The organism is Mesorhizobium sp. B264B1B, from assembly GCF_020165765.1.
Lineage (GTDB): Bacteria > Pseudomonadota > Alphaproteobacteria > Rhizobiales > Rhizobiaceae > Mesorhizobium.
On the sequence record NZ_JAIUIS010000001.1, the window covers coordinates 113,861 to 169,657 of the forward strand.

Genomic DNA, 55,797 nt, shown 5'->3' on the forward strand with positions numbered 1-55,797 from the left:
CCAAGCCGCTTCGGCCGCGTTTCGCAGCCGATGTCGCGGCGCGGATCGAGGCTCTCGCCTGGTGGGACTGGCCGGTCGAAAAGCTCGCCAGCGCCGTTCCCGACATGCAGGCCATGACCATCGAGACCTTCCTGGACCGCTGGGAAAATCACGCCGCGTGAGTGACGCCGGCGCGGCTGAAGAGCACGCGCATTTGCGCCAAAGGCGCGCTTCAGGGAACCACTGTGTGAGCGCTCCGGACTGAACCCCTTCCGTCATGCGGGGGTGGCGCAACGGAAGGGGCTGGAGGTAAACCGCTGTGAAGCGGAAGGAACAGGCCTGTTTTGCCTGCACCGTTACTGTGACACCAAACCGATAAATTGTGTTGTCCTTCCGATTCCCTTGATGCGCGCATTCGATTGCGGCGGTTGTATTTCTTTCCGATGGGAACCCGATATGGCCGCCGGTTGTTCTTTCCGGCGTACCGCACGGCGCGGCGCTGTTTGAGGGACCCTATGATCGAGAAGCTCTTCACCAAAATCGCCAACCGGGTAGCCCACCTTGCGGGGCTGTCGCCGACATTCGCACTCTGCTGCCTGATCGTCATCATCTGGGCAGTAAGCGGCCCACTCTTCGCCTTCTCGGACACTTGGCAACTGGTGATCAACACCGGGACGACGATCATCACCTTCCTGATGGTGTTTCTCATCCAAAACACCCAGAATCGAGACGGCGCGGCAATCCAGGCCAAACTGGACGAGTTGATCCGGGTCAGCGAAGCCAAGAACACCTTCATCGGTATCGAGCATCTGACCGAAGCCGAGGTCCAGGAGATCCGTGCCAAATGCGAGCGGGCAGCGAAGCGGCATGACGAGAAAATCGCGGCCGTAGCTGCCAAGAAAGCCGTGGCGTCAAAGAGCAAACCGAAAAAGCAGGTGGCTCGAAGCACCGGCTGAAACCGGTTAACCCCCAAGGGTTCCGTCGTTGCTCGAATGCGACCCGATCCGAACACCGGCTCTCATTTTTCGGACATGCTCATTGCTTCATGAATGCCGCGAAGGCATCCTTGTGGTCGGGGTGCCAGCGCGACAGAGCAGGGCGGTTTTCGATGATGTCGCCGATCGCCCAGGCCATGCGTTTCTCATCCAGCGGACGCGTCACCTCGTTGTCAGGGCACAGGATGTAGAAGTCGCGCTTTGTCAGGGATTCCAGCATGAAATCAATGACCTGTTCGCCGGTCCAGGCGCCGGCCGGCTTCTCGGTCGCACCCTCGGTCAGGCCGGTATAGGTGAAGCCCGGGATCAGCAGATGCGCCGACAGATGGGCACCCGGTTCGTTGCGCAGGGCATGCGCCAGTCCCTCGGTAAAGGTCTTCACGCCGGCCTTGGAGACGTTGTAGGCAAGGTTTCCAGGCGGCGTGGTGATGCCTTGCTTGGAGCCGGTGTTGACGATCAGACCCGGCTGGCGGGCTCCCAGCATGCGGGGCACGAAGGCTTCGACGCCATGCACGACACCCCAGAAATTGATGTCCAGCAGCTGCTTCCAAGCGTCGCGGTTCTCCCACGGCTTGCCCGGGTTGTTGCCGACACCAGCATTGTTCATCAGCAGCGACACATTGCCGAAGACGCCAAAGGCTCTTTCGGCGAGACGATCCACGTCTTGTGCTTTCGAAACGTCGGCGGCGACGGCCAGCACGGCATCGTCGCCGGCGATCGCGGAAACAATACGGGCCGCATCCTCAAGACGCGGGCCGGCGACATCGGCAAGCACGATCTTCATGCCCATGAGAGCCAGCCGCTTCGCGGCGGCAAGACCAATGCCGCTGGCAGCGCCGGTAATGACTGCGGCATTGCCCGAACCAAGCGCGGGCAAAGCGGTCTGGAGTTCTGCGTCGGTCAGCATGGGCGGCGGATTCCTTCTTGCGATGGCGCCGAACTTAGCGCCGGAGCGGGCTGGCGCAAGCCTCCACGCGCCTGGCTGCGCTTCAGCAGCCGGCATGGGCCGGGTTGACCGGTCCAGCCGAGACTGCGCATGGTGCCTCGCAAAAAGGAGATTTCCCGATTGACGGACTGGATCGAAATCCTGAAGCAGCAGACCACCATCGGCGATCAGATGAACCGCGAAGTGCCGCAGATGCTGGCAAACCCCGAGATCAACGAAGCACAGGTGAAGACGCTGTTTTCCGCCTTGGAAAAACAGGCGGATTTCGTCGAGAAGCTGCGCATGGCGCTGGAAAAGTTCGGCCATGACTTTGCGGTCATCAAGGCGGCGGAACGGCTGGAAGAGCGCTACGCCGATCTTGCCGCGTCGGTGGCCGAGAAGCTGAAAGCGATGCGCGAATAGATCCCTATTTTTCGATCACGCGTGCGAAACGCCGGTCCGGCACAAGCCAGACCAGGGCAACCAGTACATAGATCGCGACGCCGATCCACTGGCTGATGAAGGTCAGCGGGATGGCGCAGAGATAGGCGACAAGCGAGATCTTGCCCTTGCGGTCGTTGCCGATCGCCCTGGCAAAGGCCGTATCGTTGCCGTGCAATCGGTGAAGCGTCACGACGAGAATGAAGTAGGCGATGGCGCACAGCGCAAGATCGGCGCCGTAGACGGCGACCGGCACCGGCGCGAAATGGTTTTCGCCCATGAAGGCCGTCGTCACCGGCATCAGCGACAGCCAGAACAGGAGATTGAGGTTCGCCCACAACACGCGGCCGTCGACCCGCTGCACGGTGTGGAACATATTGTGCAAATTGTTCCAGTAAAGGCCGACGTTGATGAAGGACAGCACGTAGCTGAAGAAGATCGGCCATAGCGGCAGCAAGGCCGAGAGATCCTCGCCGTGCGGCACCTTCAGTTCAAGCACCATGATGGTGATGATGATGGCCACGACGCCGTCGGTGAATGCCTCGACCCTGCCTTTGCCCATGATTTGCGCCCTATGTCCGGTGTCGATCGTTGAAGATGCTAAATCGTTAGCTGATGTTGTCAGGCCGATAAACGCCATCCGGGGAATTTCTCAACTATATCAGGGGAAACTCTCCCGCCAGGCCGGCTCGCGGCAATGCTTTGCTGTGGCAAATTGTTGACTTTTCTTGCCACAGTCCTCCATCGAAGACAGCCTCGGCTGAATCACATAAGGCCGAGCGATCGAATGGAGTGACTGATGAGATTTCGATTTCTGCTCTGCCTCGCGACCATTCTGGCCGCCATCCTCGGCACGTCGGCCGCCGCGTTCGCCTACAGCGCCCACACCACCACCAACCTCAACGTGCGCTCCGGGCCCGGGGCGGGATATGCCAAGGTGGGGACGCTGCCAGTCGGCTACAGGGTGAACGTCACCGGCTGCCAGCCGGGTTGGTGCAGAATCCATGGCGGCGGCCTCAGCGGCTGGGCCAGTTCCGGCTATCTCTCGCGGGCCCATGTCGTTCGCCCGCCAGTGATCATCGTGCGCCCGCCGCATCGTCCGCCGCACTGGCAGCATCGGCCGCACCGTCCTCCGCACCATCGCCCGCCGCACAAACCGCGTCCCGGGAAGTGCAAGATCGCACCAGGTTTTTCCTGCAAATAACGGATTTTAGCGGGGTCACACGACAGGATGTCGTGACGGATCGGAACCATCGGCTCCGATTCGGGCCTGTTCAGGCGGCGGGTTTCGGGGCAACGTCCGTCATGCTGTCAGGAGCCCGCCGGCCGGCCGGAACGTCGGGAGTAAGGGCGCGTTAAGGTCGCGATCCCTGAACCGATGAAGAGGTTTGGCCATGGCCATTCGTGACTTGGCGCATACGCGCAACGAAGCAGGCGGCGAGGCTCTCGCAATTCCGGTGGTTGCCACAATGATCGCCGTTCTGTTTGCCGGCAGCACGGTGCTGACGCCGCTGTACATCATCTACAAGCAGCAATTCGGCTTTTCACAGATCACGCTGACGCTGGTCTACGCGGTCTATGTCGTCGGCAATCTCGGCGCCCTGCTGATGTTGGGCGGCGCGTCGGATGTCGTTGGGCGCCGGCCTGCCGCTCTCGCGGCCATGATCGTCGCCGTCGCCAGCGCGCTTGTCTTTCTGTTCGCCAACAATGTCGTTCTGCTCGATGTGGCGCGCGTCCTGAGCGGGCTTGGCATCGGTGTCGGCGCGGGGACCGGAACGGCATGGATCGCCGAGCTTCTCCCCGGCGCTGACAAGGCGCGCGCCAGCGTCATTGCCACCAGCACCAATTTCCTGGGCCTCGGTTTCGGCGCACTCGTTTCGGGACTGTTGGCGCAGTATGAACCGTGGCCCTTGCGCCTGGTCTTCATCGTTTATCTGGCGGCGCTTGTATTCGTCTTCATCCTGGTCTGGCGTACACGCGAAACGGTGGCGGAGCCTGGCGGCCTCGGGCAGATTTCCATGCGGCCGCACTTTGCCGTGCCGGATGAAATCCGCGCGCGCTTCGTCGCGCCGGCGGTGACCGGTTTCGGCGCCATGGCGCTGGTCGGCTTCTATGCCGCGGTGGCGCCAAGCATCCTGGCGCAGCAACTGCACGAGACGAACCATGCTGTCGCCGGTGCGCTGTTCTTCGAATTGGCGATCATCACCGCGCTCAGCATAGTTGCGCTGAAGCAAATGCAGAGCGGCAAGGCCATGCTGGCCGCGCTGACGTTGATGATTCCCAGCATCCTCATGGTGGTGGCGGCGCAGATGCTGGCGTCGATGGCGCTGATGATCGCCGCCACCGCCTGCTGCGGCGTGACGGCCGCACTCGGCTATCGTGGCAGCCTGCAGGTGGTGAACGAGATCGCACCGGAGGATCGCCGCGCCGAAGTGGTATCCAGCTTCTTCATCTGCTGCTTTATCGGCAATGCCTTGCCCGTCATCGGCATCGGCATCATCTCGACCTATGCCAGCCCCATCGCGGCCAGCCTGGCGTTCGCCGCGATGATCATCGTGTTTGCGCTGGTCGCGCTGGGCTTTGGGTTGAAAAACAGGCCTTGAGAGCGGCCAGCTTCAGCCGTTCGGCGTCTCTGGGGAAAAATGCGCGCGCTGGCGCGGCACGCCGAGCCCGGTGTCGGGCGGCTCGCCAGCGGCCGGCCTGTTCTCGATCATGTGCAGGGTGCGCCAGCCGCCGAGACGGTAATAGGCCGCGGCCAGCAGCAGGGAGGTGATCGAGCCGGCGGGGAAACTCCACCACAGCGCCTCCTCGCCGATCACATCGCGCATGAAATAGGCAAAGCCGGTGCGCACGACCAGCACCGAGATCACCAGGATGACCAGCGGCGGCATCACGGCGCCCGTGGCGCGCACGGTGGCGAACAGCACGATGGTGACGCCGAACAGGATGAACGACCAGGATGCGACGTTGTTGATGTGAGCGGCGATGTCTATCGCCGCGCTGTCGCGGCTCAGGAACAGGCTGAGGATCGAGCGATCGAAGACCCATAGAAGTGCCACGAGAGCACCGGTCAGCACCAGGTTGAAGCCGACGCCTGACGCTGCGATGCGGCTGATGCGGTCCCAGCGGCCGGCGCCGACGTTCTGCGCCGCCATCGAGGACACGGCCGCGCCGATGGCGAGCGCGGGCATCTGGATGTAGGTCCATAACTGCGCGGCGATGCCGTAGGCGGCGGCCACCTGCGAACCGTAGGAATTGACGATGCCCATCACCGTCAGGGCCGCGGCCGAAATCACGATCATCTGCAAACCCATCGGCACCCCCTTGAAAACGACGACGCGCAGCAAGGCGGGATCCGGCCGCAGCAGCGCCAGATTGGCGCCGGCCAGACGCAGCGGGTGCTTACGGACATAGAGCACGATCAGGATGGCAATGACGCTCACCGTCTGGCCGACAAGCGTCGAGGTTGCCGAGCCGGCGATGCCGAGCTCTGGAAACGGCCCGATGCCGCGGATGAGCAGTGGGTTCAAGATGATGTCGAGCACGACGGCGAGCGCCATGAAAAAGAACGGCGTTCGCGAATCGCCGGCGCCGCGCAGCACCGTCATCACAAAGGACAGAAGGTTCATCATCGGCACGGCCACGAAGATGATGCGCAAATAGGAGCGCGCCAGCGGCAAGGCGTCGGGCGGTGTGCCGAGCGCGCCCAGAATGGCGTCTACCCAGATCCAGCCGCAGACGGCGAACAGCACCGAGACGAAGAAGAAGAAGGTGGCGCTGGTGCCGACGATGCGGCGCGCCTCGGGTAGGTCGCGGGCGCCGACCGATTGCGCCACCAGTATGGTGGCCGCCATGCCGATGCCGAACACCGTGCCGAGGATGAGGAACAGCACCAGATTGGCATTGGAGGTGGCGGTGAGCGCGGATTCGCCGAGGAAGCGGCCGACCCAGACGGCGTTGACCGAGCCGTTGAGCGATTGCAGCACGTTGGAGCCGAGCACCGGCAGGGCGAACAGCAGGAGCGTGCGCGGAATGGGGCCGCTGGTCAGGTCACCGGTGCGCCGGCGCGCGGGCATCTTTTCATCCATGGCGGCAATCCGGCAAAGCTGGTTCTTTTGAGTCCGGCACGCAGGATACCGCAGGCCCGACCGGGATGCACCCTGGAGAAAGGAGCGATGGCGGGTAAGGCACGCCGTCGTGCATCCGATCATGCTTGTCGGGCCGGAGGCCCGCCTGGCGCCTCCGGCAAGATGCTTACTTCCTGGCGAGGCCGGGAAGCGTGACCTGAAAGACAAGGAACATGGTGTCGACATCGGCGCCGTCCTCGGCCTTGTAGGGCGCGCCGACCTGGAAACCGTCCTGGGCGAGGAAATCGTTGTCGTTGGCGACGAACAGGAAATAGTCGTCGGGCAGCTTCGGATCGAGCACGCTCGCCAGCGACATCGCTTCCCACTTTTCCGAGAGGTTGTCCTTGTCATTGGGCGCGCCATTGTGCAGGTCGAAGCGGGCAAGCTCGGCCTTGTCGTTGATGTCGATGAACGGCGTCAGCCTTGCCGGCGTCCCCGACGGATCGAGCACGCCCTTGGGCGCCACCGGCTTGTCGGCGGCATCGAAGGGACCGCCGGCGATGTCGGTCGCGCCGGAAAGGTCGACAATGTCGATCTTGCGATACAGCGACTCTTCGCCCTTCAGGCCCTGGCCATTGCCGCTGTCGCGCGCCAGCATCAGGAAAGCCGTGTCCGACAGCGCCACGATCTCGCTTTGCGCAGCCACCTTGGTCTTGCCCTTGGCGTCCTTGAACACCGGCAGCGGCACGACATATTCATGTGCCAGCTTGAGATGGGCAAGATCGGAGGCGTCATAGACCAGCGCCCTGGTGTTCTGGCGCGTCGAGGCCGAATCGCCGCCGTCCTGCCGGGTCGCCGACTGCAAAACCGCGATCACGAACTTGCCGTCCGGCGTCATTGCCATGCCTTCGAGGCCCTGATTGTTCTGGCGGCCGGTTTCGGGATCCTTTGGGTCGGGTTCGGCAGCACCTGGGCCCGGATTGTCGGAAGCAAAGTTGGCCGTGCCGTGGCGCATCGGCACGAGCGCGGCCGGAGGCTGGGTCGCCGACATCAGACGGCCGTCGGCGGAGAAGCGGTAGATGTCGGGACCGTATTCGTCGGAGACGAGCATGGTGCCGTCGGGCAGCCGCACGATCGCCTCGTTGTCGAGCGCGAGCTTGCCATTGTCGGCCTGCGGCAGGACAGGCATGTCGCCGGCGGCGGGACGCACGCCGTTCAGCGGGTCGAGACCGCTGGCGTCGGCGCCCTTGTCGTCGGTCAGGAGCATGGTGTCGGCGAGCGTCGCCTTGACGCCGGTCTGCTCCTGGCCGGCCGCGGGCGCGGCACCTGGCGCCACCGGGGCGAACTCGATGTTGATCGTGTTGAGGCGCGGCCGGTAGTCGGTGGTACCGACGACGTTATAACCGCGGTCGGGCAGCAGCCACAGCGAGCCTCTGTAGGTGCCGGCATCATGCGTCCAGCCCGCGGTGTCGATCGACATGCCGGAGCCGGAGCCGAAGGTCTCGCCGAACCTGTCGCGCTGGCCGGCCGGGATGCGGCCAACCCCCACCAGCCCCTTGTTGACGAAACTGGCGCCGCCGACGCTGGCCGAGCTGTCGGCGAAGGCGGGCAGCGAAACGGCCGAGGCCGCCAGCGCGGCGACCAGCAGCCGCAACGAGAATGAGCGTAGATGCGTCATGGATATCCCCTTGATGACAAAGCGCCGGGACGGCGGAATTCTGAGGTTGCCTGGCGGCGGCGAGGCTGCCGCCCTGGAGGGCCGCTTGTGCCCTCGGCAAGCGGTCTAAGGCGCGAACATGATGCTTGCATGACAGTTGGTGACGCATTCGCGTCGGCCCGCCGCGACGCTGCTGGGGAAGTGCGGCCGCGCCAAAAAATCGATCGTTCCGACACAGGTTCGACAGCGTCCAGGAGCTGTTCGTAGTACTAGACACTCATGTACAGTACGTATATGGTTCCGGTTTCGAACAGTCCGTGGAGGAGGGAAGCCTTGAAGTCTCACTACCGCGCAGTCGTCATCGGGGGAGGAGTGGTGGGCGCTTGGTGCTCTATCACCTGGCGCGGTTCGGCTGGTCGGATGTGGCGCTGATCGAGCGCGCCGAACTGACGGCGGGGTCGACTTGGCATGCGGCGGCGGGGTTCCACGCGCTCAATGCCGACCCCAATGTCGCCGCGCTGCAGGATTACACCATCAACCTTTACCGCGAGATCGAGGCCGAATCCGGCCAGGACGTCGGGCTGCACATGACTGGCGGCGTCAACATAGCCAGCGATCCGGCGCGCTGGGAGTGGCTGAAATCGGCCTGGGCGGTATTCCAGTCGGTCGACATCGAGACCGCCCGGCTGGTGACGCCTGACGAGATCAAGGCAATCTGCCCGATCGTCGACGTCACCGGCGTGCTTGGCGGCCTCTACGATTCCAACGAGGGCCATCTCGACCCTTACGGCACGACGCATGCATATGTTGGTGCCGCCAGGAAGCGCGGTGCCGACGTGATCCTGCGCAACCGCGTGGTCGAGCTGAAGGCGCGCGCCGACGGCCATTGGGATGTCGTCACAGAGCAACGCACCATCACCGCCGAGCATGTCGTGAATGCCGGCGGGTTGTGGGCCAAGCAACTCGGCCGCATGGCCGGGGTTGAACTGCCGGTGACGCCGATGGAGCACCATTATTTCGTCACCGAGGACATTCCGGAAGTCGCTGCCCTCGACAAGGAGATCGGCCTGGCCGTCGATCTCGACGGCTTTTCCTATCTGCGGCAGGAGCGCAAGGGCGTGCTGCTCGGCGTCTACGAGCAGAACCCGAAGCACTGGAACATGGACGGCGCGCCGTGGGATTACGGCATCGAGCTCATCCCCGAAGACACCGACCGCATCGGCCCGGAACTTGCCAAGGCGCATGAGCGCTTCCCTTGCCTGGCGACGGCAGGCATCCGCAAATGGGTCAACGGCGCCTTCACCTTCACCCCGGACGGCAATCCGATCGTCGGGCCGGTCCGCGGCCTGAAGAATTACTGGGTCGCCTGCGGCGTCATGGCCGGCTTCAGCCAGGGCGGCGGCGTCGGCAAGTCGCTGGCCGAGTGGATGATTCACGGCGAGCCGCAGGCCGACATTTTCGGCATGGACATCGCCCGCTACGGCGCCTTCGCCGCAAACCGGGAATATCTCAGGCAGACGACGCGACAGTTTTATTCTCGTCGTTTCGTCATGACCTTTCCCAACGAACGGCTGCCTGCGGGCCGGCCGCTGAAACGCCCCGGCGCCTATGACGGCATGAGTGCGGCGGGCTGCGAATGGACGGCTTCCTGGGGGCTGGAAATCCCCGCCTATTTCGCGCCGATGGGATTCCGCGAGGAGACGACGCTCAGGCGCTCCAACGCCTTCGACATCGTCGGTGACGAGGCGCTGCAAGTCCGGCGCGCCGCCGGCCTCATCGATATCTCGGCCTATGCGCGCTACGCGATCACGGGACCGGGCGCGGAGGCCTGGCTCGACAGGCTGCTGGCCTGCAGGCTGCCGAAGGCGGGACAGGCGAGGCTGGCGCCGATGCTCGGGCCGGACGGGCGGCTGAAGGGCGATCTCACCGTCTTCAACTGGGGCAATGGCGACTACTGGCTGATGGGCTCCTACTATCTGCGCGAATTCCACATGCGCTGGTTCGAAGCGCATATGGCTGAAGGCGTTTGCGTCACCGATATTTCAGATGCGATGTCGGGCTTTCTGGTCACCGGCCCCAATGCCAGAAAGATCGTCGAGCGCACGACGCACCAGGACATCTCCCCCAAAGCATTGCCATTCATGGGATGCGGCGAATTCGACATCGGCATGGTGCGGGCAAGGGTGGCTCGCCTCTCCATCGCCGGCGAACTCGGCTTCGAGATCAACTGCCCGGCCACCATGCATGCCACATTGCGCGAAACGCTGCTTGCCGCCGGCGAGGATCTCGGCCTCGCCGAGATTGGCTATTACGCACTCAACGCGCTTCGGCTGGAAAAGAGCTTCGGCATCTGGTCGCGTGAATTCACGCAAGGCTACACGCCCGGCCAGACAGGTCTCGACCGCTTCATTGCTTTCGACAAGGGCGATTTCATTGGCCGCGAGGCGGCGCTGAAGGAACGCAAGGCCGGTGTTGCACGACGGATCGTGACGCTGGAAGTCGATGCCATCGACGCGGACGCCAGCGGCTTCGAGCCGGTCTGGCACGGCGCTCGGCGCGTCGGCTTCGTCACCTCCGGCGGCTTTGGCTACACGATCGGCAAGAGCGTCGCGCTGGCGTTGGTGGATGACGATTTTGCCGAGGAAGGAACGGCGCTTTGCGTGCACATTGTCGGCACCGAGCGGCCGGCGCGTGTCATTCCGGCTTCGCCCTACGATCCCTTGGGCAAGGCGATGCGGCAATGAGGAGGTTTCCGGATGATCGATGACGCGGCACGCGAAGGCAGGCGCGAGCGCCGGCGAGGACGCATCGGCGAGGCCGGCAGCGAGAGCAGCCGCCGGCCCAATTACCGCTCTCTGAAGAACCCATTCCTGCCGCAGCCAATCTTTTCGGACGACCACGTCGCCTCGATCCACGACACGGCGCTGCGCGTGCTGGAAGAGCTGGGCATCAAGGTTCTGCTGCCGCAGGCGCGCGACCTGCTCGCTCGCGCCGGCGCCCTGATCGACCCCGAAACCGACATGGTGCGGATCGGCCGCGACATGGTGGCGGCCGCACTGGCCTCGGCGCCAAAATCGATCCAGACCCATGCCGGTGACCGCTCCCGCGATCTGACGCTGGAACTCGGGTCGATGACCTTCCTGGCAGGGTGCGGCGCGCCGAACGTCACTGACCTCGAACGCGGCCGCCGACCAGGCACACTGGCGGCCTTCGAGGAGTTCATCAAGCTGGTGCAGCATTTCGACGTGCTGCACATGCTGGGACCTTGCGTCGAGCCGCAGGACATCGACAACCGTTTTCGCCACTACGCCGTCAACCGGGCGCAACTGACCCTGTCGGACAAGCTTCCCTTCATCTTCGCGCGCGGCACCCCCCAGGTCGACGACAGTTTCGACATGATCAGGTTGGCGCGCGGGCTGTCCGAGGACGAGTTCCGCTCGGGCGCCCATTGCTACACCGTCATCAACACCAATTCGCCGCGCCAGCTCGACATCCCGATGGCGCAAGGCATCATCGACTTCGCCAGGGCGGGCCAGGTCCTGATCATCACGCCCTTCTGCCTGGCGGGTGCGATGGCCCCGATCACGGTGGCCGGCGCGCTGACGCTGCAGCATGCCGAGGCGCTGGCCGGGTTGACGCTGGCGCAGATCGTGCGGCCGGGCGCTCCTGTCGTCTACGGCTCCTTCTCCTCCAATGTCGACATGAAATCGGGCGCGCCGGCCTTCGGCACGCCGGAGCATATCAAGGCGACGCTCGGAGCCGGCCAACTGGCGCGCTTCACCGGCCTGCCGTGGCGTTCGGGCGGCGGCAGCGCGGCCAACATCTCCGATGCGCAGGCGGCGCATGAGACGCAGTTTGCGCTGTGGGGCTCGGTGCTGGCAGGCGCCACCGTGTGCATCCATGCCGCCGGCTGGCTGGAGGGGGGGCTGAGCGTTTCCTTCGAAAAGCTGGTCACCGACATCGAGGCGTTGCAGACGGTGGCTGAACTGTGCGCCGCCACGCCCGGCGACGACGATGCCATCGGCTTCGAGGCGATCGCCGAAGTGCAGCCCGGCGGCCATTTCTTCTCGGCAGGTCACACCATGGCGCGCTACCGCACCGCTTTCTACGAGCCGCTGGTGGCCGACTGGTCGAATTTCGGCAACTGGACGCAGGCCGGTTCCAAGACCGCAACCGAACGCGCCACCGGTATCTGGAAGCGCATCCTCGCCGATTTCGAGCCGCCGGCGACGGCCATTGCCACGTCGGCTGTGCTCGATGAGTTCATCGCGCGCCGCACCGAACAGGGCGGGGCGGCGCCGGTCTCGTGAGATAGCCTGTTCCTCTCATCGTCCTGAATTGTGGGTGCGATCCGGAACCTGCTGCACCTCTCATGCATTCATGGCACGGCCGGTGCCTGCTCGCATTGCGAGCCATTGAGGGAGGACGACCACATGGGTTTCGAGCAGTACCACGAACCGCCCGAAGAATTGTCGCAGGAGGTGCGAACCTTCGCCCGCATGATCACCTCGCTGATCGAGGAAGCGGAAGCGATCTCCTGGTATGAACAGCGCATGTCGGTGGAGAAGGACCCGCAGGCCCGCGCCATCATGAAGAACGCGCAAGGCGAGGAGTTCAAGCATTTCGGCATGGACCTCGAATTCCTGCTGCGTCGGAAGCAGGACTGGCGCGCGGAACTGAAGGAAATCCTGTTCATCACCGGCGATATCGTCAAGGCTGGCGAGGCGGGCGAGAAGAAGGTGGATTGAGCGGTCCGGTCCGGGTGGTTACCGAAAGTTCCTTTCACTCCGGACGTCCACGCTATTGGAATTGATTCCAATCAATTTTAGCTGTGAAATCGCAAATATAATTAGCATCAAAATCTACTTCGATTTTCACAAGAAAACCTCAGGATTTTTCGGCCAGCTCCTTACCCGAGCCAGTGTCCATTTTTCTCACACCGCCGCGACAAATCCGTCCAGCACGCGTTTCTGGCCGGCTTTGTCGAAGTCGATGGTCAGCTTGTTGCCCTCGATGGCCGCGATGTTGCCGTTGCCGAATTTCTGGTGGAAGACGCGGTCGCCGACGTTGAACGGAGACGGTGTGTCGGCGACGGATTTGGCGACCAGTTCGCCGTCGATGGTGCGGCCCTTGATCGAGGTGCGGCCGGCGCCGTAGCCGCTGTCGGTCTCGCCATAGCCGATGCGCTCGACCTGGTGGCCGGAGCGCGAGCCCCAGTTGCGATCGGTCGCCTCGGTGCGGTTCTGCTGCGCCCGCTGCCAGCCCGGCGTGGCGTAGCTGTTGGAGAAGGCGCCGGATTTTTCGGCGCCGACATTGTCGAACCGCGAGGCGCCATAGGGGTTCTGTCTTCCTGCCCCCTGGCCGCCTCGGCCGGAAGCGAACGAGCCGCCGCCATAGGAATTGCCGTAGCCGCCATAGGAGTTGCCGCTTTCGGCGACTTCGACATGGGTTTCAGGCAGTTCGTCGAGGAAGCGGGAGGGAATCGTCGATTGCCACAGGCCGTGGATGCGGCGGTTGGAGACGAACCAGATGTGCAGGTTCTTCTTGGCGCGGGTCACGCCGACATAGGCCAGCCGGCGCTCTTCCTCCAGGCCGGAACGGCCGCCTTCGTCCAGCGCGCGCTGGTGCGGGAACAGGCCTTCCTCCCAACCCGGGAGAAAAACGGTCTCGAACTCGAGGCCTTTGGCCGAATGCAGCGTCATGATGTTAACGGCGTCGAGTTCGGCGTTCTGTTCGGCATCCATGACCAAAGCGACATGTTCGAGGAAGGAGCGCAGCGATTCGTACTCCTCCATGGAGCGGATCAGCTCCTTGAGGTTTTCCAGCCGGCCAGGCGCCTCGACCGAACGGTCGTTCTTCCACATGTCGGTGTAGCCGCTCTCTTCCAGGATGGTCTCGGCGAGCTCAGTATGCGGCGTGGTTTCCAGCGCCTTCTGCCAGCGTTCGAAATTGGCGGCGACCTCGCGCAATGCGGCGCGCGGCTTGGGCTTCAATTCATCGCTCTCGGCGAGCTTGGCAGCGGCTTCCAGCATCGGTACACGCAGCGCGCGGGCCGTGTCGTGGATCTGACGGATGGTGGTTTCGCCGAGGCCGCGCTTGGGCACATTGACGATGCGCTCGAAGGCGAGATCGTCGGCGCCTTGCGCGACGACGCGGAAGAAGGCAAGCGCGTCGCGGATCTCCATGCGCTCATAGAAGCGCGGGCCGCCAATGACGCGGTAGTTGAGACCGAGCGTGACGAAGCGGTCCTCGAACTCGCGCATCTGGAAGGACGCCCGCACCAGGATCGCCATGTCGTTGAGATTGTGCTTCTGGCGCTGATAAGCCTCGATGGTCTCGCCGACAGCGCGTGCTTCCTCCTCGGAATCCCAGGCGGCGTGGACGTTGACCTTGCCGTCCTCGGGATCGTCGCGATCGGTGAACAGCGTCTTGCCGAAGCGGCCTTCATTGTGGGCGATGAGGTGCGAAGCGGCGCCGAGGATATGCGCGGTGGAACGATAATTGCGCTCCAGCCGGATGATGGTGGCGCCGGGAAAATCCTTGTCGAAGCGCAGGATGTTGTCGACCTCCGCGCCGCGCCAGCCATAGATCGACTGGTCGTCGTCGCCGACGCAGCAGATGTTTACTTTGTTTTCGCTCACGGGCTGTTCCGCGCCTGCCGGCGCGGGCCCGACCCCTCTTTTCTGCGCGCCTTCGGCGTCGCGGGAGGGGCCTCGCGAAGGCTCGGACGCCCGGTCGGGCTTGCGGCCTTCGGCCGAATGCAAATCCGTAGACGTCGCGCTACGCCCGCTATTTGGCCGCTGTGCCAGGAGCCGCAGCCACATGTATTGCGCGGTGTTGGTGTCCTGGTACTCGTCGACCAGGATGTATCTGAACCGCTTGTGATACTCCTTCAGCACGTCCGGATTGGCGCGGAAGATGCGGATAGGGTGGCAGAGCAGATCGCCGAAATCGCAGGCGTTCAGCGTCTGCAGGCGCTCCTGATAGGCCTTGTAGAGCTCGCGGCCCTTGCCGTTGGCGAAACTGCGCGCATCGCCCTCGGCGATATCGGCCGGGCCTTGCCCCTTGTTCTTCCAGCCGTCGATCATCTGCGCGAACTGCTTGGCCGGCCAGCGCTTGTCGTCGAGGCCCTCGGCCTGGATCAATTGCTTGATCAGCCGCACGACGTCGTCGGTGTCGAGGATGGTGAAGTCGGATTTCAGCCCGGCAAGCTCGGCGTGCCTGCGCAGGAGCTTGACGCCGATCGAGTGGAAGGTACCGAGCCAGGGCATGCCCTCGACATTGCCTTCGCCGATCAGGATGCCTATGCGCTGCTTCATCTCGCGCGCGGCCTTGTTGGTGAAGGTCACGGCCAGGATCTGCGAGGGAAAGGCTTTTCCGGTCGCCAGGATGTGGGCGATGCGGGTGGTCAAGACGCGCGTCTTGCCGGTGCCGGCGCCGGCCAGCACCAGAACGGGACCTTCGGTGGTTTCCACCGCCAGCCGCTGCTCGGGGTTCAACCCCTTGAGATAGTCGGGCGCGTTGTTGTGGCCGCTGCGGGCAGCCATGGCGCGCGCGGCGATGCCCGACGGGGCGGTGGGCCGCGCATCGGGTTCATCGAAAAAGGGCATGTCTTCGGAAAAGCCGGACATCGCCCCCGAATGTAGTGATTCGGCGGAGAAAGACCAGAACTGTCTACGTTTTGTTCCACCCCTGATTGTTTCCGGCCTGCTTGACAGGCAGGGCGGGTGAGGGAAAGCTGCGCAAAGGGCAGGGAGGGGATCCTGTTGCCCACGGCCGCCTCGAGGCGCGCAACAGTCGAAGGAGTATCATCTTGGCTGTCACCATCACCTCCCTCATTCTCCTCCTCATCGGCCTCGCGCTTGGCGCCGGCGGCATCTGGTTGGCTTCACTGGGAGGCAGCTGGTACTACATCATATCAGGCATCGCCTTCCTCATCGCCGCATGGCTGCTCTACCGGCGCAGATCCACCGCGCTCTGGCTCTACGCCGCGATCGTGCTGGGCACGCTTGCCTGGGCGGTCTGGGAAATCGGCTTCGACTGGTGGGAACTCGGGCCGCGCGGCGGCATCATCGTGCTCGTCGCGTTGTGGCTGCTGACGCCGTGGGCGAGGCGGGGCCTTGTTGGTCCCGATGGCCGCGCGCCGCTCATTCTCGCCGTGTTGGCGTCGCTGGCGGTCGCCGGCTATTCAATGACGACCGATCCCAAGGATATTGCCGGCAATCTCGACACCGACAAGGTGACCCCGGCGGCCGATCTCGGCGGCGACATACCTGCCGGCGAATGGCACTTCTACGGCCGTACGCCCTATGGCCAGCGCTATTCGCCGCTCGACCAGATCACGCCGGAGAACGTCGCCAACCTGCAGCCGGCCTGGACTTATCGCACCGGCGATGTGAAAGGTCCCGACGACGTCGGTGAGACCACCTATCAGGTGACGCCGCTGAAGATCGCCGATACGCTCTACATCTGCACGCCGCACAATTTCGCCATCGCCATCGACGCCGCCACGGGCAAGGAGAAGTGGCGCTACGATCCCCAGGTCAAGCTCGACAAGGACCGCCAGCACCAGACCTGCCGCGGCGTCTCGTATTACGCCGATGCCAAGATCGGTGCCGGGCAGCCTTGCGCCGCGCGTGTCTACCTGCCGACTTCGGATGCGCGGCTGATCGCGCTCGACGCCGCCAACGGTCAGGTCTGTCAGGCGTTTGCCGAAGGCGGTACGCTGAACCTTCTGACCGGCATGCCTTATCCCAAGTCCGGCTATTACTATTCGACATCGGCGCCGCTGATATCAGGCGACAAGATCATCGTCGGCGGCGCCGTCAACGACAATTATTCCACGCAGGAGCCCTCCGGCGTCATCCGCGCCTTCGATGCCTCCACGGGCGCGCTGATCTGGAACTGGGATTCCGGCAATCCCGAGCAGACCACGCCGCTGGCGGCAGGCCAGACCTACACCGCCAATTCGCCCAACATGTGGTCGACGCCGAGTGCCGACGAAAAGCTCGGCCTGCTCTACATACCGCTCGGCAACCAGACGCCGGACCAGCTCGGCGCCGGCCGCAGCGCCAATGTCGAGAAATTCTCCTCCTCGATCACCGCGCTCGACCTCAATACGGGGCAATTGAAATGGGTGCGCCAGACCGTGCACCATGACCTGTGGGACATGGATGTGCCGGCGCAGCCGAGCCTTGTCGACATCACCAAGACCGACGGAACGGTCGTGCCGGCGCTGGTCGGGCCGACCAAGCAGGGCGACCTCTACGTGCTCGACCGGCGCACCGGCGAGCCGGTCATCCCGGTCAAGGAAGTGCCGGCGCCCGGCGGCGCCATCGAAGGCGACCACACATCGCCCACGCAGCCGGTGTCGGACCTTTCCTTCAATCCGCCGCCGCTGACCGATGCCGACATGTGGGGCATCACCATGTTCGACCAGCTGGCGTGCCGGATTGCGTTGCACAGGCTGCGCTATGAGGGCCGCTACACGCCGCCATCGCTGCAGGGCACGCTGGTCTATCCCGGCAATTTCGGCGTCTTCAACTGGGGCGGCGTGGCGGTCGATCCGGTCCGGCAGGTGCTGTTCGGCATGCCGACCTATCTCGCCTTCACCTCCAGGCTTGTGCCCCGCGCGGACGTGCCGCCGCCAGGCGACGCCAAGGGCAGCGAGCAGGGGCTGAACCGAAATGACGGCGCTCCTTATGCGGTGGTGATGGGACCGTTCCTGTCGCCGCTCGGCATTCCGTGCCAGGCGCCGCCATGGGGCTATGTCGCCGGAGCCGACCTCAGGACCGGACAGATCGTCTACAAGCACAGGAACGGCACGGTCTATGACATGACGCCGCTGCCTTTGCCGCTGAAGGTCGGCGTGCCCGGCATTGGCGGGCCGATGATCACCGCCGGCGGGGTGGCTTTCCTCGGCGCCGCGGTCGACGACTACCTGCGCGCCTACGACCTGACCTCAGGCAGGCAGCTCTGGCAGGCGCGCCTGCCAGCCGGCGGGCAATCGACGCCGATGACCTACACGGTGGCTGACGGGCGCCAGTTCGTGGTCATCGTCGCCGGCGGCCATGGCTCGGTCGGCACCAAGCCCGGCGATTATGTAATGGCATACGCACTGCCGAAGTAAGGAACGGGTTCGGTCCCGCAGGATCGCGCCCTAGCTGATTCCGAGATGGCTCTTCAGGCTTGGCACCGAGCCGAGCACTTCATTGGTGAGGTCAGGCCCGGCGGCGGCTTCGGCCTGCTGGATCAGCGTGGCGCCGGCCTGCCTGATCTGCGCCATGTCGAGGCCGGAAGCCTTGAGCGCGGCGACGCCGTTGATCAGTGCGCCGGCCTTTTCGCCGAGAACACCGCCCAGCGCGCCTTGCAGCGACGACAGCAGGCCACCACCGCCGGCCGCGCCGGCGGCCATGACGTCGTATTGGCGGGCGAGATCATCGGCGCCGGGAATCTTGGCGAAGAAACCCGAAACCTTGGTGCCTTCCGCCTCGTGCTCCAGCACCGAGAAGATGGTGCCGACGACTTTCTCGGTCGTTGCCTGGTCGAGGCCCGCCTTTTGCGAGACGGTGTTGACGATATCCTGGACGTTCATGGTCTCACCTCAAATTTGGGATTTCGGGTCCGGGCGGCGGTCCCGGCCGATGCGAAGCTCGATCATCGACCGCCTGCCTGCGTCCACAAGCCGGAAGCGTAATGCCTGAGCGGCAGCCAGGGCAAGGACGAACGCGCTGGTGAGGATAGGCACGATCATCGGCGGGTGTCCTTCTGGTCGGGACGGGATGGGACGGGCATCGGTAGCACGCAGCTTCCCTTACCATTGTGGCAGTGCCGGCAGGATTTATCGGCGATGACCAAAAAGTGATGGGGCGGGCGCCGGCGTTGCCGGCTTCACTGGCTGCGGCCGATGCTTGCCGCTGCGCTCATCCAGGCTGGACCGGGCCGGCCGCGCCCCTATCTAGCTCCGGTGTTGAAGCCTGAAGCCGAGGAATGCGCCATGACCAAAGCAGCCGCCAGACCAGCAAAGCCTGGGATCACCCAGGCGATGATCGACGCCTATGACGAATACACGCATCTGACACTCGATCGCCGCCGCTTCATGGAGCAACTGACCCGGCTTGCGGGATCCGGGGCGGCGGCCGCGGCGATCGCGCCGATGCTGGCTGCCAACTCTGCCCAAGCGGCCATCGTCGCCGAGAACGATCCCCGCGTGAAAGGCCAGGACATCACCTATCCCGGCGCCGGCGGCGAGATGAAGGGCTATCTGGTCAAGCCGGCGGACCAGGCGGGCAAGCTCGGCACCGTCATCGTCATCCACGAAAACAGGGGGCTCAACCCGCATATACGCGACGTCGCCCGGCGCGTGGCGCTGGAGGGCTTCGTGGCGCTCGCTCCGGATTTCCTGTCGCCGCTCGGCGAGACGCCCGCCGACGAGGACAAGGCGCGCGACATGTTCACCAAGCTGGATCCGGCGCAGACCGTCGCCAATGGCGTCGCGACGGTGGCTTTCCTCAAGGCCGACAAGGACGGCAACGGCAAGGTCGGTGTCGTCGGTTTCTGCTGGGGCGGCGGCACGGCCAACATGCTCGCCGTGAACGCGCCTGATCTGGCGGCAAGTGTCGCCTATTACGGCATGCAGCCGAAGGCCGCGGACGTTTCCAAGATAAAGGCGGCGCTGCTGCTGCACTATGCCGGATTGGACGAACGGACCAATGCCGGCATCGACGCCTTCAAGAAGGAACTCGATGCCGCGCATGTCGAATACACGGTCTATGTCTATGAAGGCGCCAATCACGCCTTCAACAATGACACTTCGGCAGCGCGCTATGACAAGAAGGCGGCTGATCTCGCCTGGGGCCGGACCGTCGCCTTCCTGAAGGAGAAACTGGCTTAGCGGAGGATCTACTGCGTGCTCGCAGGCCTATGCAAGGCGACGCCGGCCACCACCAGCGCAATACCGATGCAGTCGCTGATGCCGGGGATCTGGCGCAGCACGAGAATGCCGATCAGCGTCGCGGTGACTGGCAGCAGCGACAGCATCAGCGCGAAGCTCGACCGCGGCAGCCGCGCCATGGCGAGCTGGTCGCAGATATAGGGGATGACCGAGGAGCAGATGCCGACGCCGATGGCCGCCAGCAGCAGCGGCGCGGAGAAAAAGGCGGGCAACGCGTCGGTGAGGCCGATCGGCAGCACGACCAGGAAGGCCACGGCCATGGCGGCGCCGAGCCCGGCAATGCCGCCGCCGGCGCCTGAAGCGGCGACGCGGTGGCCAAGCACGATATAGCCCACAAACAGCGCGCCGTTGAGGAAGGCCCAGAACAGGCCGATGGGATCGCTGGACCATTTGACGTCGATCAGCAGCAAGGTGCCGGCCACGGCGACGGCAAGGGCAGCGAGATTGCGCGCGCTTCGGAGACCGACCAGCGCGACGCCGATGGTGCCGACGAATTCGATCGCGGCCACCAGCGAAATCGGCAGGCGGTCGAGCGCCAGATAGAAGGAGCAGTTCATCACTGCCAGACAGACGCCGAAGGCGAGCAGCAGCAGCCGTGTCGACCGATCGGCCTGGGCGAAGGTTCGCCACGGACGCGTCAGCGGCGCGAAGATCAACGCGGCGGTGGCGATGCGCAGCCAGGCCATGCCAAGCACGCTGATCTGCGCAAACAAAAGCACGGCGAAGGCAGGGCCGAGATAGTGGAACACGGCGCTGACGCAGAACCAGACATGCGGCGGCAGCGATGTCGGCAGGCTGGTAAAGGCCGCACCTGTGGGCGAGGTTTGGACTTGCGTCCGATCGTTCATCGGATCAGTATCGCAGGTATTTTTTCCGTCTGATATGGGTAGTGGTCGTTCAGGGACCTCGGTCGCTTTCCGGATGCAAGGAGTTTTTGATGAAGCGCCTTCGAAACGAAAATCTCGACCTCGATGCGGTCGATCTGAAGATCCTGCGCCTGCTGGAAAAAGATGCGCGCGCCAGCACGGCCGAGCTGGCACGCGCCGTCGGCCTGTCGGCGCCGAGCGTGTCCGAGCGCATCAAGCAGCTTCAGGAGAGCGGCGTCATCGAAGCCTATTGCGTGCGGATCAATCCGGCGGCGCTTGGTCTGAACCTGTCGGCATGGCTGCGCATCAGGCCGGTGCCGGGGCAGCTCGCCGTCGTGGCCGAGATCATCCGCGACCTACCCGAGATCACGCAATGCGACCGGGTAACCGGCGAGGACTGTTTCATCGCGCTCGCGCATGTCGGCTCAATGGCCGAACTCGAACGGGTGATCGACCGCATCATTCCCTACGCGATGACCAACACGGCGATCATCCAGTCATCGCCGGTGGTGGCGCGCTCGCCGCTGGCGGCGATCAGGCGACAGGGTTGAGGTCAAACCCCTGGAATGTCGTCAACGGAAGTGGCCGCTCTACCCGCAGCGTCAGGCGTGGCCGCGCTTCATGCGGGCCTGCTTAAGGATGACGCGCCAGCGGATCATGTCGAAGGGGATCGGCTCATTGTTGTTGGCGATGTGGAAGATCTCGTTGTTGACGTTCTTCAGCGAGCGCCAGAAATCATAGTCGGTAATGCGCGGATCGGCGGCGAGCCTGTCCACCTCGACTTTGATATCGGTTTTCATGCACGTCCCCCGAATCGGCTATGCCCCGCCGCCCGTGTCGCTACTTCGATGCGGATCGTTTTCGAACGGCCCGCTGAGTCGCGCAACGGTCCAATCGGCTTGTTCCCGTTAAAACCTCGGTAAGGTTAACGCGGGCCCCGAGCTGGTTCAATCCGTCTTGCGTTTGATGCCGATCGAGCGGCCGGCGCGCTCGGGCATCGGCAAGGCTGAGTGAGCGGCGCGCATCGCTTCGATCTTGGCCAGCACGTCGGCGGGAAAGGGGGCTACCTTGGGGCCGGACATGTCGACATGCAGTGCAAGCTGCTCGGACGTGGCGGCGAGCCAGCCGTCGGCATGGCGGATTTCCTGGTAGAACCGCAGCCGCTTCTCGTCATGGTCGATGAGCTGGAAGGAGACCGTGACCTTGTGGTCGAGATGCAGTTCCTGCACGTAGCAGACATGGACTTCGGCGGTGTAGATGGTGAGGCGACGGTTCTTGACATAATCCAGCCCCATGCCCATCGCCTCGAAGGCTTCATCCGAACAGCGGTCGAACAGGACGTTGTAGTAGGCCATGTTGAGATGGCCGTTATAATCGATCCAGTCCTTCTCGATAGCCATTGGCTGAGAAACAAAAGGGGCGGGGATCGGCATGGCAACTTCCTTGTTCTGGTGCTGGACAGAGCGTGGTTGTAAGAGCGGTTCATCGTTCCACGGAAACGTCGGACCGCCTCTTTGATACAATTCCCCAGGGAAAGCGCTAGGCGCTTTTCCCGGGAAAACCGCTTCACACTTTTCCTGGAATTGCGTTAGGCATCATCCATAAATGCATGACAAGCATGGACACTGGTCCATTCGCGGAGGAATTCATGGCCCTGAGCGACCTCAATCCGGTCGAGCGCAACGAAGAAGGCATCGCCGCCGTGCTCGGCATCCTCAAGCAGCGGTTTGGCGAGCGCTTTCAGACCGGCCAGGCGGTTCGCTCCCAGCATGCGCATACGACAACCTACATCCCGACGCAGGCACCGGACGGCGTCGTCTTCCCGGAAACGACCGCCGAGGTACAGGAGATCGTGCGCGCCTGCGCCGCGCACCGCGTGCCGGTGATCGCCTTCGGCGTCGGCTCGTCGCTCGAAGGCCACACCAACGCGCCGGGCGGCGGCATCTCGGTCGACACTTCGCGGATGAACCGGATCCTATCGGTCAATCCGCAGGATCTCGACTGCACGGTCGAGCCCGGGGTGACTCGCGAGGATCTCAACCGGCATCTGCGCGACACCGGCCTGTTTTTTCCAATCGATCCCGGCGCCAATGCCTCGCTGGGCGGCATGGCTGCGACACGGGCCTCAGGCACCAACGCGGTGCGCTACGGCACGATGCGCGAGAACGTGCTGTCGCTGACGGCCGTCATGGCCGATGGCGAGGCGGTGACCACTGGCAAGCGGGCAAAAAAAAGCTCGGCCGGCTACGACCTGACACGGCTGCTGGTCGGCTCGGAAGGCACGCTCGGCATCATCACCTCGCTGACCTTGAGGCTGCAAGGGATTCCGCAGGCGATTTCCGGTGGTGTCTGCCCGTTTCCGAGCGTCGAAGCGGCTTGCAACGCCGTCATCGCGACGATCCAGATGGGCATTCCGGTGGCGCGCATCGAACTGGTCAACGCGCTGCAGATGCGGGCGATGAAGACATATTCCAAGCTCGACTATCCCGAAAGCCCGTGCCTGTTCGTCGAATTCCATGGCAGTGATGCCGGCGTTGCCGAGCAGGCCGAGACCTTCGGCATGATCGCCGAGGAGAATGGCGGCGGACCGTTCCTGTGGACCAGTGTCGCCGAGGAGCGCACCAAACTTTGGAAGGCCAGACATGACGCCTATTGGTCGTCGCTGACGCTGCGGCCAGGCGCCAAGGGCCTGTCGACCGACGTCTGCGTTCCGATCTCGCGTTTTGCCGAATGCGTCACCGAAACCGAGGCCGATATCGCCGAAATGGGGCTTGTCGCGCCGATCGTCGGCCATGCCGGCGACGGCAATTTCCACGTCCTGGTGCTGATGGACGTGAACGACCCGAAGGAAATCGCGCTGTCGGAAAAGTTCGTGGCGCGGCTCAACATGCGGGCCATCGCCATGGAGGGCACCTGCACCGGCGAGCACGGCATCGGCCAAGGCAAGATCGGCTTCCTGCGCCATGAGCTCGGCCACGGCGTCGACATCATGCGCACGATCAAGCAGGCGCTCGATCCGCTCGATATCATGAACCCGGGCAAGATCCTGCCGGCTGCCGAGTAGACGCCGTGATCGGCTCGTCTTGACCCCACCTCCAATCGGGCCGAGACTCCGTGTGCTGAAGGCCCAGAAGACGGGCAACCCAAGCGGAGGAGTGGTGTCATGGCGATTTCACGCAAGGAAGAAGCGCGCGCGCTGAGTGCCGACGAACACGAGCTGGTGGAAAAATCGCACCATCCGGCGGTCCAGGACCTTTCTGACGCCGATCTGTCCGGCCTCGTCAAACGCCTTCGGGAGCGGCGCGACAAGGCGCAGACCGAGGCGCATCGACGCCGGCGCGAAATCCGGGGCAAGGGCACACCGAAAGGGGCTGTCGCTTCAAAGGCCGATGGCGGCTCTCAGTTGAAGCTTGCGATGCTGGCGACGGCCATGCGGCGGTTGAATGGCGAGGCCGAACGGCGCCGCCAGTTGACGGCGCGCGTCTCATTGGTCGACAGCGCGCGCAAGGCGCTGGCCCTGAAGCAGAAAGCACCGACGGATGGTCCAGCGTTCAACGCGCGCACTGCGCACAAGGGCATGCGAGCGGTGGCAAACCAGAGGACGCCGAATCTGGTTCGGCCGGCTGAGCTCGGCCGACAACGCAAAGCGGCCAAGGTGGCGCAGGCAAAGCGCGACGCGCGTTGAATTCGCACTGATGACGCCGATGATCGCGTGCTGATCTCCGCAGCACGCCGAAGCACGACAAACGCTTCTCCGCCGGCACGTGGTCGGTAGGCCGCTTTGCTGTGTGCGTCGTTTACCGAGTGGCCAACTTCTCTGGCGCTGCCTCGGCAAGCACCTGCAGCATCGGCCGTGTCGGTGCGAAGAATGTCGTGCCGGTGTGAGGGGTGGAGAAATCAAGCAGCCGGTCGTAGGCGCCGGGCGGGTCGCCGACATACATGCGCTGCAGCATCTTCTCGATCACCCAGAGATATCTCGAATAGCCGATGAAGTAGGTGCCGAATTCCCGTTGCCCCGGCCGGCCGAACGGCATGTTGTCGCGCAATATGTCATGTTCGGTGCCGTCGGCATCCTCGATGGTGGCGAGCGACTTGTGCGATTTGCGCGGCGCTTCGTCATCATCGATTTCGATGTTGTCGATCTTGGTTCGGCCGATGATCGCCTCCTGCACGGGCGTGGGGATTCGCGCCCACGCTTGGAGATCGTGCAGGTATTTTTGAACGACGACATAGCTGCCGCCGGCAAAATCGGGATCTTCGTCGCCAACGAGCGCCGAGGCGGGCAGATCGAGGCCGGTGGGGTTGGCTGTGCCGTCGACGAAACCGAGCAGGTCGCGGGCATCGAAATAACGAAACCCCGAGACTTCGTCGACGACGGTCACGCCGGCACCAAGCCTGTCCAGCAGGATACGCTCGAACTCGAAGCACATGTCTGGCCGCTCGGAGCGGATATGGAAGAGAAGGTCGCCCGGCGTCGTGGGCGCGGCGTGAACCGCACCCTTGATCGGCGTGAACCGCTTCAACTCCGCCGGCCGCCGGCCGGGGTTGAGCCGGTTCCATAGATCGTGGCCGATGCCGGCGATGCAGGACAGGCGGCCGCCGAGGTCGCGAAACCCGACAGTCTTGACCAGGTCGTCAAGGTCGCCGAGTACGGAACAAACCTTTCCGAGAACCGCCTGTTCATCGGCTATGGTGACGACAAGGAAAATCGCTGATTGCGAAAGCGGCGCGTCGACGCTCTGCGCATCGATCGGCACACGGTCCCAGTTCTTCCCCGACATCCCCAATTCTCCGCTTTTCCAGGATTGTTTCAGACGATCCCGGATCGGAAAACGCCGCGACCGGAACAGGGCGAGGACGCCCAAAGCAAGGTATCGCGATCAAGAGCGACCGCGCAACATCGAACGCCGTCCATGGTTGTCGCCGACGACGATCGAATTGCCTCTTTATCGACACGCGGATGCAGGTAGAGTGCGGCTGATTTCAACCAAACCGTTCGGAACTGATGCTCGCACGCCTGTTCGTGATCTTTGGTGGCCTGTTCGTGCTGGTGCTGTGCGCGGCGCTGGTGGGGCCGTATTTTGTCGACTGGTCCGGCTATCGGGCGCAGTTCGAGCGCGAAGCGAGCGCCATTCTCGGCCGCAAGGTGACCGTGCAGGGCGACGCCACGGCGCGCTTGTTGCCGTTTCCGTCGGTAACCTTCTCCAATGTCGCCGTTGCCGGCGGCCCCGCCGGCCAGCCGGCGATGACCGTCGAGACGTTTTCGATGGATGCGGAACTGGCGCCGTTCCTGCGTGGCGAGGTGCTGATTTTCGACATGCGGCTGGTGCGGCCGAAAGCGACGATCGACATCGCCGCCAATGGCACCGTCGACTGGGCGATGCGGCCGTCCTCGCCCTTCAACCTCAACCAGATCTCGATCGAGAAGCTGACGGTGACGGAAGGGCAGATCGAGCTGCGTCATGCCGCCGGCGGACGCAGCCACACCATGTCCGAGATCAATTCGACCATTTCGGCCAAATCGCTGGCGGGCCCGTGGCGCATGGATGGCACGTTGAGGTTCGACGGCCTGCGCACGACGGTTGCCGCCACTACCGGCAAGGCCGAAGCCAACGGCCAGATGCGGTTTCGGCTCAAGGCCGATCCCGACGCGTATCCGCTGGTCATCGAAACCGACGGCAATGCCGGCATCGTCAACGGCGCCGCCATCTACTCCGGACAGTTCAAGATTTCCGGCGCCGATAAGAACTCAGCCCAGTTGCGGGGCACCGATGGCGAGACGGTGAAGGTCGGCACCGGCAAGTCCAATCCCGGCTTTCGGGTTAACGGCAAGTTCGCGCTCGATCACCAGAAGCTCGGCATCGATGAATTCCGCTTCGAGACCGGACCCCTCGACAATCCCTATACCGCCGACGGCAAGGCCTCGATCGATCTCGGCCAGAAGCCGAGCTTCGCCATCGAGGCCAATGGCGCGCAGGTGCAGTTCGACGAGGCCGTGGGTGCGGCAGGCGCCGGCCTGACACTGGATCAGCGCATTGCCGGACTGGAACAGGCTTTGCTCGACCTGCCCAAGCCGACCATTCCCGGAACGGTCGAGGTCAGGTTGCCGGCCGTGGTGGCCGGTGACACCACGGTTCGCGACGTTCATCTTTCCGCCGAGCCGGTCGATGGCGGCTGGTCGGTGAAATCGCTCGCCGCGACACTGCCCGGCCGCGCCACGCTGGAGGCCGACGGCCTGCTCAGCGTCGAGAACCATTTCGGCTTCACCGGTTCGCTGCTGCTGGCGGTGGCGCAGCCTTCCGGCTTCGCTGCCTGGTTGTCCAAGGACGTCGACGAGGCGATCCGGCGTCTGCCCGCCGCCGGCTTCCGGGCTAAAGTCGATCTCTCCGAAAAGCGCCAGGCCTTCAGCGATCTCGAACTGGTCCTGGGCAAAGCGATGTTTTCCGGCCGCATCGATTCCAGCCAGCCCGACGACGCCAGGCCCTCGGTGCTGATGCGGCTGGAAGGCGGCGATCTCGATGTCGACGGGCTAGCGGCCTTCGCTTCGATCTTCATCAGTGACAAGGGCGCCAACCGATTTGCCGACCGCGACCTCGATTTCCAGATCAAGGCGGGACCGGTCAGTGCCGGAGGCTTGACCGCCGACACGGTCGACACCGCGCTCAGGCTGCGCGACGGGCTGCTTGAGATCGACCGGCTGTCGGTGGGCGGGCTGGCTGGCGCGTCGATCAGCGCCACAGGCCGGATCAAGGATTTCCCAGCGAGCCCGACCGGCAAGCTTGACGCCTCCGTGGTCGCCGTCGACCTGAAGCCGCTGATAGACGTGGCGGCGCAGCACTATGCCGACAATGCCGTGCTCAAGGGACTGGCAAGCCGCGCCGCTGCTTATCCCGACCTGTTCCAGGACTCGCGCGTCGATCTTGTGGTGAGTGCTGCCGACAATGGCGACGGCACAACAGGGCTTGCTGTGAGCGGGCAAGGCAAGGCCGGCGGATCGTCCTTTTCCGCCTCGCTGTCGGGGAAGGGAGCGGTCGACAAGCTTCTTGAAGCGCCTGTGGCGCTGACCTTCAATGCCAGGAACCCCGACGCCACAGCGCTGCTGGCACTTTACGGCTTGCCGGCACTGCCGCTCGGCATGCTCGGCGAGGCAAGCACCGACATCCAGGCCAAGGGCACGCTGGGCGGCGGCCTGGCGACGAGCTTCAGCCTTGCCGGCAACGACTTCAACGCCGGTTTCGACGGCACCGTAGCCGACACGCCGCAAGGTCCGGTCGCGAAGGGCAAGGTCAGCCTCGATACGGCCGACATCGAGCCCTGGCTGATGACATCGGGCATAGGCCTGCCGGGCATGGGGACAGGCACGTCGACGTCGCTCACCGCGCAGGCCGATTACGGCAACGGCCTACTGGTGCTCTCCGGCCTCCACGCCGCCATCAACGAAGCTGCGGTGTCGGGTGACGTGAACATCGACGTCAAGGAGGGGATTGACGGCAAAGATGGCGTGCCGCATCTGGCCGGCTCGCTGGCGCTCGACGAACTTGATCTCGACCCGATGGCGGTGGCGCTGTTCGGCGATTCCGCGTTCACGGACAAGAGCGGAGACAACAACGGCGGTGTGTGGCCGTCGGCCCCGTTCAGCCAGAAATCCAGCCTTCCATTCACGGCCGATCTCGACTTGACCACGGCTTCCCTTGCCGCAGGGCCATTCGCGACCGCCTATGACGCGGCCTTGTCGCTGAAGCTCGACCAGGAAGGCATCCGCGTGTCCGATCTCAAGGCGAAATTCCTTGGCGGTGCGCTGACCGGCCTGTTCGAATTGAAAAACAATGACGGCACTGGGCTTTTCACCGGCCAGATGAAGCTCGCGGACGCCGATCTGCCAGCCTTGCTGCCGGATGCCGGCATCGGCGGCAAGGGGGATATCTCCGCGGCGTTTTCGACAAGCGGCAAATCGGTCGACGCGATGGTTGCCGCTCTGTCGGGTTCGGGCACGGCGGCGCTGAAGGGCGTCACGGTCGCCGGCGTCAATCCCAATGCGTTCAGCACCTTCCTCGCCAAGGCGGACGCGATCGGCCGCGATATCGATGCAGCCAAGACCGCCGGCTTCGCGCCCGCTATCGCGGCAGATGGCAGTTTCGCGGCAAAGGATACCGACATCGCCTTCACCATTGCAGGTGGCACGCTGCGAGCGCCGCCGATCAGCCTCGAAAATCCTTCGGCGACCTTGTCCGCCGACATCACGGCGGACCTCAATGCCGATACGGTCTCCGCCAAGGGCGCGGTCACCTACCGGCCCGGCGACGAAGCGCTCGTCGGTTCCGAACCGGCGATGAATTTCAGCGTCGAGGGGCCGTTCGGCGCCGTCAAACGGCAGTTCGACAGCGAACCGCTGGCGCAGTTCCTGACCCAGCGCGCGCTCGAGAAGGAGCAGCAGCGGGTCGAGGCGATGCAGGCCGCGTTGCTGGAGAAGCAGCGGCTGCGGCGCGAGGTGCGCTATTACGCTGCGTTGCAGGACCAGCGCGACAAGGCGGCCGAGGAGCTGCGACAGCAGGAGGAGGCGGCGCGGCTGAAGGCCGAGGCCGACGCCAAGGCGAAAGCCGAGGCGGAAGCTCAGGCGCGGGCCGAAGCAGAGGCCAGGGCCAAAGCGGATGCCGAGGCAAAGGCCAAAGCCGAGGCGGATGCCAAGGCAAAGGCCGAGGAGGCGATGCGGACCGCCTCGCAGGAGAAGGCAAGGCTGGAAGCAGAGCGCAAGGGCGCCGAGCAGGCGCCGAACCCGGAACGGGCGCCGCCGCCGGTGGCCAACGACAATCCGCCTCCGGCCAAACCGCAGTTCAATCCGTCTACGATCGACAATTTGCTGAAGTCTTTGCAGTAGGGCAGTAGGGCAGTAGGGCAGTAGGGCAGTAGGGCAGTAGGGCAGTAGGGCAGTAGGGCAGTAGGGCAGTAGGCAGGGGATTTCCCTCGATCGTTCAAAGAACGAGCAGTTCGGCGCTGTCGGCGACGTAGCGGGCGTGACGAAAATCGCGGATGGCGGCAAGCTTGCCCTCCTGCCAGACCAGCAGGATGAAATAGGCTGATCGCGCAGCCGGGTCGTTGCCGTCGTGAACGAGGACCACCGGCCTGTCCTCGACGAATCCCGGCACGAAACGCCAATCGCGGAGGCGGGAATAGTTGTGGAAATAGGTAGCGACTTCCTTGGGTCCGGCAAACCGCGTCCTGGCCACCAGCTCCAGGCGAACTTCATCGGCGAGCATGTCGCGCACGGCGTCGAAATCACGGGCGTTGAAGCGATCGATATAGGCTTCGAGCAACAGGCGTTCGGAGACGCCCAGCCTGGGAACCGGCCGATCCTCGGGCTCGGCGGCGAGCTGGCGCAAGCGGCCGCGGCCACGATGCAGCGCCGCCTTGACGGCCGGGACGCTGGTGTCCAGCGCGGCGCTGATCTCTTGCAGCGAATAACCCAGAACGTCCATCATGATGACGCTGCTGCGCTGCGCGACGGGCAGGCGCATGAAGGTGTGCAGGCCGGCGGCAGCGGCCTGACGGTCGAAGGTGGCGTTGGCCGGGTCGACGATCATGTCCGGATCCTCATCGGAAAAGGCCTTTTCGCGGGCTCGCCGGCGCAGAAAATCGAGTGCCGTGTTGTGCGCGATGCGGAACAGCCAGCCCTCCGGATTTGCGATCTGGCCGGCGTTCGGCAAAGCCTCGAACGCCTTGGCCAGCGCTTCCTGCAACACGTCCTCGCCGTCGAAGACGGAACCCGTCATGCGCGCGCAATAGCGGTGCAGCTTTGGGCGCAACTCCCCAAGCAGGCGTTCGATGAGCGCGCGGTGCCCGCCAGGAATGAGGATGTTCATACGCCCGCCGTTCTCCACATCGCTTGACCGCGCCTAGAGCAATTCCAAGAAAAGTGTGTGCGGTTTTCTGTCCAGAATTGCGTCAAAACAAAGAGTTAGGGCGGTTCGCTGTTTCCATGAAACGGTGAACTGCTCTAGTGGTCCAGCATCCGGTAACTGCCCACCACCGTCATCGCCTCGCGATGCGGAGGCTCGATGCAGCGATCCCTGATGCCGTTCTGAAAAGTCGCGAATGCCGCTAGCCCCGGAAGGGTGCCGGCCTGCTCCTCGGTTGCCGCCTCGACCAGATGGAAGAAGGTACCGTCGCCGGACCGCCATGTCATGTAGCGAAACCCTTCGGGCGATTTATCCCGCAATTCCTGGAACACGGCCTTGACCAGCCGCTCGTTCTCGTCGACCAGCTCCGGTTTGGTCCTGTAACGTATCAAATGGTGTTTCATCTTGTCTGTTCCTTTGCCGGCCCTGCACCTTGCAGGTCGCTCATGTCCGAGACGAAGCGGCGGAGCCAAAGGATTCGGGGTTTCCGGAATTTTTTTATGCGGCCCCTTATGTCCCATCTTCCCGATGGTAGCCGGGCTTCGCAAAAGTTGAATGGACGACGGCGCGTTGCTGACGGCTGTCGCGATCTCATCGTGCGCTCACCGTCGATCGAGGACGGTATGTCGGGCCTGTGGTTGGGCCAACAACGCCCAGGCCATGCGCGGCAGTTATTCGACCAGAATGCGCGCTTCCCTCGCGGCTTCGACAAAAGCATCCCTGGCGGTATCGGCCGATACGCCGCCGTTCATGGCCTGCCGGCACGCCCGCAGCGCAGCCTTATGCTTGATGCTTCCCGCATCGCGCCAGTGATTGGTGAGAAGGTCGAGAGCTTGTTCGGCATTGGACAGATTTCGAACGTCGCCAGTAACGCCTGTGGAAACCGGGACTGCCTTGGAAAACCAGATGTTGTACATGGCATAGCCTCCATTCAGCTAGGTTGCGAAACTTGTCTCTAGAGCGTGTCGCGGTCCTTTCGGGCGAGCACGCTCCTCAGCATGGGTTCGATGCGCGAAAGCTCGTCGAGATGCACGGCCGACAAGTCGGCGAGGCAGGCATCGGCCCGCTCGGTCAGTTGCAGCAGCACCTTGCGCTGGTCCTCCTTGTCCTGATCTCTGACGATCAGCCCGGCCTCGCACAGGCGGTTGACCAGTTCGACGGCGCTATGATGGCGGATGCGCAAGCGTTCGGCGAGGTCGCCGATAGCTACCGGGCCTCCGCCGGGAAAACCCTTTATGGCGAGCAGTGCCTGATGTTGGCGCGGCGTCAGACCGGCGTCTTCGGCCTGTAGCTGGCTGAATTCCAGGAAGCGGCGGATCAGATAGCGGAACTCCGACAGCCGCTGGTAGTCGGCCTGGCTGATGGCGGGGCGGGGTTCTTTCGGATGCGACATATCAGACATGTGTTGTCATTCCGGCCAAAGCTCAAACGATTTCGGGCCAGGCCCGCTTGAATATTTATATCGTATTACGATACATAGCCGCCGGCAAAGCCGTTTTGACGGTTTGCCGATCCTCCAACAGCGACACGCCACGGAAAGCAGGCAGGCAATGAAGACCGAACAGGGCAGTCCCGGACATCTGCGCGATTTCACCACCGACGCCAGGGTGTTGCTGATCGCGGGCATCGCGGTGGTGGTGGCGACGGCCGGGCTGTTTGCCGGCATCATCCTGCTGAAATTGATCCGGCTCGCCACCAACGTCGCCTATTTCGGTCAATTCACGCTCGCCGATCTGAAACTGGAGGACACGCCGCTTGGCTATGCCGCCGTCGCCGTGCCGGTGATCGGCGCACTCATCATCGGCCTGATGGCGCGCTACGGCAGCGAGAAGATCCGTGGCCACGGCATTCCAGAAGCGATCGAAGCGATCCTGCTCGGGCGCTCGCGGCTGGACGCCAAGGTCGCGGTGCTGAAGCCGCTGTCGTCGGCGATCTCGATCGGCTCCGGTGGACCGTTCGGCGCCGAGGGCCCAATCATCATGACCGGCGGCGCCATCGGCTCGCTGATCGCGCAGATGCTGCCGGTCAGCGACAATGAGCGCAAGACGCTGCTGGTGGCGGGCGCTGCCGCGGGCATGACCACCGTGTTCGGAACGCCGATCGCCGCCATCATGCTGGCGGTGGAACTGCTTCTGTTCGAGTGGACGCCGCGCAGCTTCATTCCGGTGGCGGTGGCTGCCATCGTGGCGGAGGTCGAGCGCACCATGCTGCACATGCCGGGACCGATCTTTCCGTTTCAGGGCGGCATGGCGATTTCCTTTGCCGGTCTTGGCGGCTGGGTCCTGATCGGCGTTGCCGCCGGCCTCCTGTCTGCCTTGCTGACGCAGATGGTCTATGCCTGCGAGGACGGTTTCCAGAAGCTGCCGATCCACTGGATGTGGTGGCCGATGCTCGGCGGCCTCGTCGTCGGCATTGGCGGCTTGATCGAGCCGCAGGCGCTCGGCGTCGGCTACGACAACATATCCAGCATGCTGGACGGCCGTACGATCGCGACGGCGGCACTCCTGTTGTTGGTGGTGAAAGCCGTCATCTGGTCCGTGGCGTTGGGCTCGGGAACGTCGGGCGGCGTGCTGGCGCCACTGCTGATCATGGGCGGCGCGATGGGCGCGGTGCTCGCCGGCTTCCTGCCGGCGGCCGATCCCGGCTTCTGGGCGCTGCTGGCGATGGCGGCGACCATGGGTGGCACGATGCGCGCGCCGCTGACGGCGACCTTCTTCGCGGTCGAATTGACCGGCAACACGCATGTGCTGGTGCCGCTGATCGCGGCCTGCGCCGCCGCCCATGCGGTGACGGTGCTTTTGATGAAACGTTCCATCCTGACCGAGAAGATCGCCAGGCGAGGGCATCATCTGGTGCGCGAATACCGGGTCGATCCGTTCGCGCTGACCAGGGTGCATGAAGTGATGACCACGCAGGTCCAGAGCGTGCCGGCGACGATGACGCTGCATGGCGCAGCGGCATTCCTGACCGCGCCGGAGACGCGTCATCCGAGCTTCCCGGTCATTGACGGCAACAGGCAGGTGCTCGGCCTCATCGATCCACCGGCGATCCTGCGCTGGCGGCGTGCCGGCAAGCACCGGACGACGACGCTCGGCGAATTACTGGCCGGCAGCAAGGTGACGCTTGCCTATCCCGATGAATATCTGGAAGGCCTGTCGGACAAGCTCCTGATGGCCAACGTGTCGCATCTGCCGGTCGTGGCACGCGACGATGGAACGCTGGTCGGTTACGTCGGCTGGAAGGACCTGATGCGCGTCAGATCCAGGAAACAGGCGGAAGAGCGCGATCGCACGGCCCTGCTGGGGTTCGGCACCCGCCGCGGGAAACAGGAAGGCGCTGCCTGACGGCGTCCGGCATCAGGCGCGGCCGCGCTTCGCCCAGGCCAGTACATGGATCCGGAGCGCCGAGGACAGATTGGTGTCGCGCGGCCGGTTTTCGTCGACTTCCGCGACCAGCGCGGCAAGGGGCAGATTGCGCGCGACGGCGATGGCGACAAGGTCGTCAAAAAACGGCTTTTCGAGCGAATAGCTGGTGCGGTGGCCACGGATCGTCACCGAGCGTTTTTCGACCGGGCTCACCTGGAGCTCATTTGGGGTCCGGATCGGGCGACGGTTGACGGCGATGGCCCGCGACGAAGAACTCGGCCTTTTCGGCAACCAGGCGGTCGCGTTCCTTCTCTGCCCCGGAGCGGCCGTACAGGGCGCGGTTCTGGCTGGCAGTGCGTTCCTTCTCCAGCCTTGCCTTCTGCTTGCGAGCCTGGCGCAGATTGACGATGTCGGCCATGACGCGCGACCCGAAGGCTTATTTCTTGCGGAAGGCGTCGAGCGAGACGACTTCGGCGCCCTTGGCGGCATCGGCATCGGCCGCCTTCTTCTCGGGTTCGGCGGCCTTCTTCTCAGCCTTCGGTTTTTTCTCGGAGACGATGGCGAGCGGTTCGGACGCCGGCTGGGAAGCTGGCTCGTCATCTGACTGGCCTTCGGTCTTGACGTCGAATTCGAGTTCGAAGTTAACCGACGGATCGTAGAAGCCGCGCACCGCCGAGAACGGGATTTCGAGTTTTTCCGGCACGTCCGAGAAGGAGAGCCCGACCTCGAAACCGGTCTCGGTGACCTTCAGGTCCCAATACTGGAACTGGATGACGATGGTCATCTGCTCCGGATAGCGCTCGCGCAGCCGCGAAGACACGCGCACGCCCGGCGCGCCGGTCAGGAAGGTGATGAAGAAATGATGGTTGCCGGGGAGGCCGGTGCGCGCGACCTCGGCCAGGACCTTGCGCATGACGCCGCGCAACGCCTCCTGGGCCAGAATGTCATAGCGGATGTGGTCGTCGGCCATGTGGCGGTCGGGTTCCGTTGAATCGTCCGCATAGCTGTAATCAAGCTTGAGCGCGGCGTAAACCGCATATAGACCGCCGCCGCGAGGAAGCGAGGACGATTGCCGAGATTTGATCGCGGAAGCCGGCTTGCGTCACCCGCAAATGTCACGCGTTGGCAAGCGCGGCGTGTTTCTTGACGCCGGTCGGGGAGGGGCGCTTGCCGAAAGCGCGCAGGAAGGTGCGCACGCCATTTGTCGCCGATTGCACGACCTCGTCCTCGGCCGGGGTGCCGCCGAGCATGAAGGTCGTCTGCAATTCAGCATTGACGAGGCCGAGGAACTGCCGCGCCGCGACGTCGGGGTCGTCGATCGCGAGGTAACCGCCATAGGCAAGGCGGGCGAAGCGGGCGGCGATTGCCGGCCATGTCCTGCCAGGACCCTGTTCGCGCCATTCGGCGAACAGTTCGGGGTAGCGCTCGCCTTCGGTCTGGATCAGCTTGCGCAGGAATTTTCCGTCGCGGTTGCAGATGCAGTTCTGGTTCAGGCGCACGGCAAAGCCGATCAGATCCGCTTCCAGATCCCTCGGCTGGTCCGGGAACGTGGCGATGGTGGCGAAGATGCCGGCATTGCAGCGCTCGGTGAGATCGCGGACTACGGCGATGAAGAGCTTTTCCTTGTCGCCATGGTGGTTGTAGACGGTCTGGCGCGAGACACCCGCCTCGGCGGCGATCAGGTCGATATTGGCGCCGGCAAAGCCCTCGCGGCAGAACACGGAAGCGGCTGCGTCGACCACCGAGATGCGCTTGGCCTTGTGGCTGCGTGGCGGGAAACTGTCAGGAGAAACGCCCGGTCTCATGAAAATCTATATAGAGGTGATTGACGATTTAGACAAGACTGTCTAAATTTGTGGACACGGTATAAGGGGTTCACCTCTGGACAGGCGAATAATTCGCTCTCGGAGAGTCGGAATCCCACGGGATCGAACGTCCTGGGGTCAGACGTCGCCTTGCGGCGGCAACCAGATTCGAAAGAAGCCAACATCATGAGTCCCAAATTCCTCCGCATCGCGGTCGTGCTCGGCCTGTTGTCCGCCATCGGGCCCTTCGCCATCGATATGTATCTGCCCGCATTGCCCTCGATCGGCGCGGATCTCAACGCCGGCACCGCAGCCGTGCAGATGAGCCTTTTGATCTTTTTCCTGTCGATGGGCTTCGGCCAGATCGTCGTCGGGCCAATCTCCGATATGGTCGGACGCAAGCTGCCGCTCTATGGCGGTCTTGCGCTGTTCATGGTCGGCGGCGTCGGTTCGGCATTGGCGCCGACCATCGAATGGCTGATCGCCTTCCGTTTCCTGCAGGGCCTTGGCGCCAGCGCCGGCATGGCCATTCCGCGCGCGATCGTGCGCGACCTGCACACTGGCAACGAAGCCGCCAAGCTGATGTCGTTGCTGATGCTGGTATTCTCGGTATCGCCGATCCTGGCGCCGCTGACCGGCAGCCAGATCATCGAGAGTTTCGGCTGGCGCGCCGTGTTCTGGACCGTCACGGCCGCAGCGGTGCTGGCAACCATCCTGCTCGCGACCTCGCTCAAGGAGACGCGGCCGGCTGAAGAACGCGCCGGTTCTTCCTTTGGCACCGCCCTTTCAGGCTACCGTTTCCTGATGGGGGACCGCAATTTCCTCGGCCTGGTGGCGATCGCGGGCTTCGGCATTGCGAGCTTCTTCGTCTATCTGTCGAGCTCGTCCTTCATCCTGATCGACCATTACGGCCTGTCGCCTTCGGTCTATAGCGTGTTCTTCTCGATCAATGCCGTCGCCTTCATCGGCATGTCGCAGCTCACCGGCCTGCTTTCCGAGCGTTTCGGGCTCAAGCGGGTGGTGTGGGTGGCGGTGACCGGCTACGCCACGACGATGGTGGCACTGTTCGCTGTCATGGCTTCCGGTGTGGACCGGCTGGATGTGATGGCGGCGCTGCTGTTCGTCGGCTATGGCTTTCTCGGCCTGGTCATTCCGACCACCTCGGTATTGGCCATGGAGGAGCATGGCGAGATCGCGGGCACGGCTTCGGCGCTGATGGGCACGCTGCACTTCGCCATCGGTGCGCTCGCCATGGGTGTCGCGGGCATTTTTTTCGACGGCACGCCGTTGCCGATGGTCGCCGGCATCACGCTCTGCGCGGTGATCTCCTTCACCCTGGCCAAGATCACGCTCGGCCGTTCGCGCGAGGCTGTCGAAGCGCCGGCGGAGTAGGCGATCGCCAATAAATTGAAAGAGGTCGGGCCGATCCCGGCCTTTTTCATGCCAATCCCGTTTCGTCCAGCATGAAGCGCAGCCGTGTCTCGACAGGCGCCAGGGGCAGCCGTACCAGTTCATAACCGAGTTCGGCATAGACGCCGACCAGCGCGTGACAGGTACGCTCGGCTTCGTCGAGCGTTTGCTTGCGTTCTTCATCCTGCGTGAAGATTTCGGGCCAGGGCGGGGCAACGAAGACACGATGGTTGTAGCGGCAACGCTTCGCTGCGATGCCGACGTGATCGGGCACCGCCAGGCCGCAGAGGCGGAGATAGCCCAGCGTGTCGGGCACGCCACGATCGAAGAAGACCGGTCCTTCCTGTTCGATCGCAGCTTGGTAGGAGCGCATCTCCCAGGACAGCATCAATTCGACGAACAACGTGCGATCGCTCCACGGCAAGGCGGGACCGCCAATGGCGGACTGGTCGCGAATGATGCCGCGTCCGGCCTCGACCGAGGTGGCGAACCCTGCACGGCGCAAGGCTTCGATCAGTGCGGTCTTGCCGGAGCCCGGACCGCCGGTCAGCACGAAGAATCGGTCGGAATTGTTTTGCATTTTTTTACCCATGACGAAGGAGGCACGCGGCTCCACTGCGTCGTCTCCCATGGGCCGAACGAAGTCTGGCCGGCGCGAGCGTGCCGTTGCGCGTGATGCAGATGAAAAAGGGGGAGAAGTGGAGGTTTCTGTTGCCAGGTACCTCCGAACCCCGCCTAGAAGTGCGAACCCCTAGGGCTTGATTTGAAGCTATCGCACTGCATTAAGCAGCGAGACGTGCTTCCGCATAGTTGTCGTTGGCAACTATAAGTTTAGCCCGATGACGGTGGTACAATGCCGGGCAAAAGTACGATCTTTACACCTTCGTCGATCCTATTTCGCCCCCAGCAAAAGCCGCTCCGTCTTCCAGAGCGGTTTTTGGTGGAGGCGCCGGGTACCGCCCCCGGGTCCGAACGGCTTATTTCATCGCCAGTTTATCGCCATAGTCGGTCAAGCCGACGAAGCGAATATAGGGGTCCGTCGCCAGAAATGAAAGACCGCAATGGTGCTTTGTCCCTGTGTCAAAATGCAACGCGGAAGGGTTGACTTGGGAACGGTCTCAACCGAAGCTTTGCCGCGGTGAGGAGTTACCGACCGAGCGCACGAGTTGCGGAGCGCGCCACAGCCCTCATCGATCGGATCCGTGGCGCCGACGAGGGGAATTTTGATGGCCGACTATCTTGCAGACGTGAAGAAATACGACGCCACGGCGAGTGCCGAAATTGTCGAGAAGATCGTCAAGCATCTGGGCATCGCGCTCAGGAACCGCGATTCCTCGCTGGTGTCCTGTACCGATCCCAAAGAACTTGAGCGCGTCCGGGAAAACTGGGTCGGCAAGAAGCTCGGCGTCGCCGATGCGGCGAAGGCAGATGCTGCGATCGAGAAGACCTGCAAGGCGATGGCCGCAGACAACACCAAGAATCGAGTGACTTTTTACTACCTCGTTGCCAAGGACCTGGGAAAGCTCGGTTCGCTCTGAGAATTCCGTGCTCGCGCGGCTGCTGAAGCGCGCCGTTGGTTTGTAACGGGCACGCTTGTGCTGCCCCTCATCTGGCTGCCGCCATCTTCTCCCCGTATAGAGGCGGGGAGAGGCACGCTGTCACCGATGGTTTCGCCAATTGCCGGGGTTGCAAGACGGGCGCCGAGGCTGCGGCCAGCTGCTTGGAGGTCGGTGCAGACGCCGAAACGGTGATGAGGCAAGCGCCGCCCGCGCCGTTTTGATGTGTTCGGCCGCCTGTCTAGCAGCTATAATGCTCGCACAATCGAATCGAGCCGAACCGATGCGCCAGTATCTCGACCTTCTGCAGCACGTGCTGGACCACGGCGCCGACCGCGGCGACCGCACGGGCACGGGCACGCGCTCCGTGTTCGGCTACCAGATGCGCTTCGACCTGGCGCGCGGCTTTCCCGTCACCACCACCAAGAAGCTGCATCTGAAATCGATCATTCACGAGCTTTTGTGGTTCCTGGCCGGCGAAACCAATATCAAATATCTGACCGACCATGGCGTTTCCATCTGGGACGAATGGGCTGACGAGAATGGCGACCTTGGCCCCGTCTATGGCAAGCAGTGGCGTTCCTGGCCGGACGGCCATGGCGGGTCGATCGATCAGATAAACAATCTTGTGAAAGAGATACGCCGCAATCCTCAATCGCGGCGGCTGATCGTTTCGGCCTGGAATCCGGCCGAGGTGGAGGCGATGGCGTTGCCGCCATGCCATTGCCTGTTCCAGTTCTACGTCTCGGAAGGCCGGCTTTCCTGCCAGCTTTACCAGCGTTCCGGCGACATCTTCCTCGGCGTGCCGTTCAACATCGCCTCCTACGCCCTGCTGACGCTGATGGTGGCGCAGGTGACCGGCCTGAAGCCCGGTGATTTCGTCCATACGCTCGGCGACGCACATCTTTATTCGAACCATTTCGAGCAGGCGCGCGAGCAGCTGCGGCGCACGCCAAGAACGCTGCCGACCATGTGGATCAACCCTGAAGTGAAGGATCTCTTCGCCTTCCGCTTCGAGGATTTCCGGCTGGAAAACTATGTCGCCGACGCGACGATCAAGGCGCCGATCGCGGTCTGAACCGCCGGCGCAACCTTGCCGACCTGATGTCTCGAGGCCGTGGCGATGGTGGTGCCTCGCCGGTACGTCGTTTTGATATCTTTTCGACAAGATCGGTCGACCTTACCCTCAGGCCAGGAGATTTCCGGGGAGGCGTCCATGCGACTGTCAGCAGCGGTATTTGCGCTCGTCTTTGTCTTCGCTTTCAATGGCCGCGCATTTGCCGAGTGCGGGTGTGAATGCATCAACAACAGCATGAAGCCGTTCTGCGACGATCCAGCTGCGAAGCTGCCATACTGTCCCCGCGCGACTTGCAAGCCCGCTGACGCAGAGGGGAATGACCTTCCCGCAAGCGCCATATTAAGCGAGACGCGGTATGTCTGCAAAGTGCGGATGGTGAAGACGCCGGAAGGCTCGTTTCGACACGCACTTATCTGCATTTAGACATTGCCTCGCCTCTCCCAACAGATCGCGGCGGCGACAGCTTTGAAGGCGCAGTCTACACGCCGATCAGCCGTGCCAATGCATGTCGCCCAAAAGTGACCGCGGTTTTGGGGGAAGGACGCGCTTTAGAGGATTTCAGCCTTGGTTCCGTCGAGGGCAACGGGCGCCGATTTTCTTGTGACGTCTTCGTCTGCCTTTCGCTGTATCCGTGCTGGTCTATCGCAGGTCGCGAGGACGCCGCGCATTCAATGGCGACGCTGTGCGAAAAACCTTTCCTTGTTATATTCATCCGGATATATCGGATGGCAGGCTTCGAGCAGGCCGGATGTCAACTCAGGGAGAGTTCATGACGCGCAACGGTTTTGCAGTGGCGGCGGTCGCCATTGGCGGCTTCGCGGCGGCGTGGACGGCAGCAGTGCCGGCGGCGCGCGCGCAAGACGAGGTCGTGGTGTTTGCGGCCGCCAGCCTCAAGGACGCGCTCGACGCGGTCAACAAGGCCTGCGCGGCTGATGTCGGCGAAGCGGCGACCATCTCCTACGCGGCGAGTTCGGCGCTCGCCAAGCAGATCGAAAGCGGCGCGCCGGCGGACGTCTTCATCTCGGCCGATCTCGACTGGATGAAGTATCTTTCCGACAGGAAGCTGACCAAGCCCGCTACCGAAGTGAAGCTGCTCGGCAACCAGATCGTGCTGGTGGCGCCGAAGGATTCGGGCGTTGAAGCCAAGATCGAAAAGGGTTTTGATCTGGCCAAGCTGGTCGGCGACGGCAAGCTCGCCATGGGCGACCTCAAGGCTGTGCCGGCCGGCAAATACGGCAAGGCCGCGCTTGAATCGCTCGGCGTCTGGTCCTCGGTCGAGGGCAAGGTGGCGCAGGCCGAGAATGTGCGTGCGGCACTCAAGCTGGTCTCGATGGGCGAAGCGGCTCTCGGCATCGTCTATGCCACGGACGCGCATGCCGAAAAGGGCGTCAAGGTGGTTGGTGTTTTCCCCGAGGATTCACATCCGCCGATCATCTATCCGGTTGCCCAAACGGCTGATTCGAAGGACAAGGACACGCCTGCCTTCCTGAAGTGCCTGCGGACGGCAAAGGCATCGGATCTATTCAAGGAGCAGGGTTTCACGGTCCTTGCGCCCGTCAACTAGGATAGCCACCTGCGCATGAACTGGCTGCTGGACCTCACTCCCGACGAATGGAATGCGGTCCGGCTGTCCATCAAGGTGGCGACAGTGGCGATGATCGCCAGCCTGCCGCCGGGCATAGCGATAGCGCTGCTCCTGGCGCGCGGCCGCTTCTGGGGCAAGACGCTGCTCAACGGGCTGGTGCACCTGCCGCTGATCCTGCCGCCCGTGGTGACCGGCTATCTCCTGCTTCTGACCTTCGGCAAGCGCGGGCCGGCCGGCGCATTCCTGGCCGAGCATTTCGGCATCGTCTTTTCCTTTCGCTGGACGGGTGCGGCTCTTGCCTGCGGCGTCATGGGTTTTCCGCTGATGGTGCGGGCGATCCGATTGTCGATCGAGGCCGTCGACCGCAAGATGGAGGCGGCGGCCGGAACGCTCGGCGCCAGCCCGCCATGGGTGTTCGGCACCATCACCTTGCCGCTGATCCTGCCCGGGCTGATCGCCGGCGCCATCCTCTCCTTCGCCAAGGCGATGGGCGAGTTCGGAGCGACGATCACCTTCGTCTCCAACATCCCCAACGAGACGCAGACGCTGCCGTCGGCAATCTACACGTTCACCCAGGTGCCGGGCGGCGATGCCGGCGCGCTTCGGCTGACGCTGATCTCGATCGTCATCTCGATGGCCGCCCTGGTGGCCTCGGAAGTGTTGGCGCGGCGCGTCGGCCGGCGGATGGACATCGAATGAGCGTCCTTGTCGACATCCGCCATCGGCTCGGCGATTTCCCCCTCGACATCCGCTTCGAGAGCGCCGGGCGGCTGACGGCGCTGTTCGGGCCCTCCGGCTCGGGCAAGACGACGCTGATCAATATGATTGCCGGGCTGATCCGGCCCGACCAGGGACGCATCGAGGTCGATGGCCGTGTGCTGGTCGACACGGCCAAGGGCATTTTCGTGCCGAAGCACAGGCGCCGGATCGGCATGGTGTTCCAGGACGCGCGTCTGTTTCCGCATATGAGCGTGGCGAGCAATTTGCGCTATGGCCGCTGGTTCACGCCGGCGGCGGAGCGTTATGCCGAGATCGACGCCGTCGTCGAATTGCTCGGCATCGAGCCGCTGCTGGCGCGGCGGCCGGCAAAGCTCTCGGGCGGCGAGAGGCAGCGCGTCGCGATCGGCCGGGCGCTGCTCGCCAGCCCCCGGCTGTTGCTGATGGACGAGCCGCTGGCCTCGCTCGACGAGGCGCGCAAGGCCGAAATCCTGCCCTATGTCGAGCGCCTGCGCGACGAGACCAAGATCCCGATCGTCTATGTCAGCCATTCGATCGCCGAGGTGGCGCGGCTGGCGAGCGACGTGGTGATGCTGGCGCGAGGCAAGCTTGCCGCCAGCGGCCCGACCACGGCTGTCATGCAAAGGCCGGACCTTCTGCCGGCGGAGGAGCGCGGCGAGGGCGGCGCGGTGCTGGACACCAGCGTACTGCAGCATGACGAGGTTTTCGGCATGACGGTGCTTGGCTCGAACGCCGGCGAGATACGCGTGCCCAAGCTGGTGGCGACGGTGGGCGCGCCGGTGCGCATACGCATCCGCGCGCGCGACGTCATGATCGCCACCGAACGGCCGTCTGGTCTCAGCGCGCTCAACATCCTGGCCGGCACGATCGTCGCGATCAGACCGGGCGAGGGGCCGACGGTCGAGATCGGTATCGACTGCAACGGCGCGACCGTGCTGGCACGGGTCACCGAACAGTCGCGGCAGGTTCTGAAGCTGCGGCTCGGCGGACAGGTCTTCGCCGTGATCAAGACGGTGAGTTTCGACCAGGCAAACACCGGGGGCGGGCTCCCCGCGGAGGCGGACGGCTGAGACGGCGAGCGGGTCTCTGCGCTATATCGATTTGGAATAGCGAGGCGGCCAGGGACGCTCTAACATGGCGGGCGTGATCGCGGAGGAAGACAATGCCGTCGCTGAGCTTGCGGATAAATCTCGACCCCGACGGGCGCATCGGGCCGGGCAAGATCGAATTGCTGGAGCAGATCGCCGCCTTCGGTTCGATCTCGGCCGCCGCGCGCGGCATGGAGATGTCCTACAAGCATGCGTGGGACTTGGTCGAGGACATGAACCGGGTGTTCGGCAAGCCGCTGGTGGCCGCGCAGACCGGCGGCCGCAAGGGCGGCGGCGCACAATTGACGGCGGTGGGCCTGGCCGTGGTCAGCCGTTTCCGCGCCATCGAACGCGCGGCGGCTTCGGCCGCCGCGACGCATATGGAGGCGTTGCAGGCGGAGATTGAGGAGGGGTAGGGCAGTAGGGCAGTAGGGCAGACCAACTCGGGCGCGTCGAATTTTTCGAGTGCTTTCTTGTGTTCCGGCTTCTGATGTCTCGTTCACTTACTGCCTTACTGCCCTACTGCCCTACCTTCCTCAGCATGTACGTATCCATGATCCAGCCTTTTTCCCTGCGAGCTTGCTCGCGGCGCTTTTCGATTTCGGCGCCGACGTCGCCTAGGCGGCCGGAGACGATGATTTCGTTCGGCGTGCCGAGATAAGCGCCCCATTGGATGAAAAGATCCTGGTCGGCGAGCGTGTTGAAGGCGCATTTGCCGTCAAGCATGACGACGACGCTGCCGGCATTTTGCGGCATGCCTTCTTCCGTCAGCTGGCGGCCGGTGGTGATCAGGATGGAATCGCCGATGCGGTTCAGCGCTGTCGCATGGCTGGCTGCAAGCGCCTGGATGGCGGTGATGCCGGGAATAACCTCCAGTTCGAAGGCGACGTTGCCCCTGAGGCGTACGCGCTCCAGGATGCGCAGCGCGCTGTCGTAGAGCGAGGGGTCGCCCCAGATCAGGAAGGCGCCGCAACCATCCTCGGCGATCTCTTCGCGGATCAGGTCTTCATAGATGGCGGCGATTGCCTCGTGCCAGTCATCGACCGTCGAGCGATAGGAAGGCGCCGGTTCGGCCCGCACGGGCACGTCGAATTCCACGCGGCGTGAATTCGGGTTGGTGACGAAGCGGTCGCAGATGTGACGGCGCAGTTCGGCAAGATCGTTCTTCTTCGCACCCTTGTCGGGGATGAACAGCACGTCGGCCCGATTGAGGCCGTCTATGGCCTGCACGGTCATATGGTCGGGATTGCCGGCGCCGATGCCGATGACGAGAAGCTTGCGCATGAAGCGAACTCCTGCCCGATCGCAACCCTTTAGTCCAGACTGGCGTGGCGCGGATGCGGAAGGGCTTTGAAACGCCACGTTGAAACCGCTAGGGTCATCGCGACATTCTCGCCGAGGGGCTTTCATGTTGCGATATGTTCTGACGGCGGTGCTGGCCTTGTCGGCCGCACCCGCGTTCGCCAATGATTCCGTTGCCGAACTCGGCACCGGCGGCCTGGTGCTGTCGCGCAGCGATGCCGTGGCGATGCAGAGCGAGGACCTCTTCATCTCGCCGGAAAAGGTGACCGTGGATTACGTCTTCCACAACAACACCGATAAGGACGTCGACGCGATCGTCGCCTTCCCAATGCCCGACATCTCCGGCGATCCCGAGGAGATGCCGGCGATCCCCGAAAACCAGAGCGACAATTTCCTTGGCTTCGAGGTGACGATCGACGGCGTGGCGGCAAAGCCTGAGCTCGAGCAGAAGGCGTTCGCGCTCGGCATCGACATCGGTGCCGACCTGAAGGCGCAGAACGTGCCTTTCAACCCATTCGGTGAAGCGGCAAAGGCGGCGCTCGCGAAGCTGCCGCAAACGGTGGCCGACGATTGGGTCACCCGCGGCATCATCATCGAGGACACTGTCGATGACAGCGCTGGCGCGAAGCCCAATTATGCACCGTTCTGGCAATTGCGCTCGACCTATTGGTGGCGCTCGACCTTTCCGGCCAACAAGGACGTCCACGTTTCCCACCGCTACAAACCGAGCGTCGGCGGCACCTCGTCGGTCAGCTTCTTCTACGACGGCAAGTTCCAGGGACAGTACGCCGCCTACAAGTCCCGCTACTGCATGGACGACACGTTCGAGAACGCAGTGCGCAAGGCTGCCAAGAACGATCCCGACGGCTATCCAAAATATTACGAGAGCCGCATCGCCTACATCCTGACCACCGGCGGCAACTGGGCGGCCGGCAGCATCGGCAAGTTCAAGCTGACCGTCGACAAGGGCAATCCCAAAGCCCTGGTCTCGTTCTGCGGTGACAATGTCAGGAAGGTCGGGCCGACGAGTTTCGAGATGACGGCTGAGGACTTCTATCCAGAGCGCGACATCGACATCCTTATCCTCGATCCATCCGACAATGGGAACGGCAACTGATGCACGTGGCAATCTATGTCGCCATCGCCGAGAACGGCGTCATCGGGCGGGACGGGGGACTGCCCTGGCGGCTTTCCACCGATCTCAAGCGCTTCAAGGCAGACACGATGGGCAAGCCTATCATCATGGGCCGCAGGACCTATGAAGGCATCGGCCGGCCGCTGCCGGGCAGGCTGAACATCGTTGTTACCCGTGACAAGACCTGGCGCGCCGACGGCGTCGAGGTGGCGCATACACTTGAGAACGCGATCCAGCTGGCTGATGTGCGTGGGCGCTGCATGAGCGGGGTGGACGAGGTCTGCGTGATCGGCGGCGGCGAAATCTATGCGCAGGCGCTACCGCTCGCTGACCGGCTGCATGTCACCCATGTGCTGGCCGCTGTCGACGGCGACGCGCATTTCCCGCCGATCGATCCGAAACGCTGGCGCGAAGTCAGTTCGCAGGAGATCCCGGTCGGCGAAAAGGACAGCCACGCGACGCGCTATACGGTTTACGAGCGACGCCGCGAGAGCCATTGAAAGAAAAAAGGCGTTTAAAGACGACAAAGGGTCGCGACCGGCCCAAAACCGATGATGCCGGCAGAGCATCGCGTTGAAAGCATGCCGTGGCGTCCCTATAGAAGAACAAGACTGGATTTGCGCCGAAATTCCGGCGCTTGAGGGAATTCCAAGCGAAAGGACATTCATGCCCTGGAACGACAAAGGTGGCGGTGGCGGCGGCCCATGGGGCGGCGGCGGCAACAATCAGGGACCCTGGGGGCAGGGACCGAAGGGGCCAAGCGGCCCGCAAGGCTCGCCTCCCGACCTCGAGGACATCATCCGCCGTGGCCAGGACAGGCTGCGGCGTGCGCTGCCCGGCGGTGGCGGCGCCAGTCCGGCCATATTCGGCCTGATCGGCGCGGCGCTGGTCGTGCTATGGGCGTTCCAGGCAGTCTACACCGTGCAGCCCGATGAGGTCGCGGTCGAGCTGCGCTTCGGCAAGCCGAAGGCCGAGCTGTCGCAGCCCGGCCTGCATTTCCACTGGTGGCCGCTCGAAACCGTCGAAACGGCCAAGATTTCCGAGCAGCTCGTCGACATTGGCGGTGGCGCGTCCAGCGGCAACACGTCGGGGCTGATGCTTTCGGGCGACCAGAACATCGTCAACGTGCAGTTCTCGGTCGCCTACCAGGTCTCCGATCCCCGCGCCTATCTGTTCGACGTCTCCGACCCGGACGGCATGCTGCGGCAGGTCGCCGAGAGCGCGATGCGCGAGGCTGTCGGCCGCAGGCCGGCGCAGGACATCTTCCGTGACGACCGCCAGGGCATAGCGGCTTCGGTGCGCGAGATCATCCAGACCACGCTCGACGGCTACAAGGCCGGGCTTCAGGTCAACGCCATCTCGATCGAGGACGCGGCGCCGCCCCGTGAGGTCGCCGACGCCTTCGACGAGGTGCAGCGCGCCGAGCAGGACGAGGATAAGTTCGTCGAGCAGGCCAACCAGTACTCCAACCAGAAGCTCGGCCAGGCACGCGGCGAGGCCGCACAGGTCCGCGAAGACGCGGCCGCCTACAAGAACCGGGTGGTGCAGGAGGCCGAAGGTGAGGCCCAGCGCTTCATCTCCGTCTATGACGAATATGCCAAGGCGCCCGACGTGACGCGCAAGCGGCTTTACCTGGAAACGATGGAGAAGGTGCTGAAGGACTCCGGCAAGGTGATTGTCGAGCAAGGCAACGGGCAGGGGGTCGTCCCCTATCTGCCACTGCCGGCATTGCAGCAGAAAGCGCCGGCTCCGGCCCCGCTTGGCGCGACGACGGGAGGTAACCAGTGATGGCCAACCGTCTCCCCGTCATCGTCGTCATCGCGGCGGTCATCCTGTTCCTGCTCTATTCGTCAGTCTTCGTGGTCAATGCGCGCCAGCAGGCGCTGGTGCTGAGGTTCGGCGAGATCGTCGACGTCAAGACCGAGCCCGGCATCTACTTCAAGGCGCCGTTCTCGTTCTTCGACGCCGACACGGTGCAGTTGATCGAGAATCGGGTGCTGCGCTTCGACCTCGACAACATCCGCGTCCAGGTCTCGGGCGGCAAGTTCTATGAGGTCGATGCCTTCATCGCCTACCGCATCTCGGATCCGCGTGTCTTCCGTGCCGCCGTATCCGGTCAGATCGAGCTCGCCGAAGCGCGGCTGAGGACGCGTCTCGACGCTGCCTTGCGCCGCGTCTACGGTCTGCGCGACTTCGAGGCCGCCCTTTCGGAGGAGCGCGCTGTGATGATGCGCGAAGTGCGCGATCAGCTACGGCCCGACGCCACCTCGCTCGGCCTGCAGATCGAGGATGTCCGCATCCGCCGCACCGACCTCACCGCCGAAGTCTCGCAGCAGACCTTCGATCGCATGAAGGCGGAACGTCTGGCTGAGGCCGAAAGGCTGAGGGCGCGCGGCAATGAGGCGGCGCAGCGCATCAAGGCCCGCGCCGACCGTGAGGTGGTCGAGATCATCGCGGAAGCGCAGAAGGAGTCCGAAATCCTGCGCGGCGAGGGCGAGGCGCAGCGCAGCGCCACCTTTGCCGAGGCTTATCAGCGCGATCCGGCGTTCTTCGATTTCTACCGGTCGATGAACGCCTATGGCACGGCGCTGGACAACACCGGCACGACAATGGTGCTGTCGCCGAATTCGGAGTTCTTCCGTTTCTTCCGCGACCCTGACGGAAAGGAGGCGCCGGCAAGGCCGGCGGCTCCGCAACCGGCACCTCCTGCCGCACCGGCGACCGCACCCGCAACTTCGCCCGGCACCGGCCAGTAGCGGCCGGTGCAGGATTTCTTCGCGGCAATAGGCCTGGTCCTCGTCATTGAGGGCTTGGTCTATGGCGGCTTTCCCGGTTTCGCCAGGAAACTGGCGGCTGAGGTGCTGTCGTTGCCGGAGAACGCATTGCGGATCGCCGGGCTGGTGGCGATTGCCGCCGGCGTCGGTATCGTCTGGCTGATCCGCGGCGGCTAGGGGGTGTGCAAAAACGCGGGATTTACACTCTGCCAATAGCCATAGCCGCAAACGTGCCCTATTTCTTGCCATCATGGCGCGACACGGCGTTTCCGTCGAAGCGCTTTTCTCTTTCAGAAGTGCCGGGAGGCTTCTCGATGACATCCAACACCCTTTTGCGCGCGGCTCGACGCACGTTCGTCGCTGGCGCGGCAGCGCTTCTTCTGGGCACCGTGGCCGTTCCGGCCTTCGTGACGCCGACAATGGCCGCCGACGGGCCTGCTTCGGTGGCCGACCTGGCGCAAGGCCTGCTCGGCGCGGTGGTCAACATCTCGACGTCGCAGACGGTGAAGGGCACGGAAGGTCCGGGCGCGGTGCCGATGCCGCAGCTTCCCGAAGGCTCGCCGTTCCAGGATTTCTTCGACGATTTCTTCAAGAACCGTGGCGGCGACAAGGACAATGGCTCGCAGAAAGTGCAGTCGCTCGGCTCCGGTTTCGTCATCGACGCCGAGCAGGGCATCGTCGTCACCAACAACCATGTCATCGCCGATGCCGACGATATCGAGGTCAATTTCTCCGATGGAGTCACGCTGAAGGCGACGCTGGTCGGCACCGACACCAAGACCGATGTCGCGGTGCTCAAGGTCGATCCGAAGGGCCACAAGCTGACGGCGGTGAAGTTCGGCGATTCCACCAAGATGCGCGTCGGCGACTGGGTGATGGCGATCGGCAATCCGTTCGGCCTCGGCGGCACGGTCACGGTCGGCATCGTCTCGGCGCGTAACCGCGACATCAATTCAGGCCCCTATGACGATTTCATCCAGACCGATGCCGCGATCAACCGCGGCAATTCGGGCGGGCCGCTGTTCAACAGCGCCGGCGAGGTCATCGGCATCAACACGGCGATCATTTCGCCGTCCGGCGGCTCGATCGGCATCGGCTTCTCCATCCCCTCGCAGCTCGCATCGGGCGTTGTCGAGCAACTGCGCCAATATGGCGAAACGCGGCGCGGCTGGCTTGGCGTGCGCATCCAGCCGGTGACCGACGACATTGCCGAGAGCCTCGGCATGGCGACCGCCAAGGGTGCGCTGGTCGCCGGCGTCATCAAGGGTGGACCGGTCGACAACGGCACCATCCAGGCCGGCGACGTGATCATCAAGTTCGACGGCAAGGACATCCACGAGATGCGCGACCTGCCGCGTGTGGTCGCGGAGAGCCCGGTCGGCAAGGCGGTCGACGTGCTGATCGTGCGCAAGGGTGTCGAGCAGACGGTGAAGGTAACACTTGGCCGGCTCGAGGACAGCGAGAAGCTCGCCAGCGGCGAAAACGGCAACACCGACCAGGACAAGGGCGACAAGGCGCCGGCGGTTTCGACGGCCTCGGTGCTTGGCATGACCGTCGGCGAACTCAACGACGAGACGCGCAAGAAGTTCAGCATCGCCGCCGATGTGTCGGGCGTCGTCATCACCGACGTCGCCAAGGACTCGGCCGCGGCTGAACGCGGCATCCAGCCGGGCGAGGTGATCACCGAAATTGCACAGGAATCGGTTGCCACGCCCAAGGATGTGATGGACCGGATCGGCGCGCTGAAGGAGCAGGGACGCAAGAACGCGCTGCTGATGCTGGCGTCCAAGACCGGTGAGCTGAGGTTCGTGACGATCCGGATGGATTGAGGATCGCTAACCATGGTCATATTGTAACATCCTATGGGATGTACTATTTTGACCTGTGAGGCGGATCGTACTGGACACAAACGTTCTGACGGCAGGTTTGCGAAGTAGGAATGGCGCGTCTTTCGCCATCCTGCAGCTGATTGCGGATCGGCAAGTTCGCCCATTGGTGACGACAGCGCTGTTTCTTGAATATGAAACCGTGCTGGCCAGACCCGAGCAGGTGGCGGCTCACGGATTATCCGCGCCGGATCTGGGCCGTTTGCTGGCCGGCTTTGCATTGCTGGCTGAGCCGGTCGAGCTGCACTTTCTCTGGCCGCCGCAATTGAACGATCCGAAGGATGAGATGGTGCTTGAAGCAGCGATCAACGGCCGGGCCGATGCGTTGGTGACTCACAATCGCCGGGACTTCCTAGCTGCGGCGGGCCGTTTTGATGTACTGCTTGTGAGCCCGGCCGAGTTCTTGGAAGGACTTCGTACATGAGCAAAGCGACTTATCCGCTGAAACTGCCACAGTCGGTTAAGGAAGCAGCCGCGCGCCTCGCGAAGGCCGATGGCGTGTCGCTCAATCAATGGATTGCGTCGGCTGTGGCGCAAAAGGTCGGGGCAATGGAAGCGGCAGCTGACTTCCTGCGTCGTCGTGCCGGCGACGCGTCACCGGGCGATTTCGCGAAAATGCTGGGGCGGGTCGCAGACAGATCGCCACAGTCCGGCGACGAATTTCCACCTGACAGGCATTGATCAGCGACGATTCTTCCGCCAATCCGCGCTCGTCAGCCTGTAGAACACATGCCTTTTCAGCTCCGGGTGGCTGTCGGGAATGCCGGGGTGGTCGAAGTTGGCCGAGGGATCGGCGGTCATGCCGAGGCGCTTCATGACGGCAGTGGAGCGGCGGTTGTTCTCGACCGCGAAGGAGACGATCTCGCCAAGGCCGAGTTTTTCGAAGCCGTAGGCCAGCCATGCCTCGGCAGCTTCCGTGACATAACCCTTGCCCCAGAATTCGGGCGCCAGCCGCCAGCCGACCTCAACGGTGCCGGCGGGAAGGAACGGCAGATGGTCGGTCCCGGTGATGCCGGCAAAGCCGATGCATTGGCCTGATGCGGCGATCTCGCAGGCGGCAAAGCCATAGCCGTCCCGATCGATGATGGCCCGCAGTTCGTCCATCTTGGCGTCTGCTGCGGCACGGTCGCGACGGAATGGGAAGAACTCCATCACGCGTTCGTCGGAATTGATGCGATGGAACAACTCGCGGTCACAATCGTCCCAGTTGCGCAGGATCAGGCGCTCGGTGCGCATTGGTTTCATTGGACGAACTCTTCCTGCCTGTAGCCTTGCAGATAGAGCAATGCGGTCAGGTCGCCATGGTCGATGCGAACCTTTGCCTGCGCGGCCACCATCGGTTTGGCATGCAGCGCAACACCGGTGCCGGCAAGGCGGATCATGTCGAGATCGTTGGCCCCGTCGCCGACAGCAATGGCATCGGCCGGGGTGAGGCCGAGACGCGCAGTGATCTCGATCAGCGCCTCGGCCTTGGCGGCGCGGCCGACGATCGGCTCGCCGACCAACCCGGCAAACAGGCCATCCTGTTCGAGCAGGCGGTTGGCGCGATTTTCATGGAAGCCGAGCATGGCGGCGATGCGTGAGGTAAAGACCTCGAAGCCGCCCGAGACTAGTGCGGTCCAGGCGCCGTTGGCCCGCATCGTCTGCACCAGCGCGCGGCCGCCGGAGGCCAATGTCAACCGGTTGGCAACGATCAGATCGACCACGGCCGCATCGAGCCCCTTGAGCAACGCCACGCGCTCGCGCAGGGCGGGCTCGAAGGCGATCTCGCCATTCATCGATCGTGCGGTGATCGCCGCGACGTGCTCCTTGACGCCGATCTCGTCGGCTAGCTCGTCGATGCATTCCTGGTCGATCATGGTCGAATCCATGTCGGCGATGAGGATCTTCTTGCGGCGCGTTGCCGACTGCTGGACGATCACGTCGATCGGCTCGGCGGCCAGCGCCGCGCGCAGATTGGCGGCCGCCTCGTCGGCTTGTGCATTCGCTGGCAGTGCGAGATCGCAGGCAATGTCTTCGGCCATCCAGCGAACAGTGCTTGCGCCCACCGACTGTGAGGCCATATTCGCAAGCGATGGCGACAAGGCACGATCGGCGGGATGGGAAACAAGCGTGGCGATAAGCGGCATCGATAATTCCGGTGCGGATGCGGGCGAAGGCCGCGTGAAGAATGCGATCCTGATAGCCGGGCCGACCGCCAGCGGCAAGTCGGCGCTGGCGCTCGACCTGGCCGAACGTATAGGCGGCGTGATCGTCAACACCGATTCCATGCAAGCCTATTCGGTTCTCGACGTGTTGACTGCCCGGCCGGAGGCGGCGGACCTCGCTCGGGCACCGCATTATCTCTATGGGCATGTCCATCCCGGCACCGCCTACTCGACCGGGGCGTGGCTGCGCGACGTGACGAGGCTGATCGAAGACGGCGCGCTCTCGCGGCGACCGATCTTCGTCGGCGGCACCGGCCTTTACTTTCGCGCCTTGGCCGAGGGCATTTCGGAAATGCCCGACATTCCGCGGCAGGTACGCGACCGTTGGCGCTACGAGTTGAAGGAGCAAGGCGCCGTCAAACTGCATGGCATCCTGATGCGCGAGGATTCCAGAGCAGCCATGCAGTTGAAGCCCACGGACAGCCAGCGCATCGTGCGGGCGCTCGAAGTGCTCGACGCATCCGGCCGCTCGATCCTGGACTGGCAGGCCGCGCGGGGCCGGCCGCTCATCGACAGACAGACGGCCCGCTTCTTCGTCATCGAGCCGGACCGGGCCGCGCTGGTCGGACGCATCGAAAGGCGTTTCGACCAGATGCTGGCCAAGGGCGCACTGGACGAAGTCAGGCAACTCGCATCGCTTCGTCTCGATCCGCAATTGCCGGCGATGAAGGCGATCGGCGTTCGCGAACTGCAAGCGGCGATGGCCGGACAATCGGGTTTTCCCGAGGCGATTGAGCGCGCCAAGATCGCAACCAGGCAATATGCCAAGCGGCAGACGACCTGGTTTCGGCACCAGCTAGGACCGGAATGGCAAAGATTGCATCCTGGTGACGATATCGAAACCACGATCCAAACGCTTGTTGCTAATGCAACCTAGAAAGCCTTTCCTTCACGGAAAGGTTCTCGTTGTGGTTGTCCAAATTAACCCTCCGTAAGGCCCGCCATGCCATAAGGTCGATGGGCATTTTTCCATCGGGGAGCAGATGCGTTTCCACAAGGCGGAATCGGCGTTTTTCGTCTTTATCTTCGTGATCCTGGCCGCCGGCCTGGTGACGCTGCATGCCTATGGACTGCTGCAATCCTTTGCCACCGAACTGCACACGGCCTCCGGCCTGGACAAGGTCATCTACCTCAACAAGCTGCTTTTCGCGACGGGCGTGCTGCTCGCGACCGCGCTGTTCTTCGGCATCTTCTTCATCTACCCGCTGATCCGCAGGCAGGCGACGGAGGAAGGCAAGCTGCGGGCCATGACCGTGTCACTGAGCGCCCGCTCCGAGACGTTCGAACATGCGGCGCTGACAGATAGCCTGACCGGCATGCAGAACCGGCGCTATTTCGACGACGCGCTGAAGGAATATCTCGAGGAGTTCAAGCGCATCGAGAAACCCGTCGGGCTGATGATCCTCGACCTTGATCATTTCAAGCAGGTCAACGATACACATGGCCACGACGTTGGCGACGAGGTACTCAAGGCCGTCGCCAGCTGTCTCAAGGACATGACGCGCTACCATGACGTGGTGGCGCGATTGGGTGGCGAGGAATTCGCCGTGGTCACGCCCAACATGGAGGCGGAATTGTTGTCGAAATTCGCCGAGCGTATCCGCAAGGCGATCGCCAACATGTCGGTTCTTTCGGGCAATGTCCGGCTCAAGATCACCACCAGCGTCGGCCTTGCCGTCTGGGACCGCAAGGAGACGGCGGAAGAATTCTATCGCCGCGCCGACCGCCAGCTCTACGAGGCCAAGAGGCAAGGCCGCAACCGCGTCTGCGCCTGAAATCCCGAAGAAGAATTCACGAGGCCGGTTGCCTGACGCGGCTTTTTCGACTTCCGGTGCTCACGGACTGAATGTCCGCTCCGCTCCGGCTTCTCGAAACCACGCCATTCAATCCGGCCTGATGAATTCCCTTTCGGGATTTGACCAAGCTGGTTCGATGATGTGAAGCCCTTGGAAGCTTGTGTGCGGCTTCCCGGCCGGTCGTCAGAGAGCTTGCAGGCTCAATCGTTCTGGGGGCGCATGCCGAAGGTGGCGGGCTTTAGGCCGTAGCGCATGTCGAAATCATCGTCCGATTGCACGCGTGCGGCCGGCGGCTTGCGGTAGTCGGGATCGCCGGCCTGGCGGCCAGAATCGACCACTTCGGCAAAGGCCATCGCCTGCTGCTGCGGCTTTGGAACGTTGCGAAGCCGTTCCACGATCGTCACCAGATCGACATCGTCGCCGGTTTTCGACGACATGGCTTGTTCGCGCTTGGCCGTGCCGGGGATCAGTTCAGCCGGCAGTCTCTCGAACTTCAGCCGCATCGTCGTGGCCACGCCTTCGCCGAAGGCGATCGCTTCGCGCTGGCCCATGGACGACAGGAAAGCAAGCGTGGAGGCGGACGAGTCGGCGATGGCCGAGCGGATGATCGCCTGGTCGTGCTCATTGGCGAGCCGCATGGCGAAGAAGGTCGAGCACTGCGACAGGATGGTCGGGTCGAGTTCGCCCGGGCGCTGTGTGACGACGCCGAGATAGCAGCCATACTTGCGGCCTTCCTTGGCAATGCGCGACAGCGCGTGCCTTGTCGGCGCGAAGCCGAGGCGCGCATCGGCCGGCATGTAGCGATGCGCTTCTTCGCACAGCAATAGGAGCTGCAGCTTGCCCTCGCTCCACAGTGCAAGGTCGAACGCCAGGCGCGCCAGCACCGAACAGACGGAATTGACCACTTCGGACGGCATGCCGGCCATTTCGAAACAGGTCACAGGGCGGCCGTTATGCGGCACGCGGAAGATGTTGCCGATCGTCTCGTGGATGGTGTCCTCGATCAGGCGCGAGTTGAACATGAAACGGTAGCGCGGATCGGCTGCCGCCGATTCGATGCGCGTCTTCAGCGATTTGAGCGTCGGGCGCTCGTTCTTGCTTTCGAGCATGCCCATGCGCTCGTCAATCTGCTTGAGCAGATCGGCAATGCGGTAGGGCACTGGCGTATCGGCGGTCAGCGCATCGCTGCCGCGCCTGAGATAGGCACCGGAATTGGGGTTGCGATAGAGGTTTTTGGCGAGCGGAATGAGGTCGCGCAGCGCATCGATCTCGTCGGGCACGGTCTCGCGGCCGCGA

The 55,797-nt window shown here is 63.7% G+C and carries 55 protein-coding genes, 1 other RNA gene and 1 pseudogene (2 of these 57 only partly in view); 32 read left to right on the forward strand and 25 right to left on the reverse strand.

What is annotated here, in order from left to right:
- A protein-coding gene (locus LB547_RS00480; RefSeq protein ID WP_140670172.1) for a DapH/DapD/GlmU-related protein crosses the window boundary here: on the forward strand, positions 1-161 show its 3' portion. It extends 481 nt beyond the left edge of the window; only the last 161 of its 642 coding nucleotides appear in the window; its start codon lies beyond the left edge, outside the window; the stop codon is at positions 159-161.
- A gap of 333 nt (positions 162-494) precedes the next feature.
- Positions 495-935, forward strand: coding sequence for a low affinity iron permease family protein (locus LB547_RS00485; RefSeq protein WP_181165307.1), 441 nt, complete (start codon positions 495-497; stop codon positions 933-935).
- Positions 936-1,014: 79 nt separating this feature from the next.
- On the opposite strand, the gene LB547_RS00490 is transcribed toward LB547_RS00485, so the two are convergent.
- Positions 1,015-1,881: an SDR family NAD(P)-dependent oxidoreductase gene (locus LB547_RS00490; protein WP_140670173.1), complete on the reverse strand. Its 867-nt coding sequence runs from the start codon at positions 1,879-1,881 to the stop codon at positions 1,015-1,017.
- 159 nt (positions 1,882-2,040) lie between these two features.
- On the opposite strand from LB547_RS00490, the gene LB547_RS00495 reads away from it, so the two are divergent.
- Positions 2,041-2,322, forward strand: a complete 282-nt coding sequence (locus LB547_RS00495) for a hypothetical protein (protein ID WP_140557550.1) — start codon at positions 2,041-2,043, stop codon at positions 2,320-2,322.
- Positions 2,323-2,326: 4 nt separating this feature from the next.
- Here LB547_RS00495 and LB547_RS00500 read toward each other — a convergent pair whose 3' ends face one another.
- Positions 2,327-2,902 carry a TMEM175 family protein gene (locus tag LB547_RS00500; RefSeq protein WP_140495258.1) on the reverse strand — a complete coding sequence of 192 codons (576 nt, stop codon included), beginning with the start codon at positions 2,900-2,902 and terminating at the stop codon, positions 2,327-2,329.
- A gap of 237 nt (positions 2,903-3,139) precedes the next feature.
- Between LB547_RS00500 and LB547_RS00505 the strand changes: the two genes are divergently transcribed.
- Both LB547_RS00505 and LB547_RS00510 read left to right on the forward strand, forming a co-directional pair.
- The gene (locus tag LB547_RS00505; protein ID WP_140557552.1) at positions 3,140-3,544 is read left to right on the forward strand and encodes an SH3 domain-containing protein; all 405 of its coding nucleotides are present in this window, start codon (positions 3,140-3,142) and stop codon (positions 3,542-3,544) included.
- Between the two features lie 190 nt (positions 3,545-3,734).
- The gene (locus tag LB547_RS00510; RefSeq protein WP_140670175.1) at positions 3,735-4,943 is read left to right on the forward strand and encodes an MFS transporter; all 1,209 of its coding nucleotides are present in this window, start codon (positions 3,735-3,737) and stop codon (positions 4,941-4,943) included.
- Positions 4,944-4,955: 12 nt separating this feature from the next.
- Here the strand turns inward: LB547_RS00510 and LB547_RS00515 are convergent, their stop codons facing one another.
- Together LB547_RS00515 and LB547_RS00520 are read right to left on the reverse strand one after the other, a co-directional pair.
- On the reverse strand, positions 4,956-6,428 hold the full coding sequence (locus LB547_RS00515; protein WP_140495264.1) for an MATE family efflux transporter: 1,473 nt from the start codon (positions 6,426-6,428) through the stop codon (positions 4,956-4,958).
- Between the two features lie 166 nt (positions 6,429-6,594).
- Positions 6,595-8,085, reverse strand: a complete 1,491-nt coding sequence (locus LB547_RS00520) for an esterase-like activity of phytase family protein (protein WP_140761193.1) — start codon at positions 8,083-8,085, stop codon at positions 6,595-6,597.
- 312 nt (positions 8,086-8,397) lie between these two features.
- On the opposite strand from LB547_RS00520, the pseudogene LB547_RS00525 reads away from it, so the two are divergent.
- The 3 genes and pseudogenes from LB547_RS00525 to LB547_RS00535 all read left to right on the forward strand — a co-directional run bounded on the left by LB547_RS00525 (position 8,398) and on the right by LB547_RS00535 (position 12,812).
- Positions 8,398-10,808, forward strand: a pseudogene (locus LB547_RS00525) (GcvT family protein).
- Positions 10,809-10,820: 12 nt separating this feature from the next.
- Positions 10,821-12,374, forward strand: a complete 1,554-nt coding sequence (locus LB547_RS00530; protein ID WP_140623145.1) for a trimethylamine methyltransferase family protein — start codon at positions 10,821-10,823, stop codon at positions 12,372-12,374.
- A gap of 123 nt (positions 12,375-12,497) precedes the next feature.
- Positions 12,498-12,812 (forward strand): hypothetical protein, encoded by a 315-nt coding sequence (locus LB547_RS00535; RefSeq protein WP_140761189.1) that lies wholly within the window; start codon positions 12,498-12,500, stop codon positions 12,810-12,812.
- 186 nt (positions 12,813-12,998) lie between these two features.
- Here the strand turns inward: LB547_RS00535 and LB547_RS00540 are convergent, their stop codons facing one another.
- On the reverse strand, positions 12,999-15,695 hold the full coding sequence (locus LB547_RS00540) for an ATP-dependent helicase (protein ID WP_140761185.1): 2,697 nt from the start codon (positions 15,693-15,695) through the stop codon (positions 12,999-13,001).
- Between the two features lie 182 nt (positions 15,696-15,877).
- Here LB547_RS00540 and LB547_RS00545 point away from each other — a divergent pair, with 182 nt between their 5' ends.
- On the forward strand, positions 15,878-18,193 hold the full coding sequence (locus LB547_RS00545) for a glucose/quinate/shikimate family membrane-bound PQQ-dependent dehydrogenase (protein ID WP_140761181.1): 2,316 nt from the start codon (positions 15,878-15,880) through the stop codon (positions 18,191-18,193).
- Positions 18,194-18,223: 30 nt separating this feature from the next.
- Here the strand turns inward: LB547_RS00545 and LB547_RS00550 are convergent, their stop codons facing one another.
- On the reverse strand, positions 18,224-18,658 hold the full coding sequence (locus LB547_RS00550; protein WP_140516555.1) for a hypothetical protein: 435 nt from the start codon (positions 18,656-18,658) through the stop codon (positions 18,224-18,226).
- A 9-nt stretch (positions 18,659-18,667) separates the two neighbouring features.
- A complete protein-coding gene (locus LB547_RS00555) occupies positions 18,668-18,817 on the reverse strand; it encodes a hypothetical protein (RefSeq protein ID WP_181165306.1) in 150 nt (49 codons plus the stop codon).
- Between the two features lie 243 nt (positions 18,818-19,060).
- On the opposite strand from LB547_RS00555, the gene LB547_RS00560 reads away from it, so the two are divergent.
- Positions 19,061-19,957 carry a dienelactone hydrolase family protein gene (locus LB547_RS00560; protein WP_140761176.1) on the forward strand — a complete coding sequence of 299 codons (897 nt, stop codon included), beginning with the start codon at positions 19,061-19,063 and terminating at the stop codon, positions 19,955-19,957.
- Positions 19,958-19,965: 8 nt separating this feature from the next.
- Here the strand turns inward: LB547_RS00560 and LB547_RS00565 are convergent, their stop codons facing one another.
- A complete protein-coding gene (locus tag LB547_RS00565; protein ID WP_140623152.1) occupies positions 19,966-20,865 on the reverse strand; it encodes an EamA family transporter in 900 nt (299 codons plus the stop codon).
- Between the two features lie 89 nt (positions 20,866-20,954).
- Between LB547_RS00565 and LB547_RS00570 the strand changes: the two genes are divergently transcribed.
- Positions 20,955-21,434, forward strand: a complete 480-nt coding sequence (locus tag LB547_RS00570; protein WP_140761171.1) for an Lrp/AsnC family transcriptional regulator — start codon at positions 20,955-20,957, stop codon at positions 21,432-21,434.
- 51 nt (positions 21,435-21,485) lie between these two features.
- On the opposite strand, the gene LB547_RS00575 is transcribed toward LB547_RS00570, so the two are convergent.
- Together LB547_RS00575 and LB547_RS00580 are read right to left on the reverse strand one after the other, a co-directional pair.
- Positions 21,486-21,683, reverse strand: a complete 198-nt coding sequence (locus tag LB547_RS00575) for a hypothetical protein (protein ID WP_140495286.1) — start codon at positions 21,681-21,683, stop codon at positions 21,486-21,488.
- Between the two features lie 147 nt (positions 21,684-21,830).
- Positions 21,831-22,316 carry a thioesterase family protein gene (locus LB547_RS00580; protein ID WP_140761167.1) on the reverse strand — a complete coding sequence of 162 codons (486 nt, stop codon included), beginning with the start codon at positions 22,314-22,316 and terminating at the stop codon, positions 21,831-21,833.
- Between the two features lie 215 nt (positions 22,317-22,531).
- Between LB547_RS00580 and LB547_RS00585 the strand changes: the two genes are divergently transcribed.
- The gene (locus LB547_RS00585; protein WP_140521185.1) at positions 22,532-23,947 is read left to right on the forward strand and encodes an FAD-binding oxidoreductase; all 1,416 of its coding nucleotides are present in this window, start codon (positions 22,532-22,534) and stop codon (positions 23,945-23,947) included.
- A gap of 99 nt (positions 23,948-24,046) precedes the next feature.
- The gene (locus tag LB547_RS00590; RefSeq protein WP_140495292.1) at positions 24,047-24,568 is read left to right on the forward strand and encodes a hypothetical protein; all 522 of its coding nucleotides are present in this window, start codon (positions 24,047-24,049) and stop codon (positions 24,566-24,568) included.
- 112 nt (positions 24,569-24,680) lie between these two features.
- On the opposite strand, the gene LB547_RS00595 is transcribed toward LB547_RS00590, so the two are convergent.
- Positions 24,681-25,664 carry a Dyp-type peroxidase gene (locus LB547_RS00595; protein WP_140495294.1) on the reverse strand — a complete coding sequence of 328 codons (984 nt, stop codon included), beginning with the start codon at positions 25,662-25,664 and terminating at the stop codon, positions 24,681-24,683.
- A 224-nt stretch (positions 25,665-25,888) separates the two neighbouring features.
- Between LB547_RS00595 and LB547_RS00600 the strand changes: the two genes are divergently transcribed.
- Positions 25,889-29,758 carry an AsmA family protein gene (locus LB547_RS00600; protein WP_140761164.1) on the forward strand — a complete coding sequence of 1,290 codons (3,870 nt, stop codon included), beginning with the start codon at positions 25,889-25,891 and terminating at the stop codon, positions 29,756-29,758.
- Positions 29,759-29,852: 94 nt separating this feature from the next.
- Here the strand turns inward: LB547_RS00600 and LB547_RS00605 are convergent, their stop codons facing one another.
- The 4 genes from LB547_RS00605 to LB547_RS00620 all read right to left on the reverse strand — a co-directional run bounded on the left by LB547_RS00605 (position 29,853) and on the right by LB547_RS00620 (position 32,178).
- Positions 29,853-30,740, reverse strand: coding sequence for a sigma-70 family RNA polymerase sigma factor (locus LB547_RS00605; protein WP_140761161.1), 888 nt, complete (start codon positions 30,738-30,740; stop codon positions 29,853-29,855).
- Between the two features lie 134 nt (positions 30,741-30,874).
- Positions 30,875-31,180 (reverse strand): hypothetical protein, encoded by a 306-nt coding sequence (locus LB547_RS00610; RefSeq protein ID WP_140495300.1) that lies wholly within the window; start codon positions 31,178-31,180, stop codon positions 30,875-30,877.
- A 267-nt stretch (positions 31,181-31,447) separates the two neighbouring features.
- Entirely contained in the window at positions 31,448-31,693 is a 246-nt protein-coding gene (locus LB547_RS00615) for a DUF982 domain-containing protein (protein ID WP_140495302.1), read from the reverse strand.
- A gap of 38 nt (positions 31,694-31,731) precedes the next feature.
- A complete protein-coding gene (locus LB547_RS00620) occupies positions 31,732-32,178 on the reverse strand; it encodes a MarR family winged helix-turn-helix transcriptional regulator (protein ID WP_140495304.1) in 447 nt (148 codons plus the stop codon).
- Between the two features lie 148 nt (positions 32,179-32,326).
- Here LB547_RS00620 and LB547_RS00625 point away from each other — a divergent pair, with 148 nt between their 5' ends.
- Complete coding sequence (locus tag LB547_RS00625) at positions 32,327-34,120, forward strand: chloride channel protein (protein ID WP_140664693.1); 1,794 nt, start codon at positions 32,327-32,329, stop codon at positions 34,118-34,120.
- A 12-nt stretch (positions 34,121-34,132) separates the two neighbouring features.
- On the opposite strand, the gene LB547_RS00630 is transcribed toward LB547_RS00625, so the two are convergent.
- From LB547_RS00630 to LB547_RS00645, 4 genes are all read right to left on the reverse strand, one after another.
- Positions 34,133-34,354: a ribbon-helix-helix domain-containing protein gene (locus LB547_RS00630; RefSeq protein ID WP_140516531.1), complete on the reverse strand. Its 222-nt coding sequence runs from the start codon at positions 34,352-34,354 to the stop codon at positions 34,133-34,135.
- Positions 34,355-34,361: 7 nt separating this feature from the next.
- Complete coding sequence (locus tag LB547_RS00635; protein ID WP_140495310.1) at positions 34,362-34,559, reverse strand: DUF4169 family protein; 198 nt, start codon at positions 34,557-34,559, stop codon at positions 34,362-34,364.
- A gap of 18 nt (positions 34,560-34,577) precedes the next feature.
- Positions 34,578-35,111: an SspB family protein gene (locus tag LB547_RS00640; protein WP_140495312.1), complete on the reverse strand. Its 534-nt coding sequence runs from the start codon at positions 35,109-35,111 to the stop codon at positions 34,578-34,580.
- A 145-nt stretch (positions 35,112-35,256) separates the two neighbouring features.
- Complete coding sequence (locus LB547_RS00645; protein WP_140761158.1) at positions 35,257-35,946, reverse strand: TetR/AcrR family transcriptional regulator; 690 nt, start codon at positions 35,944-35,946, stop codon at positions 35,257-35,259.
- 186 nt (positions 35,947-36,132) lie between these two features.
- Here LB547_RS00645 and LB547_RS00650 point away from each other — a divergent pair, with 186 nt between their 5' ends.
- Positions 36,133-37,338, forward strand: a complete 1,206-nt coding sequence (locus tag LB547_RS00650; protein ID WP_140516527.1) for a multidrug effflux MFS transporter — start codon at positions 36,133-36,135, stop codon at positions 37,336-37,338.
- A gap of 46 nt (positions 37,339-37,384) precedes the next feature.
- Here LB547_RS00650 and LB547_RS00655 read toward each other — a convergent pair whose 3' ends face one another.
- Both LB547_RS00655 and ssrA read right to left on the reverse strand, forming a co-directional pair.
- On the reverse strand, positions 37,385-37,936 hold the full coding sequence (locus LB547_RS00655) for an AAA family ATPase (RefSeq protein WP_140761155.1): 552 nt from the start codon (positions 37,934-37,936) through the stop codon (positions 37,385-37,387).
- A 117-nt stretch (positions 37,937-38,053) separates the two neighbouring features.
- Positions 38,054-38,414: a transfer-messenger RNA gene (gene ssrA, locus LB547_RS00660) on the reverse strand.
- 168 nt (positions 38,415-38,582) lie between these two features.
- Here ssrA and LB547_RS00665 point away from each other — a divergent pair.
- From LB547_RS00665 to LB547_RS00690, 6 genes are all read left to right on the forward strand, one after another.
- The gene (locus tag LB547_RS00665; RefSeq protein WP_140559546.1) at positions 38,583-38,894 is read left to right on the forward strand and encodes a DUF2853 family protein; all 312 of its coding nucleotides are present in this window, start codon (positions 38,583-38,585) and stop codon (positions 38,892-38,894) included.
- Between the two features lie 301 nt (positions 38,895-39,195).
- Positions 39,196-39,990, forward strand: a complete 795-nt coding sequence (locus tag LB547_RS00670; protein WP_140521267.1) for a thymidylate synthase — start codon at positions 39,196-39,198, stop codon at positions 39,988-39,990.
- A 769-nt stretch (positions 39,991-40,759) separates the two neighbouring features.
- Entirely contained in the window at positions 40,760-41,554 is a 795-nt protein-coding gene (gene modA, locus LB547_RS00675) for a molybdate ABC transporter substrate-binding protein (RefSeq protein ID WP_140670191.1), read from the forward strand.
- Between the two features lie 15 nt (positions 41,555-41,569).
- Positions 41,570-42,274: a molybdate ABC transporter permease subunit gene (modB, locus tag LB547_RS00680; protein WP_140495324.1), complete on the forward strand. Its 705-nt coding sequence runs from the start codon at positions 41,570-41,572 to the stop codon at positions 42,272-42,274.
- Complete coding sequence (gene modC, locus LB547_RS00685; RefSeq protein ID WP_140685499.1) at positions 42,271-43,383, forward strand: molybdenum ABC transporter ATP-binding protein; 1,113 nt, start codon at positions 42,271-42,273, stop codon at positions 43,381-43,383. The genes modB and modC overlap by 4 nt, the downstream gene beginning before the upstream one ends.
- A gap of 92 nt (positions 43,384-43,475) precedes the next feature.
- Positions 43,476-43,817, forward strand: coding sequence for a winged helix-turn-helix domain-containing protein (locus LB547_RS00690; RefSeq protein ID WP_140495328.1), 342 nt, complete (start codon positions 43,476-43,478; stop codon positions 43,815-43,817).
- A 103-nt stretch (positions 43,818-43,920) separates the two neighbouring features.
- Here LB547_RS00690 and cobF read toward each other — a convergent pair whose 3' ends face one another.
- Positions 43,921-44,685 carry a precorrin-6A synthase (deacetylating) gene (gene cobF, locus LB547_RS00695; protein ID WP_140761152.1) on the reverse strand — a complete coding sequence of 255 codons (765 nt, stop codon included), beginning with the start codon at positions 44,683-44,685 and terminating at the stop codon, positions 43,921-43,923.
- Positions 44,686-44,809: 124 nt separating this feature from the next.
- Here cobF and LB547_RS00700 point away from each other — a divergent pair, with 124 nt between their 5' ends.
- The 8 genes from LB547_RS00700 (at position 44,810) to LB547_RS00735 (ending at position 51,179) form a co-directional block, all read left to right on the forward strand.
- Positions 44,810-45,820: a DUF4424 domain-containing protein gene (locus LB547_RS00700; protein ID WP_140559550.1), complete on the forward strand. Its 1,011-nt coding sequence runs from the start codon at positions 44,810-44,812 to the stop codon at positions 45,818-45,820.
- Positions 45,820-46,338, forward strand: a complete 519-nt coding sequence (locus LB547_RS00705; RefSeq protein WP_140495334.1) for a dihydrofolate reductase — start codon at positions 45,820-45,822, stop codon at positions 46,336-46,338. The genes LB547_RS00700 and LB547_RS00705 overlap by 1 nt, the downstream gene beginning before the upstream one ends.
- A 166-nt stretch (positions 46,339-46,504) precedes the next feature.
- Entirely contained in the window at positions 46,505-47,626 is a 1,122-nt protein-coding gene (gene hflK, locus LB547_RS00710) for an FtsH protease activity modulator HflK (RefSeq protein ID WP_140495337.1), read from the forward strand.
- Complete coding sequence (hflC, locus tag LB547_RS00715) at positions 47,626-48,594, forward strand: protease modulator HflC (RefSeq protein WP_140521174.1); 969 nt, start codon at positions 47,626-47,628, stop codon at positions 48,592-48,594. Before hflK ends, hflC begins: the two co-directional genes overlap by 1 nt.
- A gap of 6 nt (positions 48,595-48,600) precedes the next feature.
- Positions 48,601-48,789 (forward strand): DUF2065 domain-containing protein, encoded by a 189-nt coding sequence (locus LB547_RS00720; RefSeq protein WP_140521173.1) that lies wholly within the window; start codon positions 48,601-48,603, stop codon positions 48,787-48,789.
- A 137-nt stretch (positions 48,790-48,926) separates the two neighbouring features.
- Entirely contained in the window at positions 48,927-50,441 is a 1,515-nt protein-coding gene (locus LB547_RS00725) for a DegQ family serine endoprotease (RefSeq protein WP_140664672.1), read from the forward strand.
- A 55-nt stretch (positions 50,442-50,496) separates the two neighbouring features.
- On the forward strand, positions 50,497-50,922 hold the full coding sequence (locus LB547_RS00730) for a putative toxin-antitoxin system toxin component, PIN family (RefSeq protein ID WP_140761147.1): 426 nt from the start codon (positions 50,497-50,499) through the stop codon (positions 50,920-50,922).
- On the forward strand, positions 50,919-51,179 hold the full coding sequence (locus tag LB547_RS00735) for a toxin-antitoxin system HicB family antitoxin (RefSeq protein WP_140495345.1): 261 nt from the start codon (positions 50,919-50,921) through the stop codon (positions 51,177-51,179). The genes LB547_RS00730 and LB547_RS00735 overlap by 4 nt, the downstream gene beginning before the upstream one ends.
- On the opposite strand, the gene LB547_RS00740 is transcribed toward LB547_RS00735, so the two are convergent.
- Both LB547_RS00740 and serB read right to left on the reverse strand, forming a co-directional pair.
- Positions 51,180-51,743, reverse strand: coding sequence for a GNAT family N-acetyltransferase (locus tag LB547_RS00740; protein ID WP_140564209.1), 564 nt, complete (start codon positions 51,741-51,743; stop codon positions 51,180-51,182).
- Entirely contained in the window at positions 51,740-52,627 is an 888-nt protein-coding gene (serB, locus tag LB547_RS00745) for a phosphoserine phosphatase SerB (protein WP_140761142.1), read from the reverse strand. The genes LB547_RS00740 and serB overlap by 4 nt, the downstream gene beginning before the upstream one ends.
- On the opposite strand from serB, the gene miaA reads away from it, so the two are divergent.
- Together miaA and LB547_RS00755 are read left to right on the forward strand one after the other, a co-directional pair.
- Positions 52,617-53,582 carry a tRNA (adenosine(37)-N6)-dimethylallyltransferase MiaA gene (gene miaA / locus LB547_RS00750; RefSeq protein WP_140495863.1) on the forward strand — a complete coding sequence of 322 codons (966 nt, stop codon included), beginning with the start codon at positions 52,617-52,619 and terminating at the stop codon, positions 53,580-53,582. The two genes, serB and miaA, sit on opposite strands and share 11 nt — an antisense overlap.
- Positions 53,583-53,688: 106 nt before the next feature.
- A complete protein-coding gene (locus LB547_RS00755) occupies positions 53,689-54,480 on the forward strand; it encodes a GGDEF domain-containing protein (RefSeq protein ID WP_140495351.1) in 792 nt (263 codons plus the stop codon).
- A 221-nt stretch (positions 54,481-54,701) separates the two neighbouring features.
- On the opposite strand, the gene LB547_RS00760 is transcribed toward LB547_RS00755, so the two are convergent.
- Positions 54,702-55,797, reverse strand: partial view of an ATP-binding protein gene (locus LB547_RS00760; RefSeq protein ID WP_140495864.1) — the 3' portion only. Its footprint extends 737 nt past the window's final position; 1,096 of the gene's 1,833 nt are visible here — the last part of the coding sequence; its start codon lies beyond the right edge, outside the window; its stop codon occupies positions 54,702-54,704.

Bases quoted from the DNA above. Each gene is read 5' to 3' on its own strand.
- LB547_RS00485 (WP_181165307.1), top strand. From the start codon at position 495: ATGATCGAGAAGCTCTTCACCAAAATCGCCAACCGGGTAGCCCACCTT.
- LB547_RS00490 (WP_140670173.1), bottom strand. From the start codon at position 1,881: ATGCTGACCGACGCAGAACTCCAGACCGCTTTGCCCGCGCTTGGTTCG.
- LB547_RS00500 (WP_140495258.1), bottom strand. From the start codon at position 2,902: ATGGGCAAAGGCAGGGTCGAGGCATTCACCGACGGCGTCGTGGCCATC.
- LB547_RS00505 (WP_140557552.1), top strand. From the start codon at position 3,140: ATGAGATTTCGATTTCTGCTCTGCCTCGCGACCATTCTGGCCGCCATC.
- LB547_RS00510 (WP_140670175.1), top strand. From the start codon at position 3,735: ATGGCCATTCGTGACTTGGCGCATACGCGCAACGAAGCAGGCGGCGAG.
- LB547_RS00515 (WP_140495264.1), bottom strand. From the start codon at position 6,428: ATGGATGAAAAGATGCCCGCGCGCCGGCGCACCGGTGACCTGACCAGC.
- LB547_RS00520 (WP_140761193.1), bottom strand. From the start codon at position 8,085: ATGACGCATCTACGCTCATTCTCGTTGCGGCTGCTGGTCGCCGCGCTG.
- LB547_RS00530 (WP_140623145.1), top strand. From the start codon at position 10,821: ATGATCGATGACGCGGCACGCGAAGGCAGGCGCGAGCGCCGGCGAGGA.
- LB547_RS00535 (WP_140761189.1), top strand. From the start codon at position 12,498: ATGGGTTTCGAGCAGTACCACGAACCGCCCGAAGAATTGTCGCAGGAG.
- LB547_RS00540 (WP_140761185.1), bottom strand. From the start codon at position 15,695: ATGTCCGGCTTTTCCGAAGACATGCCCTTTTTCGATGAACCCGATGCG.
- LB547_RS00550 (WP_140516555.1), bottom strand. From the start codon at position 18,658: ATGAACGTCCAGGATATCGTCAACACCGTCTCGCAAAAGGCGGGCCTC.
- LB547_RS00555 (WP_181165306.1), bottom strand. From the start codon at position 18,817: ATGATCGTGCCTATCCTCACCAGCGCGTTCGTCCTTGCCCTGGCTGCC.
- LB547_RS00560 (WP_140761176.1), top strand. From the start codon at position 19,061: ATGACCAAAGCAGCCGCCAGACCAGCAAAGCCTGGGATCACCCAGGCG.
- LB547_RS00565 (WP_140623152.1), bottom strand. From the start codon at position 20,865: ATGAACGATCGGACGCAAGTCCAAACCTCGCCCACAGGTGCGGCCTTT.
- LB547_RS00570 (WP_140761171.1), top strand. From the start codon at position 20,955: ATGAAGCGCCTTCGAAACGAAAATCTCGACCTCGATGCGGTCGATCTG.
- LB547_RS00575 (WP_140495286.1), bottom strand. From the start codon at position 21,683: ATGAAAACCGATATCAAAGTCGAGGTGGACAGGCTCGCCGCCGATCCG.
- LB547_RS00580 (WP_140761167.1), bottom strand. From the start codon at position 22,316: ATGCCGATCCCCGCCCCTTTTGTTTCTCAGCCAATGGCTATCGAGAAG.
- LB547_RS00585 (WP_140521185.1), top strand. From the start codon at position 22,532: ATGGCCCTGAGCGACCTCAATCCGGTCGAGCGCAACGAAGAAGGCATC.
- LB547_RS00590 (WP_140495292.1), top strand. From the start codon at position 24,047: ATGGCGATTTCACGCAAGGAAGAAGCGCGCGCGCTGAGTGCCGACGAA.
- LB547_RS00595 (WP_140495294.1), bottom strand. From the start codon at position 25,664: ATGTCGGGGAAGAACTGGGACCGTGTGCCGATCGATGCGCAGAGCGTC.
- LB547_RS00600 (WP_140761164.1), top strand. From the start codon at position 25,889: ATGCTCGCACGCCTGTTCGTGATCTTTGGTGGCCTGTTCGTGCTGGTG.
- LB547_RS00605 (WP_140761161.1), bottom strand. From the start codon at position 30,740: ATGAACATCCTCATTCCTGGCGGGCACCGCGCGCTCATCGAACGCCTG.
- LB547_RS00610 (WP_140495300.1), bottom strand. From the start codon at position 31,180: ATGAAACACCATTTGATACGTTACAGGACCAAACCGGAGCTGGTCGAC.
- LB547_RS00615 (WP_140495302.1), bottom strand. From the start codon at position 31,693: ATGTACAACATCTGGTTTTCCAAGGCAGTCCCGGTTTCCACAGGCGTT.
- LB547_RS00620 (WP_140495304.1), bottom strand. From the start codon at position 32,178: ATGTCTGATATGTCGCATCCGAAAGAACCCCGCCCCGCCATCAGCCAG.
- LB547_RS00625 (WP_140664693.1), top strand. From the start codon at position 32,327: ATGAAGACCGAACAGGGCAGTCCCGGACATCTGCGCGATTTCACCACC.
- LB547_RS00635 (WP_140495310.1), bottom strand. From the start codon at position 34,559: ATGGCCGACATCGTCAATCTGCGCCAGGCTCGCAAGCAGAAGGCAAGG.
- LB547_RS00640 (WP_140495312.1), bottom strand. From the start codon at position 35,111: ATGGCCGACGACCACATCCGCTATGACATTCTGGCCCAGGAGGCGTTG.
- LB547_RS00645 (WP_140761158.1), bottom strand. From the start codon at position 35,946: ATGAGACCGGGCGTTTCTCCTGACAGTTTCCCGCCACGCAGCCACAAG.
- LB547_RS00650 (WP_140516527.1), top strand. From the start codon at position 36,133: ATGAGTCCCAAATTCCTCCGCATCGCGGTCGTGCTCGGCCTGTTGTCC.
- LB547_RS00655 (WP_140761155.1), bottom strand. From the start codon at position 37,936: ATGCAAAACAATTCCGACCGATTCTTCGTGCTGACCGGCGGTCCGGGC.
- LB547_RS00665 (WP_140559546.1), top strand. From the start codon at position 38,583: ATGGCCGACTATCTTGCAGACGTGAAGAAATACGACGCCACGGCGAGT.
- LB547_RS00670 (WP_140521267.1), top strand. From the start codon at position 39,196: ATGCGCCAGTATCTCGACCTTCTGCAGCACGTGCTGGACCACGGCGCC.
- modA (WP_140670191.1), top strand. From the start codon at position 40,760: ATGACGCGCAACGGTTTTGCAGTGGCGGCGGTCGCCATTGGCGGCTTC.
- modB (WP_140495324.1), top strand. From the start codon at position 41,570: ATGAACTGGCTGCTGGACCTCACTCCCGACGAATGGAATGCGGTCCGG.
- modC (WP_140685499.1), top strand. From the start codon at position 42,271: ATGAGCGTCCTTGTCGACATCCGCCATCGGCTCGGCGATTTCCCCCTC.
- LB547_RS00690 (WP_140495328.1), top strand. From the start codon at position 43,476: ATGCCGTCGCTGAGCTTGCGGATAAATCTCGACCCCGACGGGCGCATC.
- cobF (WP_140761152.1), bottom strand. From the start codon at position 44,685: ATGCGCAAGCTTCTCGTCATCGGCATCGGCGCCGGCAATCCCGACCAT.
- LB547_RS00700 (WP_140559550.1), top strand. From the start codon at position 44,810: ATGTTGCGATATGTTCTGACGGCGGTGCTGGCCTTGTCGGCCGCACCC.
- LB547_RS00705 (WP_140495334.1), top strand. From the start codon at position 45,820: ATGCACGTGGCAATCTATGTCGCCATCGCCGAGAACGGCGTCATCGGG.
- hflK (WP_140495337.1), top strand. From the start codon at position 46,505: ATGCCCTGGAACGACAAAGGTGGCGGTGGCGGCGGCCCATGGGGCGGC.
- hflC (WP_140521174.1), top strand. From the start codon at position 47,626: ATGGCCAACCGTCTCCCCGTCATCGTCGTCATCGCGGCGGTCATCCTG.
- LB547_RS00725 (WP_140664672.1), top strand. From the start codon at position 48,927: ATGACATCCAACACCCTTTTGCGCGCGGCTCGACGCACGTTCGTCGCT.
- LB547_RS00735 (WP_140495345.1), top strand. From the start codon at position 50,919: ATGAGCAAAGCGACTTATCCGCTGAAACTGCCACAGTCGGTTAAGGAA.
- LB547_RS00740 (WP_140564209.1), bottom strand. From the start codon at position 51,743: ATGAAACCAATGCGCACCGAGCGCCTGATCCTGCGCAACTGGGACGAT.
- serB (WP_140761142.1), bottom strand. From the start codon at position 52,627: ATGCCGCTTATCGCCACGCTTGTTTCCCATCCCGCCGATCGTGCCTTG.
- LB547_RS00755 (WP_140495351.1), top strand. From the start codon at position 53,689: ATGCGTTTCCACAAGGCGGAATCGGCGTTTTTCGTCTTTATCTTCGTG.